Below are 54,782 nucleotides of genomic sequence, written 5' to 3'. Positions count from 1 at the left end.
CCGAGCAGCCGTGGGACCAGCGCGGGCCCTCCCCCGCGACCATGTTCTGGCCCCAGGAGCGGGATGTCTCCTGGGACCACGAGGCGGCCACCCGTCTGAGGTTCCTCGACACCAACGCGCTCCCCGAGGACGACAAGGAGCTACGGCGCCTGCTGCGTACGGCGGTCCGCGGCAGCTGGGCCATCCATGTCGTCGTCCACGAAGCCATGACCCCCGACCAGCGAGGGCGCCGCCCGCTGACGCCGCTGCTGGGCCCCGGCCTGCACCACCGCGTGGTGGAACACCGGGCCGCGCCGCACCAGTTGCGCTCGGTGAACTGGGCGCTGCGCGACTTCGGCGTGGAACTGCCGCGCGGGGGCGCGGTGGTGCTGCCGGGGACACCGCTCGCGCCCGGGTACGAGGCCGCCGACTTCGCCGTGCGCAGCGTCTTCCTGGACGGCTCGGAGCCGACCGAACTGCTGGACGCGGTGACGCGTTTCGCAGCGCTGCCGCGACCACTGCCGGAAGGCGCCGAGGTGGCGCTCACCGCGCTGCGGGAGGACTGGCGGCTGCTGACGCTGGAGGAGGCACTCGACCGCGAGCGCAAACTCGTGGCGATGTACGCCGAGGCCCTCGACGCCATGACGCAGTCCCGCGACCTGTACCGGGAGGCCGCCGAGCGGGCGAACGAGGCGCTGGCCGCCTACCGCGACTCCGTCGGTGAACTGCGACCCGTGTCCGGCAGGCAGAACGGTTCCCCGCTCCAGCAGCTCACGCGCACCCTGGAACGCCTCAAGGGCGGCCCGAAGGTACCGCGCCCCGCGGCACACCCCGACGCCACGGCCGGGCCCACCGGGAAGACCGGGACGGAACCTCCGGCCGACCGCTAGGACCTGGACCGTCGGCGGGGGTGGCGATCGGCGCACCGACCGGACCACATGCCGGTGCACGCCGACGTCCCCGATATCGGCGTGCACCGGATCCGGCGAGACCGGTTCAGACCTCAACCCGCTGAACAACAGGGGGAATCGGCGGGACCGGCATCGGCGGCAGGGATCAGTCCGGCGGCTGGTGCTCCGGCACCCCCGGCGGACGGTGCTCCGGGACCGCCGGACGGTGTTCCGGCAGCGGCGGTCGGTGCTCCGTGGCCGGCGGACGGTGCTCCGGCACCGGCGGGCGCTGCTCCGCGTCGGGCAGGCCCTGCTCCGAGTCGGGCAGGCGCTGCTCCGGCTCCGGCGGGCGGTGCGCCGGAGTCGCCGCCCGTCCCGTCGGGCGGCCGTCGGGCCGCCGCGCCGCCGTCCACACCAGCAGGGCGGCCAGCGTCGCCATCGCGGCGAGCACGGCCGCCGGACCGGCGACCCACGGCGGAGCGGCCGTGACCTGAACGGCGCGGCGCGAGGCCGCCGAGTCGACGCGGCTCAGCAGGAGTTGGGCGGCGGCCAGTGCCGTCGGCAGCGCCACGCACGCGATGAGGACCGGCCGTCCGGGCCGAAGGACCGTCAGGACGGCCAGCACGACACAGGCCAGGGACACCGCGAGGGCGGTGCCGAGGACGGTCAAGGAGAGACCGTCCCCGTGCAGCGGGAAGTACGCCGCGCCGCACAGGGCGAGGGCCACCGCGGCGAGCCGACCGGCCCACGGGGCGGGGCGGGCGGCCGTGGTGGCGTCGGCCGGCGTGCCCGGAGCGGCCGGGATCGCCGGGACGGCCGGGATCTCCGGAGGGCCCGTCTCCTGTTCCACGTCGGGGGCCGAGGGCGGGGGGTCCGCAGGCCTGACGGGCTCGGACCGCTCCTGGGCGAGGCGTCCGATGAGCTCCACGACGTCCTCGACGGGACGGCGCTCGGCGGCGGCGCGGATCATCTCGTCGGCGTCGTCGGCCTGATGGGGCGGCCGGGACAGCACCGCGACCAGTCGGGTGACGTCCTCCACGGAGCGGTCGGTGCCGACCGCGCGCAGCACGTCGGCCGCCGCCCGGCTGTGGGCGGACTGTTCGAGCAGGGTGATGAGTTGGACGACGTCCTCGAGCGGCCGGTTGGCCACCGCGGCGTGCAGGAGACCGTCGACGGGGTCGGGATAGGCGGGGTCGGCGGGGAAGGGCGATGCGAGTCGGTCCGGAACGGACCGTGAAGAGCGGGTGATCATGCTTGGCTTTCTCTGAAGGGTGCGGTCGCCCCTGCGCCCCCGAAAAGCGACACGCGACTTGACCCTGCCCATTACTAGGTGCTCGCGGCACACCTCGCCACTCGGGTGAAGCACCGGCGTGACGCGGTGGCGTGAAACAGCCGTGCCGAACGGTCGTATGGAACAGCGATGTGAAGCAGTCGTGTGAAGCACCCGCCGGAAACGTGCTTTCCGCCAACAAAAACGGGCATTCGACTGACACAAGCGGGGGAAAATACCGGGGAAGACCAGACGCGGCGCGGTTCACCGCGCGAGGAGGGTCCGTGGATACGACCACCACGTTCATCGCCGTCGCCGTGGTGGCGGCACTGGCCTTGTTCGCCGTGGCCGTCAGGGTGCTGGTGCGGCTGGTCCGTGCCCGACAGGGCCTGCGGCGCGCGGGACTTCCGACCGGACCGCGCTGGGTCTTCTGGGGCGCCGTCCTGTACTTCGTCCTGCCGGCGGATCTCTTGCCCGATCCCGTCTACCTCGATGACATCGGCGTTCTCCTGCTCGCCCTCCGCACCCTGCACCGTTCTCCCGATCGCGACGGTGTGGAGGGCTGACGCACCGGCGCCCGAAGCGCCGATCGTCACGGAGAGTAAGGAAACCAATCACTCGTTCGATTCGTATAAGTAGCTGGGGGTCGCTGTAGGACAGCGGGCCGAGTGATGTGGCCGAGCGACACCGCCTGATCGAGGCAGCACCGAAGAGGGAGAGACCATGCAACCGTTCGCGCTCAACTACGCACGCCCGGCGGCGGAGTTGGAGTTCGCAACTCCGTATGCCTACGACTCCGGACTGCAGTTGAACGTGCTCTTCGACGGTCGGATAGCCGCCCGCGACCACGCCCTGCTCAGAGAACTCGGGACCACGACCTCGACGGCGGGCTCGAAGACCCACTTCGACGACTGAACACGAGCCGCCGACAATGACCGTACTGATCCTGACCTGTGAAGAGGACGTCACGGCGGACATGGTGATCGTCCACCTGAACGCGACCGGCGTCCCCGTGGTCCGGCTCGATCCGGCCGATCTGACCAACGGTGTCGCGCTCTCCGGCGAGTACGTCCACGGTGCCTTTCGCGGCCATCTCTCCTCCGCCGGACGCCTGGTGAGCATCGACGGCCTGCGCTCCGTCTGGGTGCGCAGACCCGGCGCCCCCGCCTCGCGTGCCGCCGGAGCCTCCGCCTGGCTGGCCGAGGAGTCCGCACAGGCGCTCTACGGCATGCTCCGCGGCAGTGGCGCGCGCTGGATGAACCACCCCGACGCGGCCGTGCGCGCCCGGCACAAGCCCTGGCAGCTGCGGCTGGCCCAGCGCACCGGGCTGCCCGTTCCGGCCACGCTCATCACGACTTTCCCGCAGGCCGCCCGCGAGTTCGCGGACCGCTATCCGGACCTGGTGGTCAAGCCCGTCTCGGGCGCCCACCCGCAGGACCCGCCCCGCGCGGTGCCGACCAGCAGAGTGGCTCCGGACGCCGACTTCAGCGCCGTCGCGTACGGGCCTACGCTGCTTCAGCGCCGGGTCGCCAAGCGTGCCGACATCCGGCTGACCGTGGTGGGCGAGCGGATGCTGGCCGCGCGCAAGGCGATCGACCCGGACGCCTCGCCGGACCAGGTGGACGTGCGCTTCGCCACCTCCGCGGTGCCGTGGTGCCCGGTCGAGGTGCCGCCGCGGATCGCCGACGGCGTGCGGGCCTATCTCCGCGGGGCGGAACTGGCTTACGGCGCCTTCGACTTCGCCGAGGACGCCGACGGCACCTGGTGGTTCCTGGAGTGCAACCAGTCGGGCCAGTTCGGCTTCGTCGAGGTGGACACGGGCCAGCCGATCGCCCGCGGCATCGCGCAGTGGCTGGCGCAGTCGGTGCCCGAGCAGCACCCGGAGCACGTCAACTGCTCCGGTACCGCGTCCCCTTGAGCCCGCAGACCCTCTCCCGGGCCGGGGCGCGCTCCTGAGCCGGCCGACGGTCGATCAGTGCGGCGGCTGACCCGGCAACAGGGCCGTCCGCTGCCATCCCGCGCCGGGCGAGGACGGGCGCGGGGAGGAGTCGGGGTAACCGAGCGCGTGGGTGGGCCGCAGCACGATCTCCAGTTCCCGGCTGACGCGTTCGGCCTCCCGGCGCACCTGGGTGGGGACGTCGCCGCGTTCCGCGATGAGTCGGTCGTAGATGGGGGAATCGTGGAACACCCGGCAACGCGCCTTTCGTCTGGTCCGCCTCCTGCGCTGCTGCGCCTCGGCACAGCCTCCAAGTCTAGGCGTCCTCGCACACCTGGGTGTTAATTCCGGGAGAGCCGGGAGAGAACCGGACAGTCGTCGACAGAGCGGACTTCCCACGCGCCGCGGACAACAACAGCGCGTCCGCCCTCACGATCGCCTCCCGCACGCTCTCCGTCCCCATGAGCACGCAGAGGGTGTAGCTGACGTCCTCCAACTCCCGTGCGGCGGCGAGCAGACCGTCCCGCTCCGCCCTGGCGATCTGCAACGACGCGTAGCGGGTGAGCAGCCTTCGGACGACCTTCGGGTCCGGAACGAGCACAGAACGCCCCTCTCTCGACTTTCCGGTCCGTCTGCCCGGCGCGGCGCCCGGCATGCACGACACCGTGAAACCGCCCGCTTCCAAAAGCGCCCGGAGCAGTTGAACAAGTGCACGCCCCTCCCGACGAACGGTGTACCTCCATGGCCCGCTCCAGCCGACTCCTCTGTGTCCTCTATCTCGTCACCAGCGCCGGGCTGGCCGCGACGGCGGTCGTCGCGTTCCGGTACGGGTCCGCCTGGGCGGGCTGCCTGTTCGTGGCCGCGAGTCTCGTGCAGGTCATCGCCGTCCTGCGGGAGAGCGTCCTGTGCGACCACCGCAGGGCCGTGGAGCGGCTGCGCCGGGCGCACCCGGCGCCGGCCGCGCACCGCGGCACGGCGCTGGACGTCGCGGTCCGGTCGCAACTGGACGCCGCGTGCTGCGAACGCTGGTGGACCAGCCTCGGCACCGACCACGACTCGGCGTGCCGGCACCGCACCCGCAGGAGCAGCGCGGCCTGACCGGTGGCCGGCCGCACCGTGCGCGCCGCGCCCTGCCGTGCGGTGCTGTGCCCTGCCCTCAGGCGACCTGGCCGGTGTGCAGCGCCGTGTAGGCCCCGCCGCGGCGCAGGAGTTCCTCGTGCGTCCCCGTCTCCACGATCCGGCCGTCCCCCAGCACGACGATCCGGTCCGCACCGCGTACGGTGGACAGCCGGTGGGCCACGACGAACGTGGTGCGGCCGTGCAGCAGCCGGGCGAGCGCCTGTTGGACGAGCGCCTCGGACCGGGTGTCGAGGGCGGAGGTCGCCTCGTCCAGGACCAGCACCTTGGGGTCCCGGATCAGGGCCCGGGCGATGGCCAGGCGCTGCCGCTGACCGCCGGAGAGCCGAGCGCCGCGTTCGCCCACGGCCGTGTCGAGCCCGTGCGGGAGCCGTTCGACGAACTCCAGCGCGTTGGCGTCGCGCAGCGCCGCGCGGACGGTCTCCTCGTCGACCTCGTCCTCCATGCCGTAGGCGACGTTCTCGCGGATCGTGCCGTCGAAGAGGACGGACTCCTGCGGTACCACCGACACGAACCGGCGGTAGGTGCGCAGGTCGAGGGTGTTCATGTCGGCGCCGTCGAGCAGCACGCGGCCCGAGGTGGGCCGGATGAAGCCGATGACGAGGCTGAGCACGGTGGACTTGCCCGCGCCGGAGGCGCCCACGAGGGCGACGGTCTCGCCGGGTACGACGGAGAGCGTGAGGTCGCGCACCGCGGGCCGCCCGCCGTCCTCGTACGCGTAGCCGACACCCTGGAAGGTGACGGCGCCGTGCAGCGAGGTGAGTTCCGTCCTGCCCTCGTTGTCCTCCAGTTCCGGTGCCTGGAGCACCTCACCGACCGACCGCACGGACTCCAGGCCCTTGGTGATGACGGGCGCCAGACCGGCCAGCGTCGTGGTGGAGTTGGTGAGGGTGGTCAGGAACGCGCTCAGCATGACGACGTCGCCGGCGGTGACGCCCCAGACGCCGTAGTACGACACCAGCGCCGCGCCGGCGAGGACCAGCACGCCGACCACGTTGAGGACCACCCAGGACAGCGAGCCGAACCGGCCGTTGACGAGGTCCAGGCGCATCCCCGAGGTCAGCAGGTTGCGCAGCGTGCCGTCCATGCGGCGCAGCGCCTTGCCCTCCAGTCCGTGGGCGCGGGTCACCGGGATGAGCCGGGTCATCTCCGTCACCCGGGAGGAGAGGGTCTCCACCTCGTGGCGGAAGTGTTCGTTGTGGGTGCGCAGGCGCGCCCGGAGCCGGGCCGCGACGAGCGTGGCGGCGGGCACCACGACGAGGAAGACGGGGACGAACTCCGGGGTGCGTACGGCGATGATGACCAGGCCGCCGGTGAGCACCGTGATCGCGCCGAGCCCGGTCTCCGCGGTCTGCTGCACCATCTGCTCGACGGTCTCGACGTCGCGCACCACCTTGGCCTGGAGGACGCCGGCGCTGACCCGCGCGTGGTAGCCGATGGAGAGCTGCTGCATCCGGGTGCACAGCGCGGAGCGGAGGGTGGTTCCCATCCGGCGCACGCTGCCGTACAGCAGCCGGACGTAGAGCAGGTGCAGCGGATAGTTGATCAGCAGGACGAACAGGATGACGCCGGTGCTCGTCCACAGACCGCTGATCGGCTGGTGCTGGACGACGGTGTCGATGATGGACGCGGTGATGAGGGGCAGCAGCCAGATCGGGCTGTGCTTGACGGTGAAGACGAGGACGGCCGCGGCCAGTCGGCGGCGGTCGGCGCGCAACAGGTAGGCGAGCGTTCGGATCGGGTGTTCGTCCCGGTAGCGATGGTCCAGCGGTCTTTCCAGCGACGACGCCATGGACGCAGGTCCTCCTCGTTGCCGATGACAGGGCGAACGCCTGCTGTCCGCAGGGCGCGACGAGTACATCAGCATGCGCGAGGACGTGTCCCCGCTTCCGCCCGAGGAGACGGACGGCGGCGGCTCACTCCCCCAGCGTGCGGGCGAGTTCCGTGGTGGCGCGGGCGATCTCGGCGTCGTCCTCGGCCATCAGGCACCGCAGCGCACCGCGGCGGGCGCGGACGGCCTGCCGGGCCTTGCGCTCCCACACGACGTGGTTCTCCCGGTGGTTGAGCAGCTTGGGGTAGACGGCCGCCACACTCTCCCACTGCCGGGCGTCGGCGATGCACTTCAGCAGCTGGATGATCTGCGCCCGGCAGGTGACGTGCGGCAACTGGGCGAGCTCCCACAGGAAGGGAACCGTCGCCGCGGTGGCCTCCTCGACGACGAAGCCGTACTGGCAGATGCGTTTCCTCAGATCGTCGAGGGCGGTCGCGGCCGTGGCGGCGTCCCCCCAGGCGACGCTGTTGAGCAGCAGCGGGATCGCGGCGGCGGAGCCCGACGAGTCCTTGATCTCGTGCCAGGGCACCTGTCCCAGCGCCATCAGGGGCGCGACCCTGGCCACTCCCCTCGCGGGCGTGTCACGGTCCGCGCGCTGCGTGCTCGGCTGTCCGGTCGGAGCGGGGCGCATGGTGGGGGCCTTTCCACGGTGGTCGTGTCAGGTGTGCGCGTGACCGGAGACGGCCGGCAGCGGCTGTGCGGGGGCGAGACCGGTGCTGAGCCGGATCTCCGGGCCGCCGTCCACCCTGGTGCCGCCGTTCACCCCCGCGTCCGCGGAGGCCACGCTCGACCGTCGGACCACTCTGGGCACAGGTGCTGGCATGGCCTCTCCCTGATGTGAGGTCAGGTCGCGGTGTCTACACGGGGGTTGACGCCGCAGCTATTATCCACGCTGGCGGCGTCCGTGTGCAATTGCACGAGAAATTGCGCGAAATTCAGCCGGGCGGATGCCGAACACGGCGAAGATCGTGGACAGCAAGGAGACAACGATGCCAGGAGTGCGCAACGGAGTGCGGGCCAGTTCGCTGGACGCCCACTGGGTCAAGAGCCGCCACAGCAACGCGGAGGGCAACTGTGTCGAAGTCGCCACGCTGCCCGAGGGCGGTATCGCGGTGCGCAACTCCCGTGACCCCGACGGGCCCGCGCTCGTCTACACGCCCGCCGAGCTGGCGGCGTTCCTGGCCGGGGCGAAGGACGGGGAGTTCGACCACCTGCTGTGAGCCCCGGCGACCGCGGAAGGCACCCTGGAGTGGAACCCAACTCCCTTACTTTCGCGCCGCATTCGAGGAGGACCGGGGTCGTGCGGTAAGGTAATCGGCACTTCTGCCGGTCCACTGGGAGCCAGGATGTCCGCCGAGTCGCATCGCATCTCCCGCCTCGAACCCTATCTGGACAGACCGGAACCCGCGCCGACTTTGCTCAAGTTGCTGGTCGGCGTCCAGCTGGCCGGCTTCCGTGACGACGCGGGCCTCGGCCAGGACCAGGCGGCACGCGCCCTGGGGTTCAGCGGCGCGAAGCTCTCCCGCATCGAGTCGGGCAAGGGCCGCAAGCCGCCGACGGAACGGGACGTCCGCGCGCTGCTGGAGCTGTACGGCACCGACGCCTACGAGACCTCGGTCCTGATCAAGCTGCTTCAGCGGGCGGGCGAGCCGGGGTGGTGGCAACGCTACGACAAGCGTCTGATGCCGGAGTGGTTCGACCGGCTGGTCGGACTCCAGGAAGCCGCCGCCACCATCCGGACCTTCGAGATCCAGTACGTTCCCGGCCTGTTGCAGACGCCCGCCTACACCCGCGCGGTGGTGGAGCGGGGCCTGCCGAACGCGCCGGCCGGCGAGGTGCAGCGCCGGGTCGAGCTGCGGACGCGGCGGGCGCAGCTGCTGTCGCGGACGGACGCCCCGCAGCTGTGGGCGATCGTCGACGAGTCGGTCCTGCTGCGGGTGCTGGGCGGCCGCGCGGTGATGCGGGAACAGCTCGCCCATCTCGTGGAGATGGCTCAGCGGCCCCATGTGACGCTGCAGGTCGTACCCCTCGACGTGACGAACGCGTCGGCGCCCGCCATACCGATCACGTATCTGCGTTTCGGCGGCCTGGATCTGCCCGACGTCGTCTACCTCGAGCACATAAGGAGCGCGAACTTCCTGGAGGACAGGGACGAGACGGAGGAGTACCGGCTCGCGCTCGACCGGCTGGCGGACGAGGCCCTCAAACCGCGCGAGACGCTGCGGTTGCTGCAGGAGACGATGGCGACGCGCTACCCCCGCGCCTGAGCGCGTCGCCCGCGGCCACGGACCGTGGTTCAGCGGAGTACGGCCGCGCCGCCGAACTCGATCCACTCCTGGGTGAGTTGGCGGGGGGCCACCTCGCTGTCAGGCCGCCAGGTGGAGACCTCCACCAGACCCGGTTCGAGGATGTCCGTGCCGTCGAACAGCGCGGCCACGTCCTTCTCCTGACGCACCCGGCCCCAGTGTCCCTGGGTGGCCTGGTCCATGAAGTCGGTGACGAACTCGCGGACCTGGGCGTCCTCGCTGACCAGCTGGCACATCACCAGGCAGCTGCCCGGGACGAGCCGCTCGGTCACCCGGCGGACCACGGCCTGCGGACCGTCGGTCTCGCTGTCCGGGATGCAGTGGAAGACCGAGTTGAACAGCACGGCCACCGGCTGCGAGAAGTCGATCAGGCGCTGGGTGTCGGGGTGCGAGAAGATCTCGTCGGTGGCCCGCAGATCGGCGTGGATGACGCTGGTGCGCTCGTCCTGCTCCAGCAGCGCCCGGCCGTGGACCAGCACCATCGGGTCGTTGTCGACGTAGACGACATGCGTGGCGGGGTCGATGCGCTGGGCGACCTGGTGCACGTTGTCCTGGGTCGGCAGGCCTGAGCCGTGGTCGAGGAACTGGCGGATCCCGTGTTCCGTCGCCAGGGTCCTGACGACCCGTTGCAGGAAGCGCCGGTTGTTCACGGCCAGCCGGCGGGTGCTGGGGACGACCTTGTCGAGTTCCTCGCACGCGGCGCGGTCCGCCGCGTAGTTGTCCTTGCCGCCCAGATAGTGGTCGTACATCCGTGCGGCCGTCGGCACATTGGCGTCGATCTTCGTGGACACCTGGTTTTCCATGTGCACCGCTCCCCCAGCTCCGTGACACACCGTCTGGACTGCCATGACTGACAGTACATCCTAGGGACTTGACCTTCGGGCGTTCCAGTCCACGGACCAAAGTGCAGCCGTCGAAGGCGCGTTGCTCGCGCAACGGGTCGGCGGACTTTCCCGCCCGTCGGGTCGGGGTCCCCCGGACCGTCACCGATTCTTCACCTGTCGCACACGCATCACCGGCGCGGAACGGAGCACCCGCGTGGTGTCGCCAGGCCGAGGGGATGCCATGGTCCTGATCGCCGTACTGCTGCTGCCGCTCCTGTCCGTGCTGCTGGTCGTGATGGACCGGGTGGAGGACCGTCTGTACCGTCCCGCTCCCTCGCGGCCCCGGCACGCCGTCGGCCGGCGACGGCCGCGGCTGCTCCGGGGCGCTCGCCGCGCCGCGGCGGCCGTGCCGGTGCCCGAGGCCGCGGCCGAGACGGCGGCGGCGCCCCGCGCGGCCTGAACCCCCAGGTGCGCGGCGGCCGGGTCGTGTGCGAGGCTCAGCGACGACCGGCCGCCGCCAGGGCACCGGTCGGCACCCTGTCCGGCACTGTGAAAGGCGGCGGCATGCGCATCGGACTCCTCGGCACCGGCCCCTGGGCGCGGATGGTCCACGCCCCCGCTCTCGACGCGCACCCCGAGGTCGAGTTCACGGGCGTGTGGGGCCGCCGCGCCGACGCGGCGAAGGAACTGGCCGAACGGCACGGGACGACGGCCTACGACGACGTGGACGCCCTGTTCGCCGATGTCGACGCCGTGGCCGTGGCCCTGCCGCCGGACGTCCAGGCGGACCTCGCGGCGCGGGCGGCCCGGGCCGGCTGCCATCTGCTGCTCGACAAGCCGATCGCCACGACCGTCGAGCGGGGCCGGGCCGTGGTCGACGCGGTGCGGGAGGCCGGTGTCGCCTCGGTGGTCTTCTTCACCACCCGCTTCCAGCCCGACGCCGAGGGCTGGATCACCGAGCAGGCGGGCGCCGGCGGCTGGTTCACCGGCCGGGCGCAGTGGATCGGCGCGGTGTTCACGAGCGACAGCCCGTTCGCGGACTCGCCGTGGCGGCGGGAGAAGGGCGCCCTGTGGGACGTGGGTCCGCACGCCCTGTCCGTACTGCTCCCGGTGCTCGGCGACGTCCGGCACGTGGCCGCGGTGGCCCCCGGCCCCGGTGACACCGTGCACGCGGTCCTGGAACACGCCGGCGGTGCCTCCAGCACGCTGGCCCTCAGCCTCACCGCGCCGCCCGCCGCTGCGGGGTCGACGGTGGAGCTCCGGGGCGAGCACGGGGTGACCGTTCTTCCGGAGAGCTCCGAAGGCGCCCTGCCCGCCTTCGGCCGCGCGATCGACGCCCTGGGCGAGGCCGCCCGCACCGGCACCGCGCACCCGTGCGACGCCGCTTTCGCGCTGCGGGTCACCGAGATCCTCACGGCGGCCGAAGCGCTGCTGACCGTCCAGAAGGGCTGACGCGGGCCGCTGTGCCGCCCGGCCGACGCGGGCCGGGCGCTCCGCCGCGGGCCGAAGTCCCTGGCGTGCGGCTCGCGGGCAGGCGTAGGAGCGTGGTGGTGTGGGAAGCCTGCGCGCCTTGGCACCCCGCCTGGACCGGCGGGGCTGGCTGCGCGGCGCGCCGCCGCCCCGGTGGGTGCGGGCGATGCCACTGGCCCTGGTCCTCGCCGTGATGATCGCCACGCTGCTGAGCCCCGATCCGCTCGACATCGGCTTCCTGCTGGGCGCCATCCCGCCGATGGCGGTGCTGTCGTACGGGCCGGTCTCGACCGCCCTCCTCGGCGTCCTGGCGGTCGCGGTACTGGTCGTCCCCGCGTTCCGGCTGAACCACCCCGGCAACACCGACCTGCTCACCATCTGTTTCGTCGCGCTGCTGAGCATCTTCGTGTCGTTCGTGCGCAGCCGCCGGGACGCCCAGCTGGACCTGGAACGCACGGTGGCCGAGGCGGCGCAGCGCGCGGTCGTGCCGCCGGTTCCGGAGCGGGTCGGGCCGGTGCGCTGTGCGGCCCTGTACCGGGCGGCACAGCGTGGCACCCTCGTCGGCGGCGACTTCTTCGACGTGCGGGACGGTCCCTACGGCGTACGGGCGGTCCTGGGGGACGTGCGGGGGCACGGGCTGATGGCCGTGGGGACGGTGGCGCTGCTGCTGGGGGCGTTCCGGGAGGCGGTGCTGGACCAGCCGGACCTGGAGGCGGTCGGCGCCCGGCTGGACCGCCGGCTGCTGCTGGGCACCGCGCAGGACCGGCACGACGAGCTGTTCGCGACGGCCGTGCTGCTGGAGTTCACGCCGGACGCGGCCGCGGTGCGGATCGTGACCTGTGGTCATCCGCCGCCCCTGCTGCTGCGGGACGGCACGGCCACGGAGATCGGGAGCTCGCCGTGGCCCCCGCTCGGGCTGGGGCTGCCCGACCCCGGGCGGCACGAGGCGCGCACGGTGCGGCTGCGGCCGGACGACCGCCTGGTGCTGGCCTCCGACGGCGTCTGGGAGGCCCGGGACGCCGGCGGCGCGTTCTACCCGCTGCCCGAGCGGCTGCCCGTCCTCGCCGCCGAGCACGGCGAGGGGCCGGAGTCGCTGGCCGACCGGATCTGGGACGACGTGCTGCGGTTCTGCGGTACGACCTTCGCGCGCGACGACGTCACGATGCTCGTCCTCGCGCCCGAGACCTCGCGGCCGGCCCCCGGACCGGGGCCGGCCCCGGAGTCGGCCCCGGCTTCCTGACCTGCGCGTTCGTTGCCGGGCACGCGGTGGCGCCCGCCTCGGTGGACGCCGTCGCGGGCTCCGGTGCGTCCCAGTCGCGCGGCCGCGCACCCGGGCCTCCGGATGCACACCGGGCGCAGGCGATGAATGGTGATAGTGGGCCCGGTGTCGGCACCGGGCCGAAGCAGTCCGCACCGGACCCGAGGAGCAGAGATCATGGAGACGTCACAGCCCGACGCGTCCCGGCAGTCCCGGGAGTCCGTCACCCCGGACAGCCTGCTCCACACCCGCACCGGCAGCGAGGTGGCACCGGAGGACCTGGTGCTCGCCACGGGCCGGGACCTGACACCGCGCAATCTGGAATGGGCCCGGCGCAAGCTGGACCAGGAGGGGCCCGCCGCCATGGAGAAGCTGCTGCCCTAGAAGCCGGTAGGCCGTTCCCGGCCAACCACACCCTTCCGAAAGTCACCTTCGGGCTGACAGACTCCGGAGGGTGCCCGACTTCGACATGCTCGTCCTCGGTTCAGGACCCGGTGGCCAGAAGGCCGCCATCGCAGCCGCCAAGCTCGGCCGCCGGGTCGCCGTCGTCGACCGCCCCGACATGGTCGGTGGGGTCTCCATCCACACCGGCACCATCCCTTCCAAGACGTTGCGGGAGGCGGTGCTCTACCTGACCGGGCTCACCCAGCGCGATCTGTACGGACAGAGCTACCGGCTCAAGGACGACATCACCGTCGGCGACCTGACCGCCCGCACCCAGCACGTGGTCGGCCGCGAGGTCGACGTCGTCCGCAACCAACTCTCCCGCAACCACATAGCCCTGTACTCCGGTACGGGCCGCTTCGTCGACCCCCACACGGTCGCCCTGCGCGAAGCGAGCGGCCAGGAACGCCAGTTGAGCGCCGAGCACATCGTCATCGCGACCGGCACCCGGCCGGCCCGGCCCGACACCGTGGAGTTCGACGGGCGCACGATCCTCGACTCCGACAACGTTCTCACCATCGAACGGGTCCCCCGCTCGATGGTGATCGTCGGCGCGGGCGTGATCGGCATGGAGTACGCCTCCATGTTCGCCGCGCTGGGCAGCAAGGTCACCGTGGTCGAGAAGCGGGCCGGGATGCTCGACATGTGCGACGTCGAGGTCATCGAGTCGCTCAAGTACCACCTGCGGGACCTCGCGGTCGCCTTCCGGTTCGGGGAGACCGTCGCCGCCGTCGAACGTCACGCGCGCGGCACCCTCACGGTTTTGGAGAGCGGCAAGAAGATCCCTGCGGACGCGGTGATGTACTCGGCGGGCCGGCAGGGCCTGACCGACGACCTCGACCTGGAGAAGGCGGGACTGGCCGCCGACGCCCGGGGCCGGATCACCGTGGACGAGAACTACCGCACCCAGGTCCCGCACATCTACGCCGTCGGCGACGTCATCGGCTTCCCGGCGCTGGCCGCCACGTCGATGGAGCAGGGGCGTTCGGCCGCCTACCACGCCTACGGCGAGCCCGTCGGGCAGATGCACCACCTCCAGCCGATCGGCATCTACACCATTCCGGAGATCAGCTTCGTGGGCCGGACCGAGGACCAGCTCACCGAGGACTGCGTGCCGTTCGAGGTCGGCATCGCCCGTTACCGCGAGCTGGCCCGCGGCCAGATCATCGGTGACGCGCACGGCATGCTGAAGCTGCTGGTCTCCCCGGCGGACCGCAAGCTGCTCGGTGTGCACTGCTTCGGCACCGGGGCCACCGAGCTGATCCACATCGGACAGTCCGTCATGGGATGCGGAGGCACGGTCGACTATCTCGTCGACGCGGTGTTCAACTACCCGACGCTGGCGGAGTCCTACAAGGTCGCCGCGCTGGACGCCACCAACAAGCTGCGCCAGTTGGACCGGATCGGGGACTGACCGGGGGACTCTTGGGGTTATCATCACACGCACACGCGGTGTGACCGTCCGTCGACGCAGCGGCTGAACGGTAACCACCGGCTTTTCGCCGTCCCTGACCGAGGTCAACTCTCTCCGGTACAAGGCGGCCGCAACCCCCCACCCCCCAGCGTCGTCGGGGCAGGTCGCCCTCGCGTCGTGCACGACGGAAAGCAGCACAACCATGAGCAGCAACAGGGGCAGAGGGCTACAGGCCAACGTCCTCGGCACGTTCGACACGGTGGTGATGGCGGTCGCGGGCAGCGCTCCGGCCTACTCGCTGGCCGCCACCACCGCCGTGCTGGTGGGCGCGGTCGGTCTCGCCAGCCCCGCGGCGCTGCTGTACTGCGCGATACCCATGCTCGGCATCGCGCTGGCCTTCAGCTACCTGGGCCGTATCGACGTGAACGCGGGCGCCAGTTACTCGTGGGTGGGGCGCACGCTCCACCCGTTCCTGGGGTTCATCAGCGGCTGGGCGCTGGTGATCTCGGCGACCATCTTCATGGTGGCCGGCTCGCTCCCGGCGGGGTCGATGACGCTCGCCCTCTTCGACGAGAGCCTCGCCGACGACACCGCCCTGTCGACCGTCGTCGGTGCCGCCTGGTTCCTGGTCATGCTGGGGGTGGTGCTCGGCGGCGCCCGGCTCACGGTCCGCGCGCAGCTCGTCATGTCGGGCGTCGAACTGGCCGTGCTGGCCCTGTTCGCGGTCCTCGCGCTGTTCCACACGGGCAACGCGCGGGCCTTCGACTGGTCCTGGTTCGGCTTCGGCCACTTCGACGGCGTGTCGGGGTTCGCGTCGGGCGCGCTGGTCGCCGCGTTCTACTACTGGGGCTGGGACGTCACCAGCAATCTGAGCGAGGAGACCCGCAACAGCCGTCGTACGACGGGACTCGCGGGCCTCATCGGCGTGGGTATCGTCTTCCTGCTCTTCGAGGTCTTCACCGTCGCGGTGAACGTGATCCTGTCGGACCGGCAGATCGCGGCGAACGGCGCCAACGTGCTGGGCGCGCTCGGCGACGAGATCTGGCCGGGCTGGGGCGGGAAGCTGCTGATCGTGTCGGTGATGCTGTCCACCATCGCCACGCTGGAGACCACGCTCATCCAGGTCACGCGCTCCCTCTTCGCGATGGGCCGGGACCGTACGCTGCCGGCCGCGCTGGGCCGGGTGCACCGCACCTGGAACACGCCCTGGGTGGCGATCACGGTGGTCGGCGGGGTCGCACTGGCGATGTTCGTCGCCGCCAACGCGCTCGGCTCGGTCGGGGAGATCCTCGCGGACGCCATCTCGGCCATCGGTCTGCAGATCGCCGTGTACTACGGTCTCGCGGGCCTGGCGGTGGTCGTCGCCTACCGCAAGACGCTGCTGCGCTCGCCGGCCCACTTCCTGTTCGGCGGGGTGTGGCCGCTGCTGGGCGCCCTGTTCATGTTCTGGATCTTCGTCGAGTCGCTCGGTGAACTCAGCGGCGCCGCCATCGCGATCGGGCTCGGCGGGCTGGCCGCCGGCCTGGTGCCGATGTTCTGGTACTGGAGGCAGGGCAGCGACTACTACCGGCCCGCCCGGCTGGACGCGACCCGCACCGTCGTGAGCGAGTACGTTCCCGCCGACCGCGCGACCGCCAGCGCGGTCGCCCACGAGGGTCTCCCCACCGACTTCTGAGGGGGAACCCGATGGCGCGAGACCGTTTCGCTCCCGACTTCGACCCCGACTGCGGGGACACGGCCCTCACCTCCGCCCGGCAGGACATCGTCATCGGCCGCTGGCAGGGCCTGCGGGACCTGCTGCGCGCCACCGGCGGCGACTGGCCGGTGCGAGGCCACCGGGTCCGGCTGCTGGCGCAGGCCTGCGCGGGCAGTTCGACGGTCGAGACCTGGCTGGCCGCCGAGCCGCACAGCGCCGACGCGCTGGTGCTGCGGGCGGCGACGGAGACCGCCCGGGTGTTCAACCTCGCCATCGCCACGGGCCGGGGGGTGCCCGTCGACCAGCGGCGGGTCGACACGGCGGTGCTGGCCTGCCTTCGTGCCGCCGAGGTGTATCCGCAGGACCCGACGCCGTGGATCTCCCTGATCTCCGTCGCCCGGCTGTACCCGTCGGGCGTACGGCGGCGGGAACTGGCTCGCTGGTGGGACGAGTTGCACCGGCGTGACCCGTACAGCGTGGAGGGTCACCTCCAGGTGCTGCACTACTACTCCTCACGCTGGCACGGCACGCACGGCCTCATGTACGACTTCGCCCGCGACGCGGCCGGCGCGGCACCGCCCGGCTGCGCGCTGCCGGTCCTGGTGCAGTACGCGCGGGTCGAGGAGTACCGCTACGCCCTGGACGCCGCGAAGGGCAGACAGGCCTCGGTGCGACTGGGACAGCACTGGAACAACGACGGCGCGGTGAGCGACGTACGGCGCACCTGGCAGCGCTGGATCGCGGAGCGCCCGGACGGTCCGGCCGAGCCCGCGGAGCTGCGCGACCTCAACCACCTGGCGCACGCGGCCTGCATGGCGGGTGCCGAGGACGTCGCCGGGGCGCTGCTGCGGATGCTGGGCCCGCGGGCGACGCGCACTCCGTGGTCGTACACCGGGGATCCGCAGCAGCAACTCGTCAGATGGCGCAAGGAGCTGACGGTGGGCGCCTGACGACGACCGCGGCCCGATCCGCGGTCGCCACCGGGGTCAGCGGGGGCTCGGGGCGCGGTGCGGCGGCTGTTCGGGCGCCTGGCGTGCCGCAGTCGGCGGGACCGGGCGGACCGCCGGGCCGTCGCCGTTCAGGGTGACGGACTGCCCGTGGTGACGGATCGTCAGCGGGGCACCGGACAGCAGTGTGTACGTGGCCTTGTCCTGGCCGATCTCCACGCGCAGGCGTCGGCCGAGGAGTTGGAGGGTGAAGGCCAGGCGGCCGAACCGTTCGGGCAGCCGGGGCGCGAACCTGAGGGTGCCGCCGTCGTCGCGCAGCCCGCCGAAGCCCGCGACCAGCGCCGTCCAGGTACCGGCCAGCGACGCGATGTGCAGTCCGTCGCGGGTGTTGTGCTCCAGGTCGGCGAGGTCCATCAGCGCCGCCTCGGCGGTGTAGGCGTAGGCGAGGCCCAGGTGGCCCGCCTGGGCGGCGACGACGGCCTGGCAGCACGCGGACAGCGAGGAGTCCCGTACGGTCAGCGGTTCGTAGTAGGCGAAGTTGCGGGCGATCTGCTCCTCGTCGAAGAAGCTGCCGCAGGTGTACATCGCCAGGACCAGGTCGGCCTGTTTGACGACCTGTTTGCGGTAGAGGTCGAAGTAGGGGAAGTGCAGCAGCAGGGGGTACTGGTCGGGGTTCGTGGCCGCGAAGTCCCAGCGCTGGTAGCGCGTGAAGCCCTCGTGCTGCTCGTGGACGCCGAGTTCGTCGTTGTAGGGGATGTACACGGCCTCGGCGGCGTCCCGCCAGGCCGCGCTCTCCTCCACGTCGGCGCCGAGCCGGGCCGCCGCCTCCGGGTGGCGTTCGACGGCGTCGGCCGCGGCCAGCAGGTTCGTCCGGGCCATGAGGTTGGTGTAGGTGTTGTCGTCCGCGACCGCGCTGTACTCGTCGGGGCCGGTGACCCCGTCGATGTGGAAGGCACCGCGCGGATCGTGGTGTCCCAGGGAGCGCCACAGCCGGGCTGTCTCCACCAGCAGTTCGAGGCCCGTCTCCCGCTCGAAGTCGGTGTCGCCGGTCGCCTGCGTGTAACGCACCGCCGCGCCGGCGATGTCGGCGTTGACATGGAAGGCCGCCGTGCCCGCCGGCCAGTAGGCCGACCCTTCCGACCCCTCGATGGTCCGCCAGGGGAACGCGGCGCCGCGCAGGCCGAGTTGGGTAGCGCGTTCGCGGGCCGCGGGCAGGGTGCTGTGCCGCCAGCGCAGCGCCTCGGCCACGGCCTCGGGCGCGGTGTAGGTCAGCAGCGGCAGGACGAAGGTCTCGGTGTCCCAGAAGGCGTGGCCGTCGTAGCCGGAGCCGGTCAGGCCCTTGGCGGGTATCGCGCGCCGTTCCGCGCGCGCCCCGGCCTGGAGCACGTGGAAGAGGGCGAAGCGGACGGCCTGCTGGATCTCCTCGTCCCCGTCGACCTCGACATCGGCGCGCGCCCAGAAGTCGTCGAGGTAGGCCCGCTGCTCGTCGAGGAGGCCCTCCCAGCCGCTGTGTCCGGCCGCCGCGAGGGCCGCCTCGACCTGGTCGCTCATCGCGGGCCGGGAACGGGCCCCGGACCAGCCGTGCGCGACCAGCTTCGCCACCCGCAGCCGCTCGCCCGGCTCGAGCACGGAGGTGACGGTCAGCCGGGCCACGTCGACGTTGCTCTCGGCGCTCGTCGTGGTGCGCTCGGGACCGGTCACGGTGTGGTCGGCGGCGACGGCCACCCGCAGACCGCTGCGCCGGGTGCGGTGCACGAGACGCAGCCGCCGGCCGAGGGCGAAGTCCTCCTCGGGCTCCAGCGGCGACTTCAGCGCCTTCGCCGCGCGCGGGTCGCCGTCCGGCTCAGGCAGGCTCTCGTTGGCGACCAGTTCCGACTGGATGACGATGCGCGACCGGGCGCCGACGGCCTCCACCTCGTACGCCACGGCCGCGATCGCCCGCTGGGTGAGGGAGACCAGCCGGGTCGACCGCAGCCGTACGGTCGTCCCGGCGGGCGAGGTCCACTCGCACACCCGCTCCAGCACCCCCCGGCGCAGGTCCAGGGTGCGTTCGTGGGCGACGAGGCGTCCGTAGCGCAGGTCGAAGGGCTCGTCGTCGACGAGCAGCCGCAGCACCTTGCCGTTGGTGACGTTGATGACGGTCTGGCCCGACTCCGGGTAGCCGTAGCCGGCCTCGGCGTAGGGCAGCGGGTGCAGTTCGTGCACGCCGTTGAGGTAGGAGCCGGGCAGGCCGTGCGGTTCGCCCTCGTCGAGGTTGCCGCGCCAGCCGACATGGCCGTTCGACAGCGCGAACACGGACTCGCTCTGGGCGAGCACGTCGAGCCGGAGGGCGGTCTCGCGCACGGCCCACGGCTCCACGGTGTACGACCGTTGAGTGATCACGCCCGGCCTCCCAGCTCGGCGAGGTCCTTCACGACGACGTCCGCGCCGTGCGCGTAGAGCGCGTCGGTCTGTCCGGTGCGGTCGACGCCGACGACGTAGCCGAAGTGGCCGGTGCGGCCCGCGTCCATCCCGGCCAGGGCGTCCTCGAAGACGGCGGCGCGGGCCGGTTCGACGCCGAGGTCGCGGGCCGCGGCGAGGAACGTGTCGGGGTGCGGCTTGCCCGGCAGCTTCCGTTCGGCGGCCACCACACCGTCGACGCGTACCTCGAAGAGGTGCTCGGCGCCGATCGAGCGCAGCACGTCGAGGGTGTTGGCGCTGGAGGAGACGATCGCGGTGCGCAGCCCGTGCGCGCGTACCGCGTCGAGATAGCGCAGGGTGCCCTCGTAGGCCTCGACGCCGTCGGTGCGGATCCGCTTCAGGAGCAGTTCGTTCTTGTGGTTGCCGAGGCCGTTGACCGTACCGGCGTCCGGCGGGTCGCCGGGGTCCCCCTCGGGCAGTTCGATGTCCCGGGAGGCGAGGAAGGTGCGCACGCCGTCGGCGCGCGGGCGGCCGTCGACGTACTCGTCGTAGTCGGCCCCGGCGTCGAACGGCCGGAAGTGTTCGCCGTCGCGTTCGCGCAGGAACGCGTCGAACGTCTCCTTCCAGGCGGCCGCGTGCACGACGGCGGTCTTGGTGACGACCCCGTCGAGGTCGAAGAGGCAGGCCTGGATGTCTTCGGGTAGACCGAGCTGCGTCATACAGTGACCGTTCCCCGTTGAACGGCGTCCACGGGGTGGCGCGCGCCACAGGGGAGGAAATCTCGTCCCCGTGCCCTGGGTAGGATCGGCCGCTCATGCCGGGTCAGGTGAACGCGGCGCATCGGGGGGTCTTCCGGTGAGGTGTACGCACATGGCCTTCGAGGATCTGGTCCGCCGGGCCGCGGCGCTGGTACGGCCGGGGCACCGGGCGGTCCTCGGTATCACGGGGAGTCCGGGAGCGGGCAAGACGACCCTCGCCGCGCGCCTGGTACGGGAGTTGAACGGCGCCGGGCCCGCTTGGGCCGCGCATGTCCCGATGGACGGCTTCCACCTCGCCGATGTCGAGCTGGACCGGCTCGGCCGCCGTGGCCGCAAGGGCGCGCCGGACACCTTCGACGCGGCCGGGTACGCGGCGCTGCTGCGCCGGCTGCGGGAGGAACCGGACGGTCAGGAGACCGTGTACGCGCCCGGGTTCGAGCGGGTGCTGGAACAGCCGATCGCGGGGGCGATCCCGGTGCCGCCGACGGCCCGGCTGGTCGTGACGGAGGGCAACTACCTGCTGCTGGGGACGGGCTCGTGGTCGCGGGTGCGGGCGCAGCTGGACGAGGTGTGGTTCTGCGAGCTGGACGAGCCGGAGCGGATCCGGCGGCTGACCGCCCGGCACGAGGAGTTCGGCAAGGGCCACGAGGAAGCTGTGGCGTGGGTGCTGGGCACGGACCAGCGCAACGCCGACCTGGTGGCGGGGACCCGCGCCCGCGCGGACCTGGTGGTGCCGACGACGGCCCTGCCGGACGCGAAGGCGAACACCGACACGGACGCGGACACGAAGGCGAAGGCCGACACGGCCCCGGACCCGGACGCGCGAGGCTGATCGCCCCGGACGGGGACGGGGGGCCGGCCCCTGCCGGCCTGGCTCACCCGTGCAGCGTCAGCTCCGGTTCCCCGCGGGCGTCCCCCGCCGCGTCCCCGATCAGCGCGGTGAAGGCCTCCGTCCGGACGCGCAGTCCGTCCTCGCCCGGCTCGAAGACGGGCGTGTACGGGCCCTCGGGGCCGTAGCGCACGGCGAACACGTGCAGGTCCGCCGGGGCACCGGGGGCCGGGCCCGCCTCCAGGGCGGTGGAGGACACCAGGTGCCGCCAGCCCTGGTCGGGATCGCCGTAGCCGCGCGGGTCGGCGGCCAGGGCGAACGCGGCCTGCTCCTGGGTGGTCCCGGCACGGGCGTCGAAGTGGTCGACGCCCGCCGACCGCGGGTGGGTGAGCCGCAGGACCCCCGCGCTCGTCACCCGCGGCCGCGCGGTCCTGCGCACCCGCTCCCCGTCGTCCGTGGCGTACGGCAGCCCGGCCAGCAGGTACGGCGTCCCGTCCATGCGTTCCACGGCGACCGTCACCCACAGGCTCGTGCCGTCCGTGACGTACAGGGACCGCACATGGCACAGGACGTGGTCGCGGCCGACGACCGGCTTGGTGACCAGTTTGGCCGTCAGGGCGTCCACCCGGACGTCGCGGACCCGGACCTCGCCCATGGGACGGGACATCAGGAAGCCGTCGAGCACCGGGCCGAAGCCGTGCTGGCGGTCGACCACCGCGGGCAGGTAGTACGTGCCCGCCGCCTCCAGCAGCGCCGGGGTCATCCGGTCGTCGAAAGCCACCGAGACCGTCCCCGCGCGCAGTTGGTGGCGGACCGGAGCCGCCGAGGGCGTGCGATGCCAGGGCGTGGTGTCCTGGATCTGCCAGACCAGCATGAAGGCGAAGTGGCCGTCGACGCCGCCGTCGTCCTTCACCGCGTGCCGGCCCCAGCGCGTGTCGCCCCGGTAGCGGCCCAGGTCGGAGCCGATGCGGCGGCTGAAGTAGCGCAGGCCGAGGACCGACTCGAAGCCGGAGTGCTGCTCGCTGTAACGGGGGCCGCCGAGGTCGAAGCCGCCGTTGGTCAGGCGCGCGTCGAGGTAGCGGGCCAGCGCGTCGCCGTCCTCGGCGAACATCGCCGCGCCGCTGACCCGGTGGGCCTGGGCGAGGAAGGACAGCGAGATCGGGCCGTAGTTGTTGTCGTACGCGCCCCCGTGCTCGGGAGGCAGCAGCGCGCCCCGGTCGCGGACGCGCCGGGCGCGGATCTCGTCGGTGTAGAGGGCGAGCGCGCGGGCCCGCACCGGCTCGGCCTGCCCGGGCGGGAGGTGGCGGGCCAGCATCAGGCCGCCCACGACACAGCCGATGGCCTGGTTGCCCGCCTCCTGCGGGTTGAAGAAGGTCGCGCCGGTGAGCCAGTTCCAGTAGCCGTGCGCGACCGTCAGCAGTTCCGCGCGCTGGTCCTCGTCGACGAGCCGGTCCGCCGCGTCCAGCACGTTCACCGCCTGGAGCAGCGCCCACACCGTGCTCGGCCAGTCGCCTACGGGGTGCGCGCCGGCCTCCAGGACATAGCGGGCGTACGGCAGTTCGGTGCCCCGCGCCGTGAGGTTCGGGTAGCCCGGGTTGTCGTCCCGGTACACCCGCTCCCGCAGATGGAAGGCGAGAGCGCGGCGGACGGCGGACGGCAGGCGCGGGTCCTTCGAGCGCTGCCAGGCGAGCGCCAGCAGGGCGGTGACGCCGAGCGAGGTGTCGCCGATGTCGTAGCCCCCGGCGGGGTGTTCGAGGCTGCCCCGCGCTGTCATGCGGGCGAGGGCCTGCTCGGTGACGTCGGCGAGGACGGCGTCGTACGCCTGCGGAGTGTCGGGGAGATCGTGCAACGGGCCGCGTTGGTAGGGGAGGTGCATCGGTGCTCAGCCCTTCGTTCCGGACGTGGCCATGCCGTCGTCCATCCTCTTCCGGAAAACGAGGGAACAGATGAGTGGGGGCGGGAGCGCGAGCGTCGACAGGGCGAACATCACCCCGCAGGACGAGCCGCCGGCTTCCTGAGGCCGCCTGCGGCGCGGCCTAGCCGTCAGGAGCGACCGTGTCCTTCGCCGGACCCGGTGTCGCGCTGGTCGGTTCGTTCCTGTGAGAGGCCGGCGGCTCGTTCACCCCTGGGACACCTCGAGGTCGCCGGACCCGCGCCGACGGGACACGCCCCGGCCGTACACCTTCGCTGGTACGCCTCACGCGACCCGTCCGTCGCGGGACACAACTCCCCTCCGCTGCAAGGCAGAACACCTCTCCGCACGACGTTCCCGCCCCGACGCGCGGGACACCGCCGCGCCACCGCACGGAACTCCGCACGAGCCGCCCCGAACGCACAACCGCCCCGGGCCGCGGCGCCGATGAGCTCGAGAGAGGCACACGTATGCCGACGTCCGCCGTGAACCGCAGACAGTTCCTCCGCACCGCGCTGGGCGGGTCGGCGGCATCGCTGGCCGCCCCCGCCCTCACCACCTGGCTGAGCGCCGCCGACGCCAAGGCGGCCACGGCGCCGGCCGCGTTCGTCGACGACTACAGGACGAACGTCCTGACCAACCTCACACCCGAGACCAACGCGGTGGTACGGATCCTCGGCGGCATGTCCGAGGTGTGGAAGACCGGTTCCGCCTGGAACACGGGCACGCCGCTGCGCCGCGAGGTGCTGCGCGCCGACATGCGCTACTGCGCGCGGATCACCGGCGCCCGTACCGAGGCCCAGGCCAAGGAGGCCTTCCTCTACGACCGTCAGCACCAGAGCTACGCCATGATCGGCGGCCTGGGTCCGCTGGCCGAGGTGTACCGGGCGGGCGCCAGAGCCGTCACCTCGATCACCAGCGCGCCGGACACCACCCCGGCGACCACGGTCAGCGACGCCGTACCGGCCGACGCGCCCGCCGGGTCGGCGCTGGGAGCGGGCTCGTACACCTCCGACCTCGGCCAGGTGGCCCGGCTCGTCGATATGGTGCGCGGCCCGTACGCCTCGGGCAACCCGGGCAAGTACGCCTTCCAGTACCCGCGTCCGTGGCGGATGAACGAGGACAGCGAGGTCGTCGACACCGGACGGACCGACGCCCTCGGCCGGCCGGTCTACGACTCGGAGGTGGTCGTCGCCCCGCAGTTGCTGCGCCAGCGCGGCACCTCCCCGGCCGACGACGCGGGTTTCCCCAGCGGGCACACCAACGCCTTCCATCTGGCGGGCCTGGCCTACGCGTACGCGGTGCCCGAGCGCTTCCAGGAGCTGGTGGCGCGGGCGTTCGAGCTCAGCCACACCCGGATCGTGTCGGGCATGCACTCCACCGTCGACGTCATCGGCGGCCGTGTCATGGCCACCGCGCTGGCCGCCGCCGCGCTGGCCGACCCGGCGAACGCGGAACTCAAGGCGACGGCGCGCGCCCAGGCGCTCGCGTACTTCCGGCAGCGCACGGGCACGTCCGCCGACACGCTGTACGCCTACGCCCACGCGGCCGGTACGGACACCGATCCGTACGCCGACCGGGACGCCAACGCCCGTGCCCTCGCGCCGAGGCTGACGTACGTGCTCACCCGGCACGGGCGGGACACGCCGCTGACCGTGCCCAAGGGCGCGGAGGTGCTGCTGGAGACGCGGCTGCCGTACCTGGACGCGGCGCAGCGGCGCGCGGTGCTGCGTACGACCGCGCTGCCCTCCGGGTACGTCCTCCTCGACGGGTTCGAGCAGTGGGGGCGGCTGGACCTGTTCGCGGCGGCGGACGGTTACGGCTCCTTCGAGTCCGACGTGAGCGTCACGCTGGACGCGGCGGCCGGGGGCTTCCTGGCGGCCGACAGCTGGCGCAACGACATCGACGGACGCGGTGGGCTCGTCAAGCGCGGCACCGGCACGCTCACGCTGACCGGCGCCAACCGGTACACCGGCGGCACCGTGGTGGCGGGCGGCACGCTGGTCGCCGGTTCGGCGACGGCGCTGGGGTGCGGGGACGTCCGGGTCCTGGACGGGACGCTGCGGGCCGACGAGCCGGTGCGGGTGCGCGGGGCGTACCTCCAGGAGTCCGGCACGGTGCTGGACCTGACGCTGCGCGGCGACCACGCGACCGCGCTGAGCGTGGCCGGACGGGTCCTGCTCGGCCGGGGCGGCGTGCTGTCGCTGCGTCCGGACGCCGGCCGTCCGCCGGTCGCGGGCAGCACGGTCCGCGTGCTCGACGCCCGCGCGCTGCGCGGCCGGTTCGACCGCGTGGAACTGGACTCCCCGACGCTGCGGGCCGAACCCGTGTACACGGCGGAGGGTCTGTCGGTACGACTGAGGCCGGCCACGTGACCGCTGTCTACCGGTGGTGACGGTCCTGACGTGCCGCGCGCTCGAACTCCCGGGCGCTGACGTGGGGCATCACCCGACTCGCCACCCGGTAGCGGCCGTTGGGCAGCTTCGGGGCCCTGGCGATGTGGACCGTGAGCGGCCCCGCCCACTCGTAGCCCCGGTGCTCCGCGTGCCGGGCGAGGTTGTCGGTCAGGGCCTGGCCGACGCGGCTGCCCCGGCGCGTCAGTTCGTCGTGGACGGTGGCGTCCAGTTCGACGTCGTAGGCGTTGGGGACCACGACCAGACGCTTGCTGCACACCACGGCGTGGTCGTCGCACTCGCGGCGCAGCGCGGCGAGGAGCTCCACCGGTTCCCTGCCGACGACGCGGGCCCAGAAGGCCGCCCAATGGTGCTCCAGGGTCAGTTCCAGTGCACTGAGTGCACGCATACGAGGTCACCTGCCCGCTCCGGCGTCACTGTTACCCGGCATCGGGTGCCCTCGCCACGCCCGGCTATCCCTCTGACGGACTCATGCCAGGGGGGCCCGCGCCACCGGCCCTGGTCACCACGGTGGGTGAGCTATGTTGAGTCTCTGTGGGAGACAAAGAAGACGCGCCGGTGCCCTCGCTCCAGCAGGCCCGCGCACAGGCATCCGCGATCACCTCGGGAAAGACGGCCCCCCAGGCGGAGGTCTCCCCCACCTCCCAGCTCAGGGCGCTCTTCGACGGACCCCATCTGTCCCCCGGGCAGCGGCGCGTCGCGCAGTACCTGATCGAACACATCACGGAGGCCGCCTTCCTGTCGATCACCGACCTCGCGGAGCGCGTCGGCGTCAGCCAGCCCTCGGTGACCCGGTTCGCCGCGGCGGTGGGATTCAGCGGCTACCCGGCGCTGCGGGAGAAACTCCAGGCGATCGCGCTGGGCACCCTGGCCGGTGGCGGGGCGGCCGAGGAGAACCGGAGCAACGAACTCCAGGCGGCGGTGGACGCCGAGATCGAGAACCTGGAGAACCTGCGCCGCGACTTCGCGGATCCGGACCGGCTGATCGAGATCGGCCGCGAGCTGTCGGAGTCGGCGCCGCTGACGGTGCTCGGGCTGCGCATCTCGGTGTCCCTGGCCGAGTACTTCGCCTACGCGGCGCGGCGCATCCATCCGGATGTGCGTCTGGTGACGCGGGGCGGCAGTGTCGCCTACGACGCGCTGTTGCAGTCCCGCGAGGCGGGCGGCACCTGGGTGCTGGCGTTCTCCATGCCCCGGCACGCCAGCGAGACGCTCGCCGCGGTGCGGGTGGCACGGGGTGCCGGGCTGCGCGTCGCGCTGGTCACCGATCTGGCGCTGGGGGAGCTGGCCGACGCGGCCGACGTCACGTTCGCCACCGGCACGGGCTCCCGGCTGGTCTTCGACTCCTACGCGGCGCCCGGTGTGCTGGCCGCCGCGCTGCTCCAGGCCATGACGGACGCCGGGCCGGAGCGGACCCAGGCCCGGCTGGAGGAGTACGAGCAGGTGGCCGACCAGCACCAGTTCTTCCTGCGGGAGTGACGACCGGGGCCTGCGGCCCGCCGTTCGCCCAGGTCAGACGGTATTTCGCGAGGATCATTCAGAACAGGGCGCGCATGAATGTTTTCATGCGTCTTGCAAAGCCGATGGCATATATAAATACTGCTCACGGCCGCACCCGCCCCGCGGCAGCCGTTCCCTACCCGAGTCGGCGCCCGGGGCGTCCGGTCGGGCGCCGCCTGCGCGAGTGCCCGTGGCGGCTCCGGTCATCCCCTGGACCGGGGCCGCCCCACAACGTCGGACCACCCGTCCCGACGCCGCACACCCGGAAGTGATGATCATGACTCTCACGACGACGCGCATCAGCCCGGACTGGCCGTGCCAGGTCAAGGTGCCCGGCAGCTACGACTGGGAACGCTCGGCGGCCAGGTGGCTGCGGGAACTCGTGCCGACGCGCTACGCGAGCTACCCGGTCCTGATGCGCCACCCCGTGCTGCTGGCCCGGCACGCGCAGATCCAGGTCCAGCAGGAGATCCGGATCGCCCGCACCGCGCTGCAGACCGCGCGTGCCGAGCTGCCGCGCCTGGGCCTGCCCGAGACGGTCATCGAGCACACGATCAAGATGTACGCGGCCGAGGTCCTGCAACTCCAGCACATCGCCCGGAGCGTCCGCGCGGTCACCGGCGCCCTGGCCGAGCACGGCACCACCCGCTGAACTCCGCGGCCGGATCGGCCGCGGTCCTGCCCGAGCGCACCACCACGACGACGGCCACGGCAGCCGCGCGACCAGCCGTCCGAGACCCGGACACGGTGGCCGTACGGCGTCATGGACAGGGGTGTCCCGGGTCGCCGCGGAGCGGCGGGAGGGCACCAAGTCAGGGGAGCACGGCCACGATCGGAGCGCGTCGCATGTGCCATGCTCGTCGCGTGACGAGCGAGCCCGTGTTCCCGGCGAAGTCCGGTGCCGTGCCCGATCTGGTGGCCCTGACCAGGATCGTGGCCAGGCAGCGTGCCGAGATGGACCGGTTGCACGACCTGGCCGCCGGCGCGGCCGTGCTGGAACGGGCCAGGGGCGTGGTGATGGCACTGACCGGCCGCACCGCGGACGCCGCGCACGACGAGCTGCTGCGGCGGGCCGAGGCCGGCGACCGCACCCTGCTGGAGGAATGCCGGATCACACTCGCGGGCCTCCCGGCTCCGCGCCCCGCCACACCGCGGGCCGCCCCGCCCGCCACCACCGCCCCGCCCACCGACGGCACCGCACCCGGCACCGGCGCCTGCGCCGCCGTACGGGACCCTGAGCCGGACCACGCCGAGGCGCTCGGCCGGCTCGGCCGGGCCCTGGTCCGGGTCCGCGGCGCGCAGGACCTCGCGTCGTGTCTGCTGGAGCATCTCGCGCCGGCCGTGGAAGCGGACGCCGTCATGATCTACGCCCTGCCGCCCACCGGTGGGCTGCAACTGGTCGGGCACGCCGGGCTGGACGAGACGACGGCCGGGCGGTGGCGCCGGATGCCGCCGCGCGGCGACGTGGCCGCGCTGGACGCGCTCCGGAAGGGCGAGCCCCGCTGGCTGGAGGACTTCGGGACGGACCGCGAGCGGTATCGGCCGGCCGGCGATCCGCCCGGGCGATGGCTGTCCCGCGCCTGGCTGCCGGTGGTGACCGGCGGCCCGACGGACTACTCGATCGGGTTCCTGCGCCGCCGGGACGGGCCGTTCGCCCCGCACGTCCGGACCCAACTGCGGGAGGCCGCCCGGCTCTGCGCGGGCCGACCGGACGCGTTCCGCGCCCCGCGGGAGCCGTCCGGCGACCGGCACACCGACTCCGTGCAGACGGTGTTCGACACCCTGCCGGGCACGGTGCTGCTGCTCACCCCGGACCGGTCCGCCTCGGGCGAGGTCGACGACTTCCGCATCGACGCCGCGACCCCGGAGGCGGCCGATTCCCTCGGCCGCACCGGGCGCGACCTGCTCGGCCGGGGAATGCGGGAGTGCTGGCCCGCCATGGGCGACGAGTCGCTGTGGCCGGGGTGCCTGCGCGCGCTCGACACCGGGGAGCCGTACGAGGGCGAACCCTTCGCGCGGCACGAGCCGGTGGACGGTGTCATGGAGCTCTCCACCTACTCCGTTCGGGTGGCGAGGCTGGGCGACGGGCTGATCCTCAGCTGGCTCCGGCACGCCCCCTCGGACCGGCAGGAGCAGCGGCTGGCGGACGTCCAGCGCCTGGGCAACCTCGGCTGGGCGAACTGGAACCTGGTCACGCACGAGGCCACCTGGTCGTCGCAGGTCTTCGCCGTGCTCGACCGGGATCCCGCGCACGGCCCGGTCCCCCTCGCCGAGCTGCCCGCGCTCGCGTCACCCGAGGACCGGCCCGCGCTGTCCGCGGCGGTCGGCGAACTCCTCGGTTCGGGGCGGCCGTTCGACCTGCCGTTCGGGATCAGGACCGGGGACGGCGTCCGGCACCTGCGGGCCGTGGCCGAGGCGGTGGCGGACGGCACCGGCACACCCGTCGAGGTGCACGGCTTCGTGCAGGACCTCACCGCGCAGCGCAGCGCGGAGCTGGCCCTCGTGGCGAGCGAGCGGGCGATGCTCACCCAGCACGGGGTGTTGCAGGACGAGCGCTCCATGGCGGGCCGTCTGCAGCACGCGCTGCTGCCGCTGCCCAGGAAGCCGGTGGAGCTGGCGGGGCTGCGGGTCGAGGTCGCGTATCTGCCGGCGCAGTCGGGGCTCAACGTGGGCGGTGACTGGTTCAGCGCCATCGAACTACCCGACGGCGAGGTGCTGTTCGTGGTCGGTGACGTCACCGGGCACGGCATCGACGCGGTGGCCTCGATGGCCCAGCTGCGGTTCACCGCCAAGGGCATGATCATCACCGGCTCGTCGCTGACCGGCGCGCTCACCCGGCTCAACGCGCTGCTGCTGCACTCCCGCGACCCGCACGGCACGGCGACCATGATCCTGGCCCGCTACGACCCCGCCGGGCGACGGCTGCTCTGGGCGCAGGCGGGCCATCCGCCGCCGTTGCTGCTCCGGGAGGGGACGGCACGCCATCTCGGCCGACCGCGCGGCATGCTCCTGGGGGCGAGCAACTCCCCCGTCTTCGAGGAGGCGGAGTGCCGTCTCGCACCGGGCGACCGGATCCTGCTGTACACCGACGGACTGGTGGAACGGCCCCGGGAGAGCCTCGACCGCGGACTGGAGCGGCTGGCCCGGGCCGTCGAGACGCACCGGACCGGCGCGTCCGGCTCGTTGGAGCCGCTGCTCGCCTCGATGCTGAAAGGTGAGCGGCGGGACGACGTCTGTGTCGTCGACATCCGGGTGCCGGAGGATTCCGGCTGAGGCCGTGGTCAGTCGTCGTCGCGGTGCCGCCAGTACCAGACGACGCCCACGAGGAGGACCAGCAGGAACACGGCGGGCAGCAGCACGCCCGGAATGCGGGAGCCGTTCATCGTGAGGGCTTTCGGTTCGAGGCGGGCCGTCCGCCCCGTCGCGCCGGCCCCCGGGCTCATCGTGCGGCCGTCATGACCCCGTGGTCACCGTTCTTTTCCCAGACCTTGCCCGGTGTTCGATTGTTCCGCCGTCAGCCGCCGTTCGTGCGTGCCTCCAGGTCACGGCGGGTGTCGTCGCCGTAGACGCCGGACTCGTCGCCGCGGATGCCGTACCAGAGCTGGAAGCGGGCCACCGCGGCCGTCAGGTCGGTGCCGTAGCGGCCGTCGGTGGCGCCGTGGTCGTAGACGTTCGGGATGCGCAGCAGGCGCGACTGGAGGTCGGCCACCTCGGGACCGCTGTCGCCCTCGCGCAGGGTGCCGGCGCCGTCGGGGTCGGTGGACGGCGAGGCGATCGGGGCGGCGGGAGCGGAGGCGGAGGCGGACGGGTTCGGCGCGGCGGCCGCCGTGTCGGCGTTCATCCGGAGCAGCAGCAGGGCGCAGCCGAAGCCGATGACGGCCGCCGCCGTCACACCGACGGCGATGGCGGCGCGGCGCAGCCCCGGGCCGTCGCCGCGCGAGCGCGGCTCGCGGACGGGCGGCAGCTCCTGCGTCTCCTCCTCGGGCGAGGGCGGCGCGTCGCTCAGGGGTACGGACTCGTAGCGCGGGTCCTCGGTCATCTCCCGGAACAGTTCCGCGAGGGCGTCGGTGCGGCGAGGGCGCAACACCCGGATGGGTTCGAGGACCGGGCGCTCGAACGGCTCCCCCGGTTCGGGTGGTGTCGGCACGCTGCTCTCCTTCGGGACCTCGGATCCCCCGGGGAGTGATACGCGCGGGCCGCCGCCCGGGTTCAGCCGGCGAGGAAGCGGTGCAGGGACCGGGTCAGCGCGGCCACGAAGGCGTCCCGCCGGGTCTCGTCGAGGGCGTCGAGGGACAGATAGGGGTTGAGGTCCTCCAGCTCGACCAGCAACAGCCGGCCGTCGGGCGCGCGGCAGGCGTCGACCCGCTGGATGCCGTGGTCGAGGGTGTTCCACGTGACGAAGCCGCGGGCGAACTCCAGGTCCTCGTGGGTGGGTTCGTACGGCCGGAGCTCCCAGCGCCGCTCGGGGTCCGGGGCGTACAGGGCGTACTGGAAGTCGTGGTCGACGAAGTAGAAGGAGACCTCGTAGGCGAAGTCGACGCGGGGCTGGACCAGGACCGTGCCGTCGGCGAGGCCCGCCAGGAGGTCGGCGGAGACCGTGCGCAGACCTATGGAGTCGGCTCCGAGCTTGGGCTTCACGATGTACCGGTCGGCCTCGGGCAGCAGGCCGAGGTCGGCGGGAGAGCCGACGGTGGGGATGACGGGCAGGCCCGCGGCGCTCAGGTCGAGCAGGTACTGCTTGCCGGCCATGTCCGCCCTGCCGGTGAGCGGGTTGTACACGCGCGTCCCGCTGCTGAGCGCGAGCGCGCGGAAGGCGTCGTACTGCTCCTGGTACGCCAGCACGGGTCCGCTGTTGCGCACGACGACGGCGTCGAAGGCGTCCATCAGGGCGGCGGCGTCCCGCGGGTGGCACAGGGCGAGGTCGAAGTCGGCGCGCAGCCGGGAGGTGAGGAAGACGTCCTCGTCGCCGTAGCGGCGCCCGCGGGCCGGGTACGCCAGATCGGTGACGTAGAGGACGCGGGGGCGGGCGGCGGACATGCGGGGTCTCCTCAAAGGCGGACGGCGGCCACGCAGCCGTGCGAGCGGGCACGGTGTGGCGTGGCGTGCTGTGGCGTGGCGTGCTGTGGCGTGGTGCAGGAAGGTTACGCCGGTCCACGGAAAGGCTTCACCGGGGGCACTCGGTTCCCTCACGAATGGTACTGAGTGCCATCACCGCGCGCCGGATGCTACGTTCCCCTCCATGAGCTCCGGTGGCAAGGCAGAGGAGGCGGCCGCGAAGCCGCCCATGCGGGACGCCCTGGTCGCGGCGGCCTTCCAGCTGTTCCTGGAGCGGGGTTACGAGCAGACGACGGTCGACGACATCGTGGCGCTGGCCGGGGTCGGACGGCGGTCCTTCTTCCGCTACTTCCCCTCCAAGGAGGACGTGGTCTTCCCCGACCACGAGCGCTGCCTCGCCGATATGACGACCTTCCTCGCGGCGAGCGGCGACGCGCACGAACCGGTACGGCGGGTCTGTGACGCCGCCCGGCTCGTCCTGCGGATGTACGCGGAGAACCCGGCGTTCTCGGTGCAGCGTTACCGCCTCACCAAGCAGGTGCCGGGACTGCGGACGTACGAACTGTCGGTGGTGTGGCGCTACGAGCGCGCACTGGCCGCGTATCTGCGCGGGCGCTTCGACGGCCGCCGCGACGGCACGCTCCGGGCCGACGTGATCGCGGCCGCGGTGGTGGCGGCGCACAACAACGCGCTGCGTTCCTGGCTGCGTTCCGACGGGCAGGACGACGCCGGCGCCGCGGTGGACCACGCGCTCGGCCATGTGCAGTCGACCTTCGGCACCCCGGGCCCGGCCGTCAAGGCCCCGGAGCCGTCCGCGACTTCCGAGGGCGCGGAGGACGCCGAGGATGTCGTCGTGGTCGTCGCCCGACGGGGGGCGCCGCTGTGGCGGGTGGTGCAGGAGATCGAGACGACGCTGGGCCGCGACTGACCCGCGCGGATTGGCGGTACGGAGTACCTTTACGGGTGGCACTGAGTGCCATACTCTGTCGCTGTGCACGGTGGCACGGCGATCCGGGCACGTGCGTGCCCGGATGATCCGCGCACGCGGGATTCCGGCCGAGCGCAGGGAGTTGACCAGCGTGTACCACCCCTCAGGAAGCGCAGTTCAGCAGGGAGCCGGCCTCGCGACGGTCGTACTCGAACCGGCGGCCGCCGACGCGGAGGCGGTGCTCTTCCAGCGCTGCACCTGGTGCGCCACCGCCATGTACCACCGGCTGCTGTGCCCGGCCTGCCAGGGCGGCGACCTGCGCACCGAACGCAGCGCGGGCTTGGGCACCGTCCGGCACGCCACGGTGGTGCACCGCAACACACCCGCCGCGCGCAACGTGTCGCTGATCGAGATGGCCGAGGGGTTCGTCGTGCGCGGCCGGGTCATGGGCCCTCTGATCGGCATCCACAGCGGCGACCGCGTACGGCTGTCCACGGCCAAGGACCCGGTCCGGGGAGAGCCGGTCTTCCAGCTGATCGACGAACCCTTCCGAGCCTGGAACTGACCCTTACAGGGCAAGTTTTGACGTGCCGTCATCACTGTTGTCACGATGACGAATCGTCAAATGTTCTTGAATCGGCCTGCGATGGCCGGTTCCGTCCCCTCACCACAGTGGGTAGCCCATCACAGGCAACCCGCAGATCCCTTCTTCCCTCCTTCGGTACGCGAGAGGCCCCCGGTACGGACGGGGTGTCCGCGCGTGACGTTGAAGGAGGGGAACATTGCTCCGTGCCCGGCGAACAGGTGTCGCCGCCGTGGCAGTGCTCGCGGCACTGGCAGGGTCACCAGGACTGGCGCAGGCTCGGCAGACGGACGAGGTGAGACCGCCCGCCGCCGTGGCCGACGACGCGCTGCCGGCAGGCTGGCGGATCACCGGGGAGGGTGACGCGCGGACCCTGGTCTGGCGTGCGCCCGTGCCCGTGCCCATGGGGGACGCGCGCGTCGAGTTCCACGCCGCGGGCCGGCTGCTGGGCCTGCCCGCGCCCGGCCGCGACGGCAGGACGTTCCGGCTGGACCTCGCCGACGCCCGCACCACCGACCTGACGGGCCTCCAGGTACAGGCCGGCGGCCGCCGACTGGACGCCCGCACCGCTGCCGCCGGATCCGCCGGCAGCGGCGGCGGCAGCAAGGGAAACGGCAGCGGACCGTCCTCAGTCGGGGCGCTGCCCCCCGCCCCGCTCCCGGCGGCGAGCGTCGACCCCGGCAGGCCGGGCGCGTACCGCACGGTCACCGGCGAGTACGGCCTCGGCTCCGTACGCCTGCCCGGTTTCGCCGCCCCGGTCGAGATGCGTGCCGTGGTGGTGTCGCCCCAGGGCGCCCCGGGCAAGCGCCCGCTGGCGCTGTTCCTGCACGGCCGCCACGCCACCTGCTACCGGGCGGCCGAAGCGACCGGCGACTGGCCCTGCCCGGCCGGTACACGGCCGATCCCGAGCTACCGCGGCTATCTGCGCGACCAGCGCCTCCTGGCCTCCCAGGGCTATGTGACGGTGTCGATCTCCGCGAACGGCGTCAACGGCCAGGACTTCGCCGCCGAGGACGGCGGCGCGCAGGCCCGTTCGTCGCTGGTCCGGCAGCACCTGGCCCGCTGGGCCGACTGGGCCGCCCACCCGGCCACGGCTCCGGCCGTCGTACGCCACGGGCCGACGGCCGATCTGTCCCGGGTGCTGCTCGTCGGCCACTCGCGCGGCGGCGAGGGCGTCAACCGTGCCGCGCTGGACAGCCTCTACCCGCCGCCCGCCGAACAGGACGGCTACCGAGGTCCGGTCCGCTGGCACATCCACGGCACCGTCCTCGTCGGACCGACGATCTTCGGCCAGAACCCGGTCGCCGACGTGCCCTCGACGACGATCCTGCCGGGCTGCGACGGGGACGTCTCCGACCTCCAGGGCGAGGTCTACGTCGACGGCACCCGTGGCGTCAGCCGGGGCGCCGCGCTGCACAGTGCCGTCTACGTGGTCGGCGCCAACCACAACTTCTTCAACAGCGAGTGGACTCCGGGGCAGGCCGCCGCGCCCGCCGACGACGACTTCTGGGACGATCCCGAGCAGCGGGACGCGGTCTGCTCGACGGGCGCCCGGACCCGGCTCACCGCCGACCAGCAGCACCGCGCCGGTGCCACCTATGTCGCCGCCGCGGCGCGGCTGTTCGTCGCCGGGGACGACCGCGCGCGCGAGCTGCTCGACGGCTCGGGACGGCGGGCCCCCTCGGCGGACCCCGCGCGTGTCCTCACCCACGCGGTGGGCGCGCGCCGGGGTGCCGGGTTCCTGCCGGACGGTCCGGTGACCGTGTCCGGCGGCACGCTGTGCTCGGCGGTGGACCCCGACGCGGCCACGGCCTGCCTCGGCTCGGCCGTCGGCGGCTCCTCACCGCACTTCGCCCGGTGGGAGACCGACCGCGAGCGGGGCCGTCGCGCCGTGGCCCTGCGCTGGTCGGCGCCCGGCGGCGCGGTGCGGGTGCGCCCGGCCGCGCCCGTGTCCCTCGGCGGCGCCACCTCGCTGACCCTGCGCGTGATCGTGCCGCCGAACACCGGCGGCACCCGGCTGGACGTGGCCGTCACCGACGCGGCCGGCCGCCGGGCGACGCTCGGCGGGGTCCGCGTCGACGCCCTGCCGGGCAGCGAACGGACCGCCTCCTACTGGGCCCGTGAGATACGCGTCCCGCTCACGGCCGCCACCCGTGCCGGTCTCGACCTGCGCCACGTCAAGTCCCTGGACCTCACCCCGCGTTCGCGGGCGGGCCGGGCCTGGCTGATGGACGCCTGGGGCTGGCGCCCCGGCACCCCGGCCGTGCGCGCCGCGGCCCTGCCGCGCGTCGACCTCGGCACCACGACGGTCGAGGAGGGCGACTCGGGGGTGCGCACGTACCGCGTGCCGGTCCGGGTGTCCGGCCAAGGCAGCGGTCAGGTGCGGGTGTACGTCGTCGACCCGGACACCGGGCAGACGAAGGACCGGCTGGTGACGGTACGGCCCGGCGGACACACGATCGACGTGCCGGTGACGGTGAAGGGCAACACCCGCTTCTCCTACGACGTGTCGCACGACGTGCTCGTGAAAGCGGTCCGGGGCGCCGTCGTCGGCGCGCACCACGGCGGGATCAGGGTGAGCAACGACGATCCGATGCCGACGATCTCGGTCACGCCGGTCGCGGACCGGGTGACCGAGGGGCAGCCGCTGAGGTGGCGGGTGACCCTGTCGGAAGCCGCCGACGCGGAGCTGTACGCGGCCTTCGCGGTGCGGCCGGTGGCGGACGGCGCCGAACTGTCCACGAAGGACGTCGATCCGGCCTGGCTGATGGACGTCTCCGGCGAGTCGCCCGACCCGGAGCGCCCGCTGTCCAAGGTGGACTACCTCACCCTCGCGGGGACCGTCCCGGCGGGGCGGACCGGTGTGGACCTCACGGTGTCCACGGTCGGGGACCAGGTGGCCGAGCCCGCCGAATCGGTGCGGTTCGGGTGGCTGGACGACTCCGGTGAGCCGGGCGACGGTCCGGCGCTGACGGGAACGGTGCTGGACGCTCCGTAGAACGAGGATCCGTGGAGGGCCGGCCGTGTGACACGGCCGGCCCTCTCGCGGCTACGGCGTGAGGGTGATCCGGATGCCGACCGTGCCGTCCACCCCGCGCCGCAGCCGGCTGCCGAGCAGGGTGAGGCGGCCGAGGATGCCGTACTTGCGGGCGATGAGCGTGCGGTAGCGGGCACTTGTCCCGGCGTCGCAGATCTCGGCGGTGGCCGGGACCGGGTCGCCGGTCGGGTTGCCGCGCACGTCGCACGGGCCGACGAGGACGTCTCCGCGGGCGCGGATCCGCTTCACCTTCCAGGAGTCCGCGGCCGTCCAGGCGCCCAGGGCGTCCTCGCCGTCCCGCACGACCCACACCGGGCTGGGGACACCGGTGCCGTTCTTACGGTAACTGGTGATCAGCAGATACTTGCCCGCGCCGAGCCGGGCCACCGACGTGTCGTCCATGCCCGGCAGTGTAGGCACAGACCGGCGCCGGGTCGCTCCCTCAGCCGGCCCGCTGGAGGAGGGCGAGAAAGCGCCGGGCGAAGAGGTAGGCGTCGCCCGGCCAGCGCGCCGACGTGTAGCAGCCGTCCTCGACGACGAAGGCGTGGGAGTCGTCGGCGGAGGTGCCGCGCCGGGTCAGGACACGGGGGCCGCGGACGAACTGCGCCGCCGGGTCGGCGAGGGCGGAGCGCACCTCGTCCTCCACGTAGGCCGGGTAGGTGCGGTAGTAGCGGCCGAGGCGCCAGGCGGTGCTGAGATAGGCGGAGCGTTCCAGGTACTTGGGCAGGCAGGTGGTGCGCCGGCCGGCCAGGAGGCTGCGGCCGGTGGCCGGGTCCTGGGACCGGGCCAGGACCAGTACGCCGTGGCAGATCGCCCCGACCGGCCGCTCCAGTGCCCAGAACCGGGCCACCTGCCCGCGCAGTGCGGGCGAGCCGAGGTACTGCCGCATACCGGGCGCGTGGCCGCCCGGCAGGAGCAGTCCGTCGAAGTCCGTCACGTCGAGGTCCGCCCAGCCGGCCGTGGCCGTGAACTCCGGTGCGGCGGTGAGCTGCCGGTAGAACAGCCGGGGCTCGTCCGCCGCGCCGAGCCGGCCGAACAGGACACCGGTGAGCAGGCGCGGGTCCGCCTCGGGGCGGGTGCCGGGCTGTTCGGTGGCGAAGACGACCTCGTGCCCCGCGTCGGTGAGCAGCCGCCAGGGCACGGCCACCTCGGTGACGTCGAAGTCCCGGTCCGGGAGCGGGATCAGCACACGCATGCCGCCATCATGACAGCGCCCACACGTGTCCATGACAGCGACCGATACCCCTCGGTACGACGACCGATGCCCTTCGGCACGACGGCCGACGCCCCTCTGCACGAGGGCGGCCGGCCTTCGGCACGACGACGGGTGGCCTTCGGCACGCCGGCGTGCGCTCTTCAGGCCACCGCCCGCACCATCCTGCGCACCGCCTCCGTGAGCACCTCGGGTGACGTGGCCAGATTGAGGCGTACGTGACCGGTGCCGCCCGTGCCGAAGCGGATCCCGGAGTTGAGCGCGACCCGGCCGCGGTCGAGGAAGACGTCCGCCGGGTCGTCCGGCAGGTCCAGCGCCCGGCAGTCGAGCCAGGCGAGATAGGTGGCCTCCCCCGGCCGGTACCGGATCGCGGGCAGGTGCTCGGCCAGCAGCTCGGCGAGCAGGCGGCGGTTGTCGTCGAGACCGGCCGACAGGGCGTCCAGCCAGGCTCCACCGTCGCGCAGGGCGGCGGTGTGGGCGAGGACGCCGACATGACTCGGACCGTGGCTGACCTCCTCGGGCAGCCGGGCCAGGTCGGCGGCGGCCGCGGGGCCCGCCACGGCCAGCGCGGCCTTGAGCCCGGCGAGGTTCCAGCCCTTGGTCGCCGACATCAGGGACAGCCCCCGTTCCCCGCCCGGCACGCTCAGGTACGGCACGAAGTCGACGCCCCCGGCGGTCAGCGGGGCGTGGACCTCGTCGACGACCACCCGCACACCGTGCCGCTCGGCGAGGTCGGCGACGGCGGTGAGCTCGTCGGCGGTGTGCACGGTGCCGGTCGGATTGTGCGGGCTGCACAGCAGGTAGGCGGCGGGCCGTCCGCCGGCCACGGCCCGCCGGAAGGCCTGCTCCAGGATGTCGAGGTCGAGGCGCAGGTCCGGGCCGAGCGGCGCCTCGCAGAGCCGGCGGTCCATGTGCCCGACGAACTGGAAGAACGGCGGATACACGGGCGGGTTGAGGACGACGGCGTCCCCGGGCCCGGTCACCAGTCTCAGCATCTCGACGGCGCCGAGCATCACGTCCGGCACCAGCGCGGTGCGTCGCACGGCGATCCCGTCCCAGCCCCAGCGCCGGGTGGCGAAGGCGGCGAGCTCCTCGGCGTAGGCGGTGCCCGCGGGATAGCCGGTGTCCCCCAGCGCCATCGCGTCGGTGACCGCGCGCACGATCGGCTCGGCGAGTGTCACGTCCATCTCCGCCACCCACAGCGGCAGCACGTCGGCGGGGTAGGTGCGCCATTTCATGCTCGTACGACGGCGGAGGCGGTCGAGGGTGAGTGCGCGCAGCGGATTCGGTTCACCGGGCGTGACGTGCGGGATGCTTGTCATGGAGCACAAGATAGGGCGCCGTGCGGGGCGACGGGCGGAGCCGGACGCGGCTCGTCCCGGGCGTGGCGGACGCCGTGCTTCCGCTGCGGTCGAAGCGCCCGCCGTCCGGCTGAACACGGTCCGTCCCGCGTACGTATGGAAGTCAGGGCGCTCAACGACCGGAGGGCCCCGCGGTGTTGCCACCGCGCGATCGGGGTTCGGGAGCCAGGCATGAGGCACGCACGACGACGGGTCGTCCGGCGAGTGACACAGTTGGCGGCCGTCGGCGGACTCCTCCTGGGAGGGGTGATGGTGACGCAGGCCGTTGCGAGCGAGACGCCCGGCACGTCGGCCGTCCCGCGCAGCTCCGCCCAGTCCGTCGCGGACACCGGCGCCGGACTCGTGTCGCGCCTGGGTGCCTCCCGTACGGCGGGAAGCTGGATCGGCGCCGGTGGCAAGCCGGTCGTCGCGGTCACCGACGAGGGCGCGGCGGCCGAGGTCCGCGCGGCGGGCGCCGAGGCCCGGATGGTCGGGCACAGTATGAACGAGCTCAAGTCGGCCACGACGACGCTGCGTTCGGCGCCTCGGGTGGCCGGCACGGCGTGGTCCGTGGACTACCGCACCAACCGGGTCGTGGTGCTGGCCGACCACACCGTCTCGGCCGCCGACTGGTCGGCGCTGACCCGGGTCGCGGACGGCATCGGCAGTTTCGTCCGGATGGAACGGACCTCCGGCGAGTTCACCACGCGCCTCAACGGCGCCCAGCCGATCCTGTCGACCGGCGGGCGCTGCTCGGCGGGCTTCAACGTGACCAACGGGCAGAGCGACTTCATTCTCACCGCCGGTCACTGCGGGCCGGCCGGTGCGCTGTGGTTCGCGGACAACCAGGGCACCCAGCAGATCGGCAGGACGGTCAACAGCTCGTTCCCCGGAGGGGACTTCTCGCTGGTGCAGTACGCGAACGGCAAGGCCGGCGCCGGCGCCGACGTCGTGGCCGTCGGCAACGGCAACGGGGTGCGGATCACCGGCGCCAGTGATCCGGCCGTGGGACAAAGGGTGTTCCGCAGCGGCAGCACCAGCGGGCTGCGCGACGGGCAGGTGCTCTCGCTCAACGCCACGGTCAACTACCCGGAGGGGACGGTGACCGGTCTGATCGAGACGAACGTGTGCGCCGAACCCGGTGACAGCGGCGGACCGATGTTCTCCGAGGGGATCGCTCTCGGGGTGACCTCGGGCGGCAGCGGGGACTGCACGACGGGCGGTACGACGTTCTTCCAGCCGGTGACGAAGGCGCTGTCGACGCTGGGGGTGCAGCTGATCGTGGCGGCGCAGGGCGCCGGCGGTCAGGGCGCCTCGGCCGCACCCACGTCGGCACCCTCCACCGCCCCTACGCACAGCGCGATCGCGCCGGGCGCCGCCTCGCCGGGGTCGTCGGCGGCGGTGTCGGGCGGCACGGGCGCCTCGACGCTGCTGGCGCGGCTCACGGACCCGAAGAACCTGGGCCCCGGCCTGCTGGTGATGGCGGGGAGCCTGATCGCGCTGGTCGCGACCCGCTACATCCGTGCGGAGCAGGACCGCAAGGCTTTTCAGCGTCACTACTCGGCGACATGGGGCTGACCCCCGGCCGCGGCCGAGGGTCGAGGGAGGAAGAAGAGAGAAGGAAAGGCGGCAAGGAGAAGGAGAAAAAGAGGGAGAGGGAGAGCGTACGGAGGCAGGGAGAGCGGACGACGGAGGCGGTGCGAGAAGGCACCCCTTCGGTCAGGGGTGCTCAGGCCGCCTGCGGGGCGGTGGCCCACTCCAGGACGAGCCGCCGGTATTCCTCGCGCTGCTCGCCGCTCAGTGTCCCGCCCGCCCGGAACCACAGGGCCCGGATCTCCTCGTTGACCTCCGCCGCCGATCGCTCGGACACGGGTTCAACACTGGTGGACATGGTGTGAAGCATACGTCTCCCACCGTGAAGGCCATGTGAGTAATCGTGAAGGATTCCGACATATAGGACAGTGGCACTGATCACGTCCATCTGCCGGACTCCGGCCGCCAGTTCATCGGTCGGCCGCCCCCAGCACCAGCACCTGGATGGCGAGCACGGCCGCTCCGCGCGCCCAGTCATGGAAGTCGGACACCCTGGTCTCCAGGTCGACCGCGGCGGCCAGCGGATGCCGGTGGGCACGGATCGTCTCGCGCACCACGTCCCCCGCGACCTCCATCAGACCGACACCCTCCCCGGCGAGCAGAATCTTCTGCGGCATCGCGAAGTTGGCGATCTGCGCGATCAGCGTGCCCAGGGCGCGTGCCGCCTCGTCGACGACGCGGGCGGGCATCCGGTCACCGGCGGCGGCGAGGGCGAGGATCTCCTCGTAGGTCCGCTCCCGGCCGGTGGCGGCCTGGACCTGGTAGCGGATGCTGGGGATGGCCAGCAGTGAGACGGCGCTGCCGCGCTCCCCGTCCGGGGTGAGCGGGCCGTCGGAGCTGAGGATCCAGTGCCGGCCGAACCCGCGGTCCTCCTCGGCGTACGGCACCCGCCTGCCGCCGAGGACCAGTCCGTAGCCGATGCCCGCGCCGATGGTGAGGACGACGAAGCGGTCCAGTCCGCGCCCCGCGCCGAACCAGGTCTCGGCCTCGACGAGGGCGGCGACGTCGTTCTCGACGACGACCGGCAGCCCGCTGCGCCGCTCGACCAGGTCCGCGAGGGGAACGTCACGCCAGCCCAGATAGGGCGACTCCGCCACGACGGAACGATGCCGGACGAAGCCGCCGACGCCGATGCCGATCCCGGCCGGCCGGGGGTGGTCGCGAGCCAGCTCCCCGGCCATCGCGGCCACCAGCTCCGCGACCGCGTCCGGGTCGTGCGTGGTCAGCGGGCGGTCCAGGCGGGCGACGATGTCGCTGCGGAGCGTCGTGACGACGCCGTAGACCATGTCGTCGGTGATCTTGAAACCGGCGAAGGTACGGGACTCGGCGACGACGGCCAGAGGTTGGGACGGGCGCCCCTGGCGCACCTGCGCGTCGGCCGGACTTCCGCCCTCGGGGACCTCGACCAGCAGACCGGACTCGATGAGCGGCTTGGTCAGCCGGGTGAGGCTGCCCGCGGACAGGTCCAGCCGCCGCGCGAGGTCGCTGCGCGAGAGCGGCCCGTGGACGAGCACCTCGATCGCCACCGACCGTTCACCGGGGCTCAGCGGCAGCCAACTGCCGGCAGCTGCGGTCATCCGGGCCAGACCCCCCTGTTTTCTTCCGTCTCAAAATCAACATGGCCACTCTACGCACGGAATGACCGCATCGAAAGTTGTCGGGCCGCCCTCTTGACGGCAGGATTGTTCCGCAACAAAAGTAAGTGCGATCTTCTCCCACCGAAGGGCACGCACCTCATGACGTTCTCGCTCGGCATCGTCGGCGCCGGCCAGTTCTCCGGCCAGTTCGCCACGCTGTTCCAGGCCCACCCCGGCGTCGACGACGTCTATGTCACCGACCTGCTGCCCGACCGGGCCGAGCAGCTCGCCGCCGCCCAGGGGCTGGCGGGCACCTTCCCCTCGTACGAGGCCATGCTGGAGTCGCCGGCCGTCGACGCGGTCGCGATCTTCACCCAGCGCTGGACGCACGGCCCGCTCGTGCTCCAGGGCCTGGCGGCCGGCAAGCACGTGTACTCCGCCGTCCCGATGGCGATCACCGTCGAGGAGATCGCGGCGATCATCGAGGCGGTCAGGACGACCGGACTGACGTACATGATGGGCGAGACCAGCCAGTACAACCCGGCGACCGTGCACGCCCGCAACCAGATCGCCGAAGGCGCCTTCGGGCGCCTCTTCTACGCCGAGGGCGACTACGTCCACGACATGGACCTGGGCTTCTACGACGCGTACCGGTACAGCGGAGGCGAGAACTGGAAGGAGACCGCCAGCTATCCGCCGCTGCTCTACCCGACGCACTCGGTGGGCGGGGTGCTCGGTGCCTGGCAGACGCACGCGGTGAGCGTGTCCGCCATCGGCGTGGTCGACGAGCGCGGGGACGGCGTCTTCGACAAGGACGTCAGCCAGTTCGGCAACGACTTCTCCAACGCCAGCGCGCTGTTCGAGGTGGCGGGCGGCGGGTCGTTCCGTACCAACGAGTTCCGGCGGGTCGGCTACCCCTCGCACATCAGGGAGTCGCGGTTCCGGTTCTTCGGTACGGAGGCCAGCATGGAGCAGCTGGCCACGGTGGCGCTGTGGCAGGACAAGAAGGGGGTGCAGGACATCAGCGAGCTGCTGGAGCCCAAGCCCACGCTCTCCCCCGACGATCCCTCGCTCCAGCACATCGCGCCGGAGCTGCGGGCCGCCTTCACCTCCGGTTCGGCGCCGGTGCACGACCGGGCCCGGCTGCCGCGGGCCTTCGACGAGCTGCACAACGGTCACGAGGGCAGCCACCACTTCCTGGTGGACGACTTCGTCACCGCGGTCGGCAGCGGCACCCTGCCGTCCGTGAACGCGTGGGTGGCGGCCCGCTACACCCTGCCGGGCATCGTCGCGCACGACTCCGCGCGGCAGGGCGGGGCACGGCTGGAGATCCCGGACTTCGGGGACGCGCCCGAGGCATGACCCGCCGGAGCGGGCCGGGTGCCGTCAGGTGCCCGGCTTGCGGCCGTACACGAAGACGTCGTCGCCGTTCTTCAGCAGCGACCAGTACTTCTTGGCGTCGGTCTTCGTCATGTTGACGCAGCCGTGCGAGCCCGGCGGGTTCCACACGCTGAGCGCGACCGAGTGGAAGGCCTGGCCGCCGTCGAAGAACTGGCTGTAGGGCATGGCCACGTTGTAGATGTTCGAGACGTGGTCGATGTGACGCCAGTAGATCTTCTTCAGGCCGGGGCGCGTCTCGTAGCCGTTGCGTCCGGTGCGGACCGGCACGGGTCCGTAGACGAGGCGGCTGCCGTCCTGGATCCAGCTGAGCTGGAGCGTGAGGTTGACGCAGGCGATACGGCCCTTGTTCGTCGGGCACCTGCCGTCCTTGTTGGGCTTCTTGCCCACGGCCTTCTGCTTGTTCATGAGGTCCATCACGCCCCAGGTGACGGACCCGGCGTAGCCGATGTTCGGCGTGATGCCGTGCTTGGTCTGGAAGGCCCGGATCGCCTTGCAGTCGGCGGACGACTGCCGGCCGTCCACCGGGCGGCCGAGGAACTTCTCCACCTTCTTCTGGTACGGGCCGGTCTGCGTCGTACAGCTCGCGGCCTGCGCCGGTGCGGCGCTCAGTGCGAGTGTGAGCGGGGCCACCAGCGTGGTGATCCCCAGTGCGACGGCGCCCCGTCTGCGTATGTCCCCCATGGCGTGTTCCTCTCCTGCGTCCTTCGATCTCTGCCCACTAGACGGGCGTCCGAGGACAAAAGTTGCCCTGCCGCCCACGCCGCGACGAAACGGTTACACGACGCGGAGCGGACCGGCGCGCGGACACCGGGACGCCCGCGGACCAACGCCTAGGCTTCGCCGCATGCACTCCGCGCTCGCCGACGATCTGTCCCGGTTCCCCGAACTCCTCCAGCGCGCCCGTGACCTGGCCGTGCGTGAGATCAGCGACCTCGACGGGCGGCCGGTGGCCGCGCTCGGCGAGGCACCCGGCCCGGTGCCCCTCCCGGCCGACGGCGCGGGCGCCGAGGGCGCCCTGACGGCGTTCGCGCGGCGCTGGGCGCCGGGCTTCTCCGGCTCGGCCGGTCCGCGCTACCTGGGATTCGTGACGGGCGGCGCGACACCGGCCGCGGTCGCCGGTGACTGGCTGACGTCCGCGCTCGACCAGAACGTGTCGGGGTCGAAGGGGTCCTGGGCCTCGGCGCTGGAACACGAGACGGTGGGCTGGCTGCGGGAGTTGTTCGGGCTGGGCGCGGAGCACCACGGGGCCTTCGTGTCCGGGGCGACCATGTCCAACACCGTGGGTCTGGCCGTGGGCCGCGCCTGGATGGGCGAGCGGCTGGGCGTGGACGTCTCACGGGCGGGCGCGGCCGCGCTCGGCCCGGTGGACGTGCTCTCGGGCAGTGCGCACTCCAGTGTCGGCAAGGCGCTGTCGGTGCTCGGGATCGGCCGCGACCGGCTGCGGGCGGTGCCCGTCGCGGCCGGGAACCGTGAAGCCGTCGACGTGGACGCGCTGGACGCGGCGCTCACGGAGCTGGGCGGCCGGCCCGCGATCGTGGTGGCCAACGCGGGCACCGTGAACACCGTCGACTTCGACGACCTGCGGGCGATCGCGGCGCTGCGGCGGCGGCACGACTTCTGGCTGCACGTGGACGCCGCGTTCGGCGGCTTCGCCGCGCTCTCCCCCGACCACGCGCACCTGGTCGACGGGCTCGACGAGGCGGACTCGGTCTGCGTCGACCTGCACAAGTGGCTGAACGTCCCCTATGACGCGGCCGTCCAGTTCACCCGCCGCCGTGACCTCCAGGTCGCCGTCTTCCACCACGCCTCCCCGTATCTCGGCCTGCCCACCGGCGAACCCGACTTCCTCCACCTCACCCCCGAGACCTCACGGCGGCTGCGCGCGCTGCCCGCCTGGGTCTCGCTGACGGCGTACGGCCGTGCCGGACACCGCGAGATCGTCGAGCGGAACGTGGCGCTCGCGCGGCTCCTCGGCGAGGGAGTCGAGCGGGCACCGGCGCTGCGGCTGCTCGCGCCGGTCCGGCTGAACGTCGTCTGCTTCACGCTCGCCGACGACCCCACCGCCGAGCGGGTCGACGCGCTGGCGGCGGCCGTGGCCGCCTCCGGGGAGACGTTCCTGACGCCGACGGTGTACGGCGGGGTGCCCGCGCTGCGCGCCGCGTTCAGCAACTGGCGCACCACCGAGGAGGACACCCGGCGGGTGCTGGCCGCGCTCACCGCGGTGCGGCTCCCGACGGCCCACGCCGGGTGAGGCCGGGCGGCCCCGCCAGGTCCGCCGCCGTCAGGTCCTGCCGCGGTGAAGTCCGCGGCCGTCAGGTCCTGCCGCGGTGCCGGGTCGCCACGTGGAAGCCGGTGTTGACCGCGGTGACCCCGCCGTCGACGGTCAGCGCGGTCCCGGTGATCCAGGCCGCGTCGCGCGAGGCCAGGAAGGCGACGGCGGCGGCGATGTCCTCGGGTTCGCCGACCCGCCCCAGCGGGTACAGCTCGGTGATCGCCTCCAGGTCAGCGTCCCGCCCCTCCCACGCCGTGGTGCGTACGGTGCCGGGTATGACCAGGTTGACGCGCACCCCGCGGGCGGCCGCGTGCCCGGCGAGGGTGCGGGTCAGGGAGCCGAGCCCGGCCTTGGCGGCGCTGTAGGCGTGGTTGCCGAAGTCCTGGAGGCCGTTGACCGAGCCGATGCCGACGATGGCACCGCGCCCGGAAGCGGCGAGATGCGGAAGGGCGGCCCGGCAGCAGCGGTAGGCACCGGTCAGGGTGAGGTCGAGGTCACGGGCCCACACCTCGTCCGGTTCGTCCTCGAAGAGGGGTGCGTCCGGGGTGCAGCCGTAGGCGTTGTTGACCAGCACGTCGAGCGCGCCGAAGGCGTCGACGGCGCGGGCGACCGCCGCCTCCACGGAGGCCCGGTCCGCCACGTCGCAGCCGAACGCCTCCGCGCCGAGCCCCTGTTCGCGCAGCGCCGCCGCGGTCCGCTCGGCCTCCGGCAGGTCGATGTCGGTCACCAGCACCCGCGCCCCCTCCCGGGCGAACCGGCCCGCGGTGGCGGCGCCGATGCCCCGGGCGGCGGCGGTGACGAGGACGGCGTATCCCTGGAAGCGTGGCTCCTGAAGCTCCTGAATCGATGTCATGGGCCTATCGCTACCCAGTGACGTCCGCCGGCCTCCCCGGATCCTGGACCTCGACGAGGTGGCGCCAGGCGTCGAGGCGGCCGCCGTCGTGGTCGGTGCAGCCGTGAGCATGAGCGCGGAGGGCGGCCGGCCGGGGGTGAGCGCGACGGCGGTGGCGCCGCGCGGCCCGAGTTCGTGGCCGGGGACGAAGGACCGCCGGGTCGAGATGGTCGGTGGGTACGGCGATGCCGTGGCCACCGGCTGCGGTGACCAGGGCGACCTTGTCTTCCAGCGGTGTGGAGATGTCCGGCCTCCCGTCCTCCCGCGACCGATGTCGGGGTCGGGGTCGGGAATGGCGGGTGAGCCGGACATCTCCTGTCGTCCATTCCCGGCGATGGCTCGGCGGGACGCACCGTGCGGGTCCCGGGCTCAGTGCCCTCGGGCGATCCACTCCTGGAGGTGCGGGGCCTCGGCGCCGATGGTCGTCGGGTCGCCGTGGCCGGTGAGGACCTTCGTCTCCGGCGGGAGGGAGAGCAGCCGGTCCCGGATCGAGTCGATGATCGTCGGGAAGTGGGAGTAGGAGCGGCCGGTCGCGCCGGGGCCGCCCTGGAAGAGGGTGTCGCCGGTGAACACCGTGGCCAGCCCCGGGTCGTACAGGCAGACCGCGCCGGGCGCGTGGCCGGGCGTGTGCAGCACCGTCAGATCGGCGCCCGCGGCCTCGATGACCAGACCGTCGGCCAGATGGGCGTCGGGGTCGCGGTCCGGGTGGGTGAGCTTCCACAGCGCCAGGTCGTCGGGGTGCAGCCAGATCGTGGCACCGGTGAGATCCGCGAGGGCGGGCGCGGCGTCGATGTGGTCGTTGTGGGCGTGGGTGCAGATGATGGCGGTGAGCCGGCGGTCGCCGACGGCCTCGGCGATGGCCTCGGCGTCGTGGGCGGCGTCGATGACGACGACCTCGCGGTCGTCACCGACGATCCACACGTTGTTGTCGACGTCCCAGGTGCCGCCGTCGAGGGTGAACTGCCCTGAAGTGACGAGGCGTTCGACGCGGGGAGCCATCAGAGCACCACCACCGAACGCAGGACGTCGCCCTGGTGCATGCGCTCGAACGCCTTCTCCACCTCGTCGAGCTGGATGGTCTCGGTCACGAACCCCTCCAGGTTCAGGCGGCCCTGGAGGTGCAGGTCGATCAGCATGGGGAAGTCCCGGGAGGGCAGGCAGTCGCCGTACCAGGAGGACTTCAACGCGCCGCCCCGGCCGAACACGTCGAGCAGCGGCAGGTCCAGCTTCATCTCCGGGGTGGGTACGCCGACCAGGACGACCGTGCCGGCCAGGTCGCGGGCGTAGAAGGCCTGCCGGTACGTCTCCGGGCGGCCCACCGCCTCGATGACGACGTCGGCGCCGAAGCCGCCGGTCAGCTCGCGGATCGCCTCGACCGGGTCGGTGTCGCGGGAGTTGACGGTGTGCGTGGCGCCCATCGTGCGGGCGGTCTCCAGCTTGCGGTCGTCGATGTCGACGGCGATGATCTTCGCCGCGCCGGCCAGGTTCGCCCCGGCGACGGCCGCGTCGCCGACCCCGCCGCAGCCGATGACGGCGACGGTGTCGCCCCGGCCGACGTTACCGGTGTTGATCGCCGCGCCGAGACCGGCCATCACGCCGCAGCCCAGCAGCCCGGCCACCGCCGGGGAGACGGCCGGGTCGACCTTGGTGCACTGGCCGGCCGCGACCAGCGTCTTCTCGGCGAACGCGCCGATGCCCAGGGCCGGGGAGAGCTCCTGGCCGGTCGAGGCGAGGGTCATCTTCTGCCCGGCGTTGTGCGTGTCGAAGCAGTACCAGGGCCGGCCGCGCAGACATGCCCGGCAACGACCGCACACCGCACGCCAGTTGAGGATCACGAAGTCGCCGGGCGCGACATCGGTGACCCCGTCGCCGACCGACTCCACCACGCCGGCGGCCTCATGACCCAGCAGGAAGGGGAAGTCGTCGTTGATACCGCCCTGCTTGTAGTGCAGGTCGGTATGGCAGACACCGCAGGCCTGGACACGTACGACGGCCTCTCCGGGGCCCGGGTCCGGCACGACGATCGTCTCGATCCGGACCGGCTCGTCCTTGCCCGGTGCGATCACGCCGCGTACTTCCTGCGCCATGGTGCTCAACCCTTTCGTCGACGGGGTTCCGTCCCGCTCCGACCCTACGCGTGACTGATCGGTAAGGGCACGGTCCGGTGCCCCTGTCGCGCCGCTTTCGGCCCGGCTCCCCGGCGCTCGCGACGGTCCGTGGGCGGGCGGCCCCCCGGGAAGGCGCCGACGTAGCCTGAGGGCTCCGTCCGACCGGTGAGGAGCACCGTGACCATCGCTGAGACGCAGCCCGCCCCGCCCCCGTGGCGGCTGCTGCTGGGATACGTACGGCCGCATCGCTGGGCCCTGTCGGCCGGCGCCCTGCTGTCCCTGCTCACCGGCGGCACCGGGCTGCTGCTGCCGCTGGTGGCGCGCGGCCTGATCGACGACCTGTCGCACGACCGGACCATCACCGGGGCGCTGCTCGCGATGTCGGGCCTGGTCGTCGCGAACGCGGCGCTGGGCGCGCTGGGTTCGTACGTCCTGCGCCGCACCGCGGAGTCGGTGGTGCTGGGCGCCCGGCGCTCCCTGTCGTCGTATCTGCTGCGGCTGCGGATACCGGCCGTCGACCGCAGTGAGCCGGGTGACCTGATGGCCCGCGTCACCTCCGACACCACGCTGCTGCGCGAGGTCACCACCGACTCACTGGTCGGCCTCGGCACCGGCGGCCTCACGCTCGTGGCGACGGTCGTGCTGATGGGGCTGGTGGAGCCGGTGCTGCTCGCGGTCACGCTGGCCGTGATCCTCGGCGCGGGCGTGGTCCTGGGCCTGATCGTGCCGCGTATCAACCGGGCCAGCCGGCAGGCGCAGGACGCGGTCGGCGTGATGGGGGCGTCGCTGGAGCGGGTGCTGGGCGCGCTGCGCACGGTGAAGGCGTCGGGCGCCGAGCACCGGGAGGAGCGGACGCTGCACGACGCGGCCGAGGAGTCCTGGCGGCAGAGCGTGCGCGCCGCCAAGTGGGCCGCCGCCGCGGGCAACACGGCCGGACTCGCGATGCAGATCGCCTTCATCACGGTGCTCGCGGTGGGCGGCGCCCGGGTCGCGACGGGCGCCGTCGACATCGGCACGCTGGTCGCGTTCCTGCTCTACGTCTTCTACCTGATGTCCCCGATCCAGCAGGTCGTGGGCGCGGTCACCCAGTACCAGACGGGCGCGGCCGCCCTCACCCGGATCCAGGAGGCGCTGCTGCTGCCCGCCGAACCGCCCGCGCGTCCCGCCCCGTTGCCGTCCGCCGACGCGCCGCCCGCGTCCCTGGCCTTCGACGACGTCCGCTTCCGGTACGCCGACGACCTGCCCTACGTCCACCACGGGGTGACGTTCGCCGTTCCGGCCCGGGGCATGACGGCGTTCGTCGGCCCGTCCGGCGCGGGCAAGACCACCGTCTTCTCCCTCATCGAGCGGTTCTACGACCCCGAGTCCGGCGTGATCACCCTGGACGGCCGGGACCTCGCGGACTGGGAGCTGCCGGGGCTGCGGTCCGCGATCGGCTACGTGGAGCAGGACGCCCCGGTGCTGTCCGGATCGCTGCGCGACAACCTGCTGCTGGGCGCCCCGGAGGCGGACGACGCCGCCCTCGCGCACGTCGTGAAGACGACCCGCCTGGACGGTCTGGTCGCCCGGCTGCCCAAGGGGCTGGACACGCTGGTCGGGCACCGCGGCACCAGGCTGTCCGGCGGCGAGCGCCAGCGGGTGGCCATCGCGCGCGCCCTGCTGCGCCGGCCCCGGCTGCTGCTGCTCGACGAGGCGACCTCGCAGCTGGACGCGGTGAACGAGGCCGCGCTGCGCGACACGGTCGCGGACGTCGCCCGGACGACGACCGTCCTCGTCGTCGCGCACCGGCTGTCGACGGTGACGATGGCCGACCGGATCGTCGTCATGGACGCGGGCCGGGTCCGTGCCGTGGGTACCCACCGCGCCCTCGTGTCGGCCGATCCGCTCTACGCGGAGCTGGCGGCCACCCAGTTCCTGGCGACCGCCGACGGCTGAGCGCGCACACGAAGGGCCGCCCAGCCGGGGCGGCCCTGGACCGGTACCGGTGTCGTCCACCGGTGCCGGGGTGTCACTCGACGGCGGGCAGCAGTCCCGTGACGGGGGCCGCCAGGTCGGTGAGCTGGTGCAGCTGGTTGAGGTCGTTGAGCTTGCCGAGCCCGGACAGCTGTTCACGGACCGAGGGGACCTCGCGCCGGTACTCCGCGGGGATGTCGCTCGCGGCCAGCGAGTCCAGCACCGCGATCGGGCTCACCTTGCCCTCGGCCGGGGCGGTCGCCTCGGCGGCGTTCGCGAGCGGGGCGGCGAAGCCGGTGACCCCGGCGGCGAGGCAGGCGGCGGCGACGATGCGTCGAGTGGAGATCATGCCCGGAGCAACGGCACGGCGCGCCGCCGGACACGGCCCCGCCGCCCCCCTCACCCGTCAGGAGGACGCCCCCGCAGCGCTTGCCGAGCCCGCGGGGGCGGAGGACGCTCGGAGGTGAGGTGCTACGCGGCCCGCGCCCTCGCCGGGCCGCGGCCCTCGCAGGAGGTCATCATGGGCACCGCGGCAGGCTCCGCATGGGACGAGTAGCGAAGCGAGCGGCGAGGTTCCAGGTCTCCTCTCGGCTGACCTGGACCTTCTCGGCGCGGGCGACGCTGGGGACGGGCCGCGCCCGGCGTCCGGGCACCGTGTCCGCGACGGGAGTGCGCGCGTCCGCCGCCCTGCTGCGTTCGGTGCTGCGCGCGGCGAGCGGCCGGCCGCTCGCGCCGCCGCCGTCCGTGCCGCGCGTCCGGCACGGCCGACGCCGCTGAGCGCCGCCCGGCCGATCGGGCCGGGCGACCCGGACCGACCGGGCCGATGCCTTTCGGGACCACGCTTCGGGACCACGCTTCGGGACCACGTTTCGGGAGCGGCTCCCGGGGCCCGTACGGCCTCGGTTAGGCTGATGGCGGGTCGTGACTGGCGCTGAGGTGGAGCACCACCGGGGAGCGGCCCCGGAGAAGTCGAATGCCGTGCGCCTGGGCGATGAGGTCAACCTGCTCAGGAGTGGATCATGACTCAGGCCCGGCTCATGGACGGCACCGCGCCCGCCCGACGCATCGTCGAGAAGACCGCCGCGCGGGCGGCCGACCTCACCGAGCGCACCGGTTCGGCCCCCTGTCTGGCGACGGTGCTGGTCGGCGCGGATCCCGCGTCCGTCACGTACGTCCGCATGAAGCAGAACCGCTGCCGCAAGGCGGGCATCGACTCACGCCATGTGGAGCTGCCCGCGGCCACTACCACCGAGGAACTGGTCGCCACCCTGCGCAAGCTGTCCGCCGACCCCGCCGTGCACGGCATCCTGCTCCAGCACCCGGTCGGCGACCACATCGACGAGCGCGCCGCGTTCGAGGCGATCGCCCCGGAGAAGGACGTCGACGGCGTGACCTTCGCGTCGTTCGCCTCGATGAGCTTCGGCCTGCCGGGCTTCGTGTCCTGCACGCCCGGCGGGATCATGCGTCTGCTCGACGAGTACGGTGTCGACCCCGAGGGCAAGCGCGCCGTCGTCGTGGGCCGCAGCGCCATCCTGGGCAAGCCGGCCGGCATGCTGCTGCTCGCCCGGAACGCGACGGTGACGTACGCCCACTCCCGTACCCGGGACCTCTCCTCGGTGGTGCGCGAGGCGGACATCGTGATCGCCGCCGTGGGCCGGCCTCGGCTGGTCAAGGGCGCCGACCTCAAGCCCGGCGCCGTCGTCGTCGACGCGGGCTACAACGCCGGGAACGTCGGCGACGTCGACTTCGACTCGGCACGGGAGCGGGCCTCGCTCATCACCCCGGTGCCGGGCGGCGTCGGTCCGATGACCATCGCCACGCTCCTTGAGCAGACCGTGGACGCGGCCGCCCGACAGCTCGGGGTGTGATCACCGCAGCCAGGCGCTGTACTCCATGACGTCGCCGGCCCGCACGCCGTACTCGGGCTCGTCGGCGGTGAAGGTGGCCTCCAGTCCGAGGACCGCGCCACTGACCGGGTCCATGATCAGCATCCGGCGGGCGCCCGCGGCCTGGACCACGTACGCCTGGCCGGTCCGCCCGAGCCGGTCCGTGACCTGGCCGACGGGCCGCAGTCCCTCCGTGTCCGCCAGGAGCCGGGCGAGCGCCGCGGTCTCCCGGGCTCCGAGCGTCCAGGTGTCGAGCAACTGGCCCACGGCGTCGAGGAGTTCGGGAGTCGTCAGCGACTCGGCATGCGCGGACTCCAGCAGGTAGGCGCGCAGCTGTCGCGCGTCGTGCGGCGGGCGGGACTCCGGCGGGGCGTCGCTCCAGCTCGGCGGGAAGGTCCGCCTGCTGATCACCCGCCCGTCCTCGACCGGGCGCGGCTCGCCGTCCGCGTCGGAGACGACGGGCCGGCCCGGGTGGCGTGGATCGGTCGCCACCACGAGTTCGGTGTGACGGTCGTCCGCCGTCCAGCGCACGACGCGCTCCTCGGGGTAGGTGACCGGCGGCGCGTAGTCCGACATGCCGAGGCTCCACGACTGCACGTGCGTGCCCTTGACCAGGGCCGGCTCCCCGTCCTCGGCCGCCGCGGCGGCCTGCTCGGCCAGCCGGTCCAGGGGTACCGGCGTGGAGCCGTACCGGACGGTCAGCGGAAGGGGCGCGGCGATCGCGGGAGTGCTCGCCGGGCCGCCGAGCAGCAGAGCGGTCGCGGTCGCGGCGACGACGGCGGTCGCGGCGAGGCCCCAGGCCCAGCGGGTACGCCGGGCGCGGCCGGGGCCGGTCGTGTGCAGCAGCCGGGCGAGCCGCGTTTCGGCGCCGTGGTCCAGCGGTCCGTCCCCGAAGCGGGGGCCGTCGGCCGGTACCGGGTCGGCGGTACGCAGCAGGTCGAGTTCGTCAGCCATGGCCGTGTTCCTTCGAGGAGTTCGCGTCGGCGGCGGTCGCGGGGCACATGCGGTCGATCTCGGCTCTCAGCCGCTGCCGGGCCCGGTGCAGCCGCATCGACGCGGCCCGGGTGCCGCAGCCGAGGACGACGGCGACCTCCTCGACACCGAGCTCCTCCCAGGCCGTCAGGCGCAGCACCTCCTGGTCGGCGGGCGAGAGCCGGGCCAGCGCCTCGCGCACCCAGCCGCCGGGGGCCTCGGTGTCGGGCCCGGCCGTGACGTGCCGTCGGTGGGCCGTCTCGTCGTTGCCCAGCCGGTCGAGAAGCCGGCGGCGGCGTCCGTGGCCGCGCACCGTGTTGGCCAGACAGTTGCGTGCCACGCCGTACAGCCAGGGCAGCGGGGACGGCGGCAGGTCGGCCCGGCGGCGCCAGGCGACCGTGAACACCTCCGCCACCACCTCCTCGACCTCGTGCGTCCGCTCGGCCAGTCGCCGCGCCACATAGCGGCTGACCGCCCAGTAGTGCTCGCGATAGGCAGCGGCGAAGTTCTCGTCGTTGCTCATGTCCCGTTCGTGTCCGGCACCCTCTCGATCGTCACACCCGTTCCGTGTGACGCTCCTCGCTCCGGTCGAGTGTGACGTGCGGGCCGGGCGCGGACACAGGCGGGGCATGAGGAACCTCAGATGGCTCACCACCACCGATCACAAGACGATCGGCACGCTGTATCTCGTCACGTCGTTCGCGTTCTTCTGTATCGGCGGTGTGCTGGCTCTGGTCATGCGGGCCGAGCTGGCCCG

Annotated in this window: 54 protein-coding genes, 1 pseudogene and 1 riboswitch (1 of these 56 running past the window's edge); of the genes and pseudogenes, 28 read left to right on the top strand and 27 right to left on the bottom strand. The window is 72.9% G+C overall.

All coding sequences use genetic code 11. From position 1 onward, the window contains the following. A protein-coding gene (locus tag ACWCQK_RS22475; RefSeq protein WP_451157473.1) for a hypothetical protein crosses the window boundary here: on the top strand, positions 1-869 show its 3' portion. The gene continues 286 nt to the left of window position 1, outside the view; only the last 869 of its 1,155 coding nucleotides appear in the window; its start codon lies off the left edge, out of view; the stop codon is at positions 867-869. 166 nt (positions 870-1,035) lie between these two features. On the opposite strand, the gene ACWCQK_RS22470 is transcribed toward ACWCQK_RS22475, so the two are convergent. Beyond that, positions 1,036-2,121, bottom strand: coding sequence for a hypothetical protein (locus ACWCQK_RS22470; protein ID WP_451157471.1), 1,086 nt, complete (start codon positions 2,119-2,121; stop codon positions 1,036-1,038). A 302-nt stretch (positions 2,122-2,423) separates the two neighbouring features. On the opposite strand from ACWCQK_RS22470, the gene ACWCQK_RS22465 reads away from it, so the two are divergent. From ACWCQK_RS22465 to tgmB, 3 genes are all read left to right on the top strand, one after another. Further along, positions 2,424-2,705 (top strand): YkvA family protein, encoded by a 282-nt coding sequence (locus ACWCQK_RS22465; RefSeq protein ID WP_451157469.1) that lies wholly within the window; start codon positions 2,424-2,426, stop codon positions 2,703-2,705. Between the two features lie 157 nt (positions 2,706-2,862). After that, the gene (gene tgmA / locus ACWCQK_RS22460; RefSeq protein WP_385781546.1) at positions 2,863-3,054 is read left to right on the top strand and encodes a putative ATP-grasp-modified RiPP; all 192 of its coding nucleotides are present in this window, start codon (positions 2,863-2,865) and stop codon (positions 3,052-3,054) included. A gap of 16 nt (positions 3,055-3,070) precedes the next feature. Further along, positions 3,071-4,057: an ATP-grasp ribosomal peptide maturase gene (gene tgmB / locus ACWCQK_RS22455; protein ID WP_451157467.1), complete on the top strand. Its 987-nt coding sequence runs from the start codon at positions 3,071-3,073 to the stop codon at positions 4,055-4,057. Between the two features lie 54 nt (positions 4,058-4,111). Here the strand turns inward: tgmB and ACWCQK_RS22450 are convergent, their stop codons facing one another. After that, the gene (locus tag ACWCQK_RS22450) at positions 4,112-4,327 is read right to left on the bottom strand and encodes a hypothetical protein (protein WP_451157465.1); all 216 of its coding nucleotides are present in this window, start codon (positions 4,325-4,327) and stop codon (positions 4,112-4,114) included. A 64-nt stretch (positions 4,328-4,391) separates the two neighbouring features. Beyond that, positions 4,392-4,676 carry a DUF5133 domain-containing protein gene (locus ACWCQK_RS22445; RefSeq protein ID WP_451157463.1) on the bottom strand — a complete coding sequence of 95 codons (285 nt, stop codon included), beginning with the start codon at positions 4,674-4,676 and terminating at the stop codon, positions 4,392-4,394. Positions 4,677-4,816: 140 nt separating this feature from the next. Between ACWCQK_RS22445 and ACWCQK_RS22440 the strand changes: the two genes are divergently transcribed. Beyond that, a complete protein-coding gene (locus ACWCQK_RS22440) occupies positions 4,817-5,173 on the top strand; it encodes a hypothetical protein (protein ID WP_451157461.1) in 357 nt (118 codons plus the stop codon). Positions 5,174-5,231: 58 nt separating this feature from the next. On the opposite strand, the gene ACWCQK_RS22435 is transcribed toward ACWCQK_RS22440, so the two are convergent. From ACWCQK_RS22435 to ACWCQK_RS22425, 3 genes are all read right to left on the bottom strand, one after another. Then, entirely contained in the window at positions 5,232-7,004 is a 1,773-nt protein-coding gene (locus tag ACWCQK_RS22435; RefSeq protein WP_451157459.1) for an ABC transporter ATP-binding protein, read from the bottom strand. A 124-nt stretch (positions 7,005-7,128) separates the two neighbouring features. After that, entirely contained in the window at positions 7,129-7,674 is a 546-nt protein-coding gene (locus ACWCQK_RS22430; RefSeq protein WP_451157457.1) for a hypothetical protein, read from the bottom strand. Positions 7,675-7,701: 27 nt separating this feature from the next. Further along, a complete protein-coding gene (locus ACWCQK_RS22425) occupies positions 7,702-7,866 on the bottom strand; it encodes a hypothetical protein (protein WP_451157455.1) in 165 nt (54 codons plus the stop codon). Between the two features lie 166 nt (positions 7,867-8,032). On the opposite strand from ACWCQK_RS22425, the gene ACWCQK_RS22420 reads away from it, so the two are divergent. Next, positions 8,033-8,263, top strand: coding sequence for a DUF397 domain-containing protein (locus ACWCQK_RS22420; RefSeq protein ID WP_451157453.1), 231 nt, complete (start codon positions 8,033-8,035; stop codon positions 8,261-8,263). Positions 8,264-8,389: 126 nt separating this feature from the next. Then, positions 8,390-9,310 carry a helix-turn-helix domain-containing protein gene (locus tag ACWCQK_RS22415; RefSeq protein ID WP_451157451.1) on the top strand — a complete coding sequence of 307 codons (921 nt, stop codon included), beginning with the start codon at positions 8,390-8,392 and terminating at the stop codon, positions 9,308-9,310. Between the two features lie 29 nt (positions 9,311-9,339). Here the strand turns inward: ACWCQK_RS22415 and ACWCQK_RS22410 are convergent, their stop codons facing one another. Further along, complete coding sequence (locus ACWCQK_RS22410) at positions 9,340-10,152, bottom strand: SAM-dependent methyltransferase (RefSeq protein ID WP_451157449.1); 813 nt, start codon at positions 10,150-10,152, stop codon at positions 9,340-9,342. Positions 10,153-10,414: 262 nt separating this feature from the next. Between ACWCQK_RS22410 and ACWCQK_RS22405 the strand changes: the two genes are divergently transcribed. The 7 genes from ACWCQK_RS22405 (at position 10,415) to ACWCQK_RS22375 (ending at position 17,405) form a co-directional block, all read left to right on the top strand. Then, entirely contained in the window at positions 10,415-10,633 is a 219-nt protein-coding gene (locus ACWCQK_RS22405) for a hypothetical protein (protein ID WP_451157447.1), read from the top strand. Between the two features lie 104 nt (positions 10,634-10,737). Beyond that, positions 10,738-11,625, top strand: coding sequence for a Gfo/Idh/MocA family protein (locus ACWCQK_RS22400; protein WP_451157445.1), 888 nt, complete (start codon positions 10,738-10,740; stop codon positions 11,623-11,625). A 100-nt stretch (positions 11,626-11,725) separates the two neighbouring features. Beyond that, complete coding sequence (locus tag ACWCQK_RS22395; protein WP_451157443.1) at positions 11,726-12,883, top strand: PP2C family protein-serine/threonine phosphatase; 1,158 nt, start codon at positions 11,726-11,728, stop codon at positions 12,881-12,883. A 195-nt stretch (positions 12,884-13,078) separates the two neighbouring features. Next, positions 13,079-13,285 (top strand): hypothetical protein, encoded by a 207-nt coding sequence (locus ACWCQK_RS22390; RefSeq protein WP_451157442.1) that lies wholly within the window; start codon positions 13,079-13,081, stop codon positions 13,283-13,285. Positions 13,286-13,355: 70 nt separating this feature from the next. Beyond that, positions 13,356-14,759: a Si-specific NAD(P)(+) transhydrogenase gene (gene sthA, locus ACWCQK_RS22385; RefSeq protein WP_451157440.1), complete on the top strand. Its 1,404-nt coding sequence runs from the start codon at positions 13,356-13,358 to the stop codon at positions 14,757-14,759. A 202-nt stretch (positions 14,760-14,961) separates the two neighbouring features. Further along, positions 14,962-16,434: an APC family permease gene (locus ACWCQK_RS22380; RefSeq protein WP_451157438.1), complete on the top strand. Its 1,473-nt coding sequence runs from the start codon at positions 14,962-14,964 to the stop codon at positions 16,432-16,434. Positions 16,435-16,445: 11 nt separating this feature from the next. Next, entirely contained in the window at positions 16,446-17,405 is a 960-nt protein-coding gene (locus tag ACWCQK_RS22375) for a hypothetical protein (protein ID WP_451157436.1), read from the top strand. Positions 17,406-17,441: 36 nt separating this feature from the next. Here the strand turns inward: ACWCQK_RS22375 and ACWCQK_RS22370 are convergent, their stop codons facing one another. Continuing rightward, positions 17,442-19,784 (bottom strand): glycoside hydrolase family 65 protein, encoded by a 2,343-nt coding sequence (locus ACWCQK_RS22370; protein WP_451157434.1) that lies wholly within the window; start codon positions 19,782-19,784, stop codon positions 17,442-17,444. Further along, positions 19,781-20,521, bottom strand: a complete 741-nt coding sequence (locus tag ACWCQK_RS22365) for an HAD family hydrolase (RefSeq protein WP_451157432.1) — start codon at positions 20,519-20,521, stop codon at positions 19,781-19,783. Before ACWCQK_RS22365 ends, ACWCQK_RS22370 begins: the two co-directional genes overlap by 4 nt. A gap of 151 nt (positions 20,522-20,672) precedes the next feature. On the opposite strand from ACWCQK_RS22365, the gene ACWCQK_RS22360 reads away from it, so the two are divergent. Then, positions 20,673-21,392, top strand: coding sequence for a nucleoside/nucleotide kinase family protein (locus tag ACWCQK_RS22360; RefSeq protein WP_451157430.1), 720 nt, complete (start codon positions 20,673-20,675; stop codon positions 21,390-21,392). Positions 21,393-21,435: 43 nt separating this feature from the next. Here ACWCQK_RS22360 and ACWCQK_RS22355 read toward each other — a convergent pair whose 3' ends face one another. Next, positions 21,436-23,265: a hypothetical protein gene (locus ACWCQK_RS22355; protein ID WP_451157428.1), complete on the bottom strand. Its 1,830-nt coding sequence runs from the start codon at positions 23,263-23,265 to the stop codon at positions 21,436-21,438. A 506-nt stretch (positions 23,266-23,771) separates the two neighbouring features. On the opposite strand from ACWCQK_RS22355, the gene ACWCQK_RS22350 reads away from it, so the two are divergent. Continuing rightward, positions 23,772-25,676: a phosphatase PAP2 family protein gene (locus ACWCQK_RS22350; RefSeq protein WP_451157426.1), complete on the top strand. Its 1,905-nt coding sequence runs from the start codon at positions 23,772-23,774 to the stop codon at positions 25,674-25,676. A gap of 7 nt (positions 25,677-25,683) precedes the next feature. On the opposite strand, the gene ACWCQK_RS22345 is transcribed toward ACWCQK_RS22350, so the two are convergent. Beyond that, positions 25,684-26,103, bottom strand: a complete 420-nt coding sequence (locus tag ACWCQK_RS22345; protein ID WP_451157425.1) for a DUF3662 domain-containing protein — start codon at positions 26,101-26,103, stop codon at positions 25,684-25,686. Positions 26,104-26,273: 170 nt separating this feature from the next. On the opposite strand from ACWCQK_RS22345, the gene ACWCQK_RS22340 reads away from it, so the two are divergent. The 3 genes from ACWCQK_RS22340 to ACWCQK_RS22330 all read left to right on the top strand — a co-directional run bounded on the left by ACWCQK_RS22340 (position 26,274) and on the right by ACWCQK_RS22330 (position 30,488). Continuing rightward, on the top strand, positions 26,274-27,194 hold the full coding sequence (locus tag ACWCQK_RS22340) for a MurR/RpiR family transcriptional regulator (protein ID WP_451157814.1): 921 nt from the start codon (positions 26,274-26,276) through the stop codon (positions 27,192-27,194). Positions 27,195-27,486: 292 nt separating this feature from the next. Next, on the top strand, positions 27,487-27,867 hold the full coding sequence (locus ACWCQK_RS22335; RefSeq protein ID WP_451157423.1) for a hypothetical protein: 381 nt from the start codon (positions 27,487-27,489) through the stop codon (positions 27,865-27,867). Positions 27,868-28,061: 194 nt separating this feature from the next. Then, a complete protein-coding gene (locus ACWCQK_RS22330) occupies positions 28,062-30,488 on the top strand; it encodes a PP2C family protein-serine/threonine phosphatase (RefSeq protein ID WP_451157421.1) in 2,427 nt (808 codons plus the stop codon). 8 nt (positions 30,489-30,496) lie between these two features. Here ACWCQK_RS22330 and ACWCQK_RS22325 read toward each other — a convergent pair whose 3' ends face one another. The 3 genes from ACWCQK_RS22325 to ACWCQK_RS22315 form a co-directional block, all read right to left on the bottom strand. Further along, positions 30,497-30,658 carry a hypothetical protein gene (locus ACWCQK_RS22325; protein WP_451157419.1) on the bottom strand — a complete coding sequence of 54 codons (162 nt, stop codon included), beginning with the start codon at positions 30,656-30,658 and terminating at the stop codon, positions 30,497-30,499. A gap of 71 nt (positions 30,659-30,729) precedes the next feature. Continuing rightward, positions 30,730-31,362, bottom strand: coding sequence for a peptidoglycan-binding domain-containing protein (locus ACWCQK_RS22320; protein ID WP_451157417.1), 633 nt, complete (start codon positions 31,360-31,362; stop codon positions 30,730-30,732). A 62-nt stretch (positions 31,363-31,424) separates the two neighbouring features. After that, positions 31,425-32,252, bottom strand: a complete 828-nt coding sequence (locus ACWCQK_RS22315) for a hypothetical protein (RefSeq protein ID WP_451157415.1) — start codon at positions 32,250-32,252, stop codon at positions 31,425-31,427. Between the two features lie 247 nt (positions 32,253-32,499). On the opposite strand from ACWCQK_RS22315, the gene ACWCQK_RS22310 reads away from it, so the two are divergent. From ACWCQK_RS22310 to ACWCQK_RS22300, 3 genes are all read left to right on the top strand, one after another. Beyond that, positions 32,500-33,198: a TetR family transcriptional regulator gene (locus ACWCQK_RS22310; RefSeq protein WP_451157812.1), complete on the top strand. Its 699-nt coding sequence runs from the start codon at positions 32,500-32,502 to the stop codon at positions 33,196-33,198. Between the two features lie 151 nt (positions 33,199-33,349). Beyond that, positions 33,350-33,763, top strand: a complete 414-nt coding sequence (locus ACWCQK_RS22305; protein WP_451157810.1) for a Zn-ribbon domain-containing OB-fold protein — start codon at positions 33,350-33,352, stop codon at positions 33,761-33,763. Positions 33,764-33,980: 217 nt separating this feature from the next. After that, positions 33,981-36,779, top strand: a complete 2,799-nt coding sequence (locus ACWCQK_RS22300; RefSeq protein WP_451157413.1) for an alpha/beta hydrolase family protein — start codon at positions 33,981-33,983, stop codon at positions 36,777-36,779. 51 nt (positions 36,780-36,830) lie between these two features. Here ACWCQK_RS22300 and ACWCQK_RS22295 read toward each other — a convergent pair whose 3' ends face one another. The 3 genes from ACWCQK_RS22295 to ACWCQK_RS22285 form a co-directional block, all read right to left on the bottom strand. After that, entirely contained in the window at positions 36,831-37,220 is a 390-nt protein-coding gene (locus tag ACWCQK_RS22295) for a PPOX class F420-dependent oxidoreductase (RefSeq protein ID WP_451157411.1), read from the bottom strand. Positions 37,221-37,260: 40 nt separating this feature from the next. After that, positions 37,261-38,013, bottom strand: coding sequence for a type 1 glutamine amidotransferase domain-containing protein (locus tag ACWCQK_RS22290; RefSeq protein WP_451157409.1), 753 nt, complete (start codon positions 38,011-38,013; stop codon positions 37,261-37,263). Positions 38,014-38,174: 161 nt separating this feature from the next. Beyond that, positions 38,175-39,353, bottom strand: coding sequence for a MalY/PatB family protein (locus ACWCQK_RS22285; protein WP_451157407.1), 1,179 nt, complete (start codon positions 39,351-39,353; stop codon positions 38,175-38,177). Positions 39,354-39,563: 210 nt separating this feature from the next. Here ACWCQK_RS22285 and ACWCQK_RS22280 point away from each other — a divergent pair, with 210 nt between their 5' ends. Further along, on the top strand, positions 39,564-40,949 hold the full coding sequence (locus ACWCQK_RS22280; RefSeq protein ID WP_451157405.1) for a S1 family peptidase: 1,386 nt from the start codon (positions 39,564-39,566) through the stop codon (positions 40,947-40,949). Positions 40,950-41,100: 151 nt separating this feature from the next. Here ACWCQK_RS22280 and ACWCQK_RS22275 read toward each other — a convergent pair whose 3' ends face one another. Both ACWCQK_RS22275 and ACWCQK_RS22270 read right to left on the bottom strand, forming a co-directional pair. Next, the gene (locus ACWCQK_RS22275) at positions 41,101-41,262 is read right to left on the bottom strand and encodes a hypothetical protein (RefSeq protein WP_451157843.1); all 162 of its coding nucleotides are present in this window, start codon (positions 41,260-41,262) and stop codon (positions 41,101-41,103) included. 112 nt (positions 41,263-41,374) lie between these two features. Then, on the bottom strand, positions 41,375-42,541 hold the full coding sequence (locus tag ACWCQK_RS22270; RefSeq protein WP_451157403.1) for an ROK family protein: 1,167 nt from the start codon (positions 42,539-42,541) through the stop codon (positions 41,375-41,377). A 159-nt stretch (positions 42,542-42,700) separates the two neighbouring features. Here ACWCQK_RS22270 and ACWCQK_RS22265 point away from each other — a divergent pair, with 159 nt between their 5' ends. Next, on the top strand, positions 42,701-43,903 hold the full coding sequence (locus ACWCQK_RS22265; protein ID WP_451157401.1) for a Gfo/Idh/MocA family protein: 1,203 nt from the start codon (positions 42,701-42,703) through the stop codon (positions 43,901-43,903). A gap of 24 nt (positions 43,904-43,927) precedes the next feature. Here ACWCQK_RS22265 and ACWCQK_RS22260 read toward each other — a convergent pair whose 3' ends face one another. Beyond that, positions 43,928-44,623 carry a L,D-transpeptidase family protein gene (locus ACWCQK_RS22260; RefSeq protein WP_451157399.1) on the bottom strand — a complete coding sequence of 232 codons (696 nt, stop codon included), beginning with the start codon at positions 44,621-44,623 and terminating at the stop codon, positions 43,928-43,930. A gap of 163 nt (positions 44,624-44,786) precedes the next feature. Between ACWCQK_RS22260 and ACWCQK_RS22255 the strand changes: the two genes are divergently transcribed. Next, positions 44,787-46,193, top strand: a complete 1,407-nt coding sequence (locus ACWCQK_RS22255; RefSeq protein ID WP_451157397.1) for a pyridoxal phosphate-dependent decarboxylase family protein — start codon at positions 44,787-44,789, stop codon at positions 46,191-46,193. A gap of 61 nt (positions 46,194-46,254) precedes the next feature. Here ACWCQK_RS22255 and ACWCQK_RS22250 read toward each other — a convergent pair whose 3' ends face one another. The 4 genes and pseudogenes from ACWCQK_RS22250 to ACWCQK_RS22235 form a co-directional block, all read right to left on the bottom strand. Next, positions 46,255-47,067 (bottom strand): SDR family NAD(P)-dependent oxidoreductase, encoded by an 813-nt coding sequence (locus ACWCQK_RS22250; RefSeq protein ID WP_451157395.1) that lies wholly within the window; start codon positions 47,065-47,067, stop codon positions 46,255-46,257. Positions 47,068-47,077: 10 nt separating this feature from the next. Continuing rightward, positions 47,078-47,265, bottom strand: a pseudogene (locus ACWCQK_RS22245) (hypothetical protein); the annotation flags it as partial. 210 nt (positions 47,266-47,475) lie between these two features. Then, the gene (locus ACWCQK_RS22240; RefSeq protein WP_451157393.1) at positions 47,476-48,105 is read right to left on the bottom strand and encodes an MBL fold metallo-hydrolase; all 630 of its coding nucleotides are present in this window, start codon (positions 48,103-48,105) and stop codon (positions 47,476-47,478) included. Then, complete coding sequence (locus ACWCQK_RS22235) at positions 48,105-49,193, bottom strand: S-(hydroxymethyl)mycothiol dehydrogenase (RefSeq protein ID WP_451157391.1); 1,089 nt, start codon at positions 49,191-49,193, stop codon at positions 48,105-48,107. Before ACWCQK_RS22235 ends, ACWCQK_RS22240 begins: the two co-directional genes overlap by 1 nt. Before the next feature lie 198 nt (positions 49,194-49,391). Here ACWCQK_RS22235 and ACWCQK_RS22230 point away from each other — a divergent pair, with 198 nt between their 5' ends. Further along, positions 49,392-51,149 carry an ABC transporter ATP-binding protein gene (locus tag ACWCQK_RS22230; RefSeq protein WP_451157389.1) on the top strand — a complete coding sequence of 586 codons (1,758 nt, stop codon included), beginning with the start codon at positions 49,392-49,394 and terminating at the stop codon, positions 51,147-51,149. A gap of 73 nt (positions 51,150-51,222) precedes the next feature. On the opposite strand, the gene ACWCQK_RS22225 is transcribed toward ACWCQK_RS22230, so the two are convergent. Then, positions 51,223-51,516 carry a hypothetical protein gene (locus ACWCQK_RS22225; protein ID WP_451157387.1) on the bottom strand — a complete coding sequence of 98 codons (294 nt, stop codon included), beginning with the start codon at positions 51,514-51,516 and terminating at the stop codon, positions 51,223-51,225. 194 nt (positions 51,517-51,710) lie between these two features. Here ACWCQK_RS22225 and ACWCQK_RS22220 point away from each other — a divergent pair, with 194 nt between their 5' ends. Together ACWCQK_RS22220 and ACWCQK_RS22215 are read left to right on the top strand one after the other, a co-directional pair. Next, positions 51,711-51,944 (top strand): hypothetical protein, encoded by a 234-nt coding sequence (locus ACWCQK_RS22220; RefSeq protein WP_451157385.1) that lies wholly within the window; start codon positions 51,711-51,713, stop codon positions 51,942-51,944. A gap of 134 nt (positions 51,945-52,078) precedes the next feature. Further along, positions 52,079-52,164, top strand: a riboswitch (ZMP/ZTP riboswitch). Between the two features lie 22 nt (positions 52,165-52,186). Next, positions 52,187-53,035: a bifunctional 5,10-methylenetetrahydrofolate dehydrogenase/5,10-methenyltetrahydrofolate cyclohydrolase gene (locus ACWCQK_RS22215; RefSeq protein WP_451157383.1), complete on the top strand. Its 849-nt coding sequence runs from the start codon at positions 52,187-52,189 to the stop codon at positions 53,033-53,035. Here ACWCQK_RS22215 and ACWCQK_RS22210 read toward each other — a convergent pair whose 3' ends face one another. Then, entirely contained in the window at positions 53,036-54,007 is a 972-nt protein-coding gene (locus tag ACWCQK_RS22210) for a CU044_5270 family protein (protein ID WP_451157381.1), read from the bottom strand. Next, positions 54,000-54,548: an RNA polymerase sigma factor gene (locus ACWCQK_RS22205; RefSeq protein WP_451157379.1), complete on the bottom strand. Its 549-nt coding sequence runs from the start codon at positions 54,546-54,548 to the stop codon at positions 54,000-54,002. Before ACWCQK_RS22205 ends, ACWCQK_RS22210 begins: the two co-directional genes overlap by 8 nt. Positions 54,549-54,782: the final 234 nt, after the last annotated feature.

Source organism: Streptomyces sp. NPDC002306 (assembly GCF_053593435.1).
The sequence above is the reverse complement of the archived record's forward strand: the minus strand, read 5'-3'. Positions and strand labels throughout refer to the sequence as shown.

Coding starts and splice junctions, on each gene's coding strand:
- ACWCQK_RS22470 (WP_451157471.1), bottom strand. CDS start 2,121: ATGATCACCCGCTCTTCACGGTCCGTTCCGGACCGACTCGCATCGCCC.
- tgmA (WP_385781546.1), top strand. CDS start 2,863: ATGCAACCGTTCGCGCTCAACTACGCACGCCCGGCGGCGGAGTTGGAG.
- tgmB (WP_451157467.1), top strand. CDS start 3,071: ATGACCGTACTGATCCTGACCTGTGAAGAGGACGTCACGGCGGACATG.
- ACWCQK_RS22440 (WP_451157461.1), top strand. CDS start 4,817: ATGGCCCGCTCCAGCCGACTCCTCTGTGTCCTCTATCTCGTCACCAGC.
- ACWCQK_RS22435 (WP_451157459.1), bottom strand. CDS start 7,004: ATGGCGTCGTCGCTGGAAAGACCGCTGGACCATCGCTACCGGGACGAA.
- ACWCQK_RS22430 (WP_451157457.1), bottom strand. CDS start 7,674: ATGCGCCCCGCTCCGACCGGACAGCCGAGCACGCAGCGCGCGGACCGT.
- ACWCQK_RS22425 (WP_451157455.1), bottom strand. CDS start 7,866: ATGCCAGCACCTGTGCCCAGAGTGGTCCGACGGTCGAGCGTGGCCTCC.
- ACWCQK_RS22420 (WP_451157453.1), top strand. CDS start 8,033: ATGCCAGGAGTGCGCAACGGAGTGCGGGCCAGTTCGCTGGACGCCCAC.
- ACWCQK_RS22415 (WP_451157451.1), top strand. CDS start 8,390: ATGTCCGCCGAGTCGCATCGCATCTCCCGCCTCGAACCCTATCTGGAC.
- ACWCQK_RS22410 (WP_451157449.1), bottom strand. CDS start 10,152: ATGGAAAACCAGGTGTCCACGAAGATCGACGCCAATGTGCCGACGGCC.
- ACWCQK_RS22405 (WP_451157447.1), top strand. CDS start 10,415: ATGGTCCTGATCGCCGTACTGCTGCTGCCGCTCCTGTCCGTGCTGCTG.
- ACWCQK_RS22400 (WP_451157445.1), top strand. CDS start 10,738: ATGCGCATCGGACTCCTCGGCACCGGCCCCTGGGCGCGGATGGTCCAC.
- ACWCQK_RS22390 (WP_451157442.1), top strand. CDS start 13,079: ATGGAGACGTCACAGCCCGACGCGTCCCGGCAGTCCCGGGAGTCCGTC.
- ACWCQK_RS22380 (WP_451157438.1), top strand. CDS start 14,962: ATGAGCAGCAACAGGGGCAGAGGGCTACAGGCCAACGTCCTCGGCACG.
- ACWCQK_RS22375 (WP_451157436.1), top strand. CDS start 16,446: ATGGCGCGAGACCGTTTCGCTCCCGACTTCGACCCCGACTGCGGGGAC.
- ACWCQK_RS22365 (WP_451157432.1), bottom strand. CDS start 20,521: ATGACGCAGCTCGGTCTACCCGAAGACATCCAGGCCTGCCTCTTCGAC.
- ACWCQK_RS22360 (WP_451157430.1), top strand. CDS start 20,673: ATGGCCTTCGAGGATCTGGTCCGCCGGGCCGCGGCGCTGGTACGGCCG.
- ACWCQK_RS22355 (WP_451157428.1), bottom strand. CDS start 23,265: ATGCACCTCCCCTACCAACGCGGCCCGTTGCACGATCTCCCCGACACT.
- ACWCQK_RS22350 (WP_451157426.1), top strand. CDS start 23,772: ATGCCGACGTCCGCCGTGAACCGCAGACAGTTCCTCCGCACCGCGCTG.
- ACWCQK_RS22345 (WP_451157425.1), bottom strand. CDS start 26,103: ATGCGTGCACTCAGTGCACTGGAACTGACCCTGGAGCACCATTGGGCG.
- ACWCQK_RS22335 (WP_451157423.1), top strand. CDS start 27,487: ATGATCATGACTCTCACGACGACGCGCATCAGCCCGGACTGGCCGTGC.
- ACWCQK_RS22330 (WP_451157421.1), top strand. CDS start 28,062: ATGTGCCATGCTCGTCGCGTGACGAGCGAGCCCGTGTTCCCGGCGAAG.
- ACWCQK_RS22325 (WP_451157419.1), bottom strand. CDS start 30,658: ATGAGCCCGGGGGCCGGCGCGACGGGGCGGACGGCCCGCCTCGAACCG.
- ACWCQK_RS22315 (WP_451157415.1), bottom strand. CDS start 32,252: ATGTCCGCCGCCCGCCCCCGCGTCCTCTACGTCACCGATCTGGCGTAC.
- ACWCQK_RS22310 (WP_451157812.1), top strand. CDS start 32,500: ATGCGGGACGCCCTGGTCGCGGCGGCCTTCCAGCTGTTCCTGGAGCGG.
- ACWCQK_RS22295 (WP_451157411.1), bottom strand. CDS start 37,220: ATGGACGACACGTCGGTGGCCCGGCTCGGCGCGGGCAAGTATCTGCTG.
- ACWCQK_RS22290 (WP_451157409.1), bottom strand. CDS start 38,013: ATGCGTGTGCTGATCCCGCTCCCGGACCGGGACTTCGACGTCACCGAG.
- ACWCQK_RS22285 (WP_451157407.1), bottom strand. CDS start 39,353: ATGACAAGCATCCCGCACGTCACGCCCGGTGAACCGAATCCGCTGCGC.
- ACWCQK_RS22280 (WP_451157405.1), top strand. CDS start 39,564: ATGAGGCACGCACGACGACGGGTCGTCCGGCGAGTGACACAGTTGGCG.
- ACWCQK_RS22275 (WP_451157843.1), bottom strand. CDS start 41,262: ATGTCCACCAGTGTTGAACCCGTGTCCGAGCGATCGGCGGCGGAGGTC.
- ACWCQK_RS22270 (WP_451157403.1), bottom strand. CDS start 42,541: ATGACCGCAGCTGCCGGCAGTTGGCTGCCGCTGAGCCCCGGTGAACGG.
- ACWCQK_RS22265 (WP_451157401.1), top strand. CDS start 42,701: ATGACGTTCTCGCTCGGCATCGTCGGCGCCGGCCAGTTCTCCGGCCAG.
- ACWCQK_RS22260 (WP_451157399.1), bottom strand. CDS start 44,623: ATGGGGGACATACGCAGACGGGGCGCCGTCGCACTGGGGATCACCACG.
- ACWCQK_RS22255 (WP_451157397.1), top strand. CDS start 44,787: ATGCACTCCGCGCTCGCCGACGATCTGTCCCGGTTCCCCGAACTCCTC.
- ACWCQK_RS22250 (WP_451157395.1), bottom strand. CDS start 47,067: ATGACATCGATTCAGGAGCTTCAGGAGCCACGCTTCCAGGGATACGCC.
- ACWCQK_RS22240 (WP_451157393.1), bottom strand. CDS start 48,105: ATGGCTCCCCGCGTCGAACGCCTCGTCACTTCAGGGCAGTTCACCCTC.
- ACWCQK_RS22235 (WP_451157391.1), bottom strand. CDS start 49,193: ATGGCGCAGGAAGTACGCGGCGTGATCGCACCGGGCAAGGACGAGCCG.
- ACWCQK_RS22225 (WP_451157387.1), bottom strand. CDS start 51,516: ATGATCTCCACTCGACGCATCGTCGCCGCCGCCTGCCTCGCCGCCGGG.
- ACWCQK_RS22220 (WP_451157385.1), top strand. CDS start 51,711: ATGGGACGAGTAGCGAAGCGAGCGGCGAGGTTCCAGGTCTCCTCTCGG.
- ACWCQK_RS22215 (WP_451157383.1), top strand. CDS start 52,187: ATGACTCAGGCCCGGCTCATGGACGGCACCGCGCCCGCCCGACGCATC.
- ACWCQK_RS22210 (WP_451157381.1), bottom strand. CDS start 54,007: ATGGCTGACGAACTCGACCTGCTGCGTACCGCCGACCCGGTACCGGCC.
- ACWCQK_RS22205 (WP_451157379.1), bottom strand. CDS start 54,548: ATGAGCAACGACGAGAACTTCGCCGCTGCCTATCGCGAGCACTACTGG.